Source organism: Actinomadura harenae (genome assembly GCF_003696215.1).
GTDB lineage: Bacteria > Actinomycetota > Actinomycetes > Streptosporangiales > Streptosporangiaceae > Spirillospora > Spirillospora harenae.
This window is the reverse complement of record NZ_RFFG01000047.1, coordinates 1-54,084: the sequence shown is the minus strand read 5'-3', so window position 1 is coordinate 54,084 and position 54,084 is coordinate 1. Positions and strand designations below refer to the sequence as shown.

The 54,084-nt window shown below is 71.6% G+C and carries 61 protein-coding genes and 1 pseudogene (1 of these 62 only partly in view); 27 read left to right on the top strand and 35 right to left on the bottom strand.

What is annotated here, in order from left to right; genetic code table 11:
• Together EBO15_RS24690 and EBO15_RS24685 are read left to right on the top strand one after the other, a co-directional pair.
• Positions 1 to 407 carry the 3' portion of a DNA/RNA non-specific endonuclease gene (locus EBO15_RS24690; protein WP_158628349.1) on the top strand. Its footprint begins 298 nt before the window's first position, so 407 of the gene's 705 nt are visible here — the last part of the coding sequence; the start codon falls outside the window, past its left edge; its stop codon occupies positions 405 to 407.
• A 306-nt stretch (positions 408 to 713) separates the two neighbouring features.
• Entirely contained in the window at positions 714 to 1,223 is a 510-nt protein-coding gene (locus EBO15_RS24685; protein ID WP_122196818.1) for a hypothetical protein, read from the top strand.
• On the opposite strand, the gene EBO15_RS24680 is transcribed toward EBO15_RS24685, so the two are convergent.
• The 12 genes from EBO15_RS24680 to EBO15_RS47105 form a co-directional block, all read right to left on the bottom strand.
• Positions 1,212 to 1,760: a hypothetical protein gene (locus tag EBO15_RS24680; RefSeq protein WP_122196817.1), complete on the bottom strand. Its 549-nt coding sequence runs from the start codon at positions 1,758 to 1,760 to the stop codon at positions 1,212 to 1,214. The two genes, EBO15_RS24685 and EBO15_RS24680, sit on opposite strands and share 12 nt — an antisense overlap.
• Before the next feature lie 117 nt (positions 1,761 to 1,877).
• Positions 1,878 to 2,381 carry an HAD family hydrolase gene (locus EBO15_RS24675; protein ID WP_122196816.1) on the bottom strand — a complete coding sequence of 168 codons (504 nt, stop codon included), beginning with the start codon at positions 2,379 to 2,381 and terminating at the stop codon, positions 1,878 to 1,880.
• Positions 2,381 to 2,575, bottom strand: coding sequence for a hypothetical protein (locus EBO15_RS24670; RefSeq protein WP_122196815.1), 195 nt, complete (start codon positions 2,573 to 2,575; stop codon positions 2,381 to 2,383). Before EBO15_RS24670 ends, EBO15_RS24675 begins: the two co-directional genes overlap by 1 nt.
• Positions 2,576 to 2,600: 25 nt before the next feature.
• A complete protein-coding gene (locus tag EBO15_RS24665) occupies positions 2,601 to 3,059 on the bottom strand; it encodes a hypothetical protein (protein ID WP_122196814.1) in 459 nt (152 codons plus the stop codon).
• On the bottom strand, positions 3,056 to 3,844 hold the full coding sequence (locus EBO15_RS24660) for an endonuclease/exonuclease/phosphatase family protein (RefSeq protein ID WP_122196813.1): 789 nt from the start codon (positions 3,842 to 3,844) through the stop codon (positions 3,056 to 3,058). The genes EBO15_RS24665 and EBO15_RS24660 overlap by 4 nt, the downstream gene beginning before the upstream one ends.
• A 438-nt stretch (positions 3,845 to 4,282) precedes the next feature.
• On the bottom strand, positions 4,283 to 5,131 hold the full coding sequence (locus tag EBO15_RS24650; protein WP_122196811.1) for a helix-turn-helix domain-containing protein: 849 nt from the start codon (positions 5,129 to 5,131) through the stop codon (positions 4,283 to 4,285).
• Positions 5,132 to 5,140: 9 nt separating this feature from the next.
• Positions 5,141 to 5,680 carry a DUF6879 family protein gene (locus EBO15_RS24645; protein WP_199744786.1) on the bottom strand — a complete coding sequence of 180 codons (540 nt, stop codon included), beginning with the start codon at positions 5,678 to 5,680 and terminating at the stop codon, positions 5,141 to 5,143.
• 2 nt (positions 5,681 to 5,682) lie between these two features.
• A complete protein-coding gene (locus EBO15_RS24640) occupies positions 5,683 to 5,904 on the bottom strand; it encodes a hypothetical protein (protein ID WP_122196810.1) in 222 nt (73 codons plus the stop codon).
• Positions 5,905 to 6,696: 792 nt separating this feature from the next.
• Positions 6,697 to 7,062: a hypothetical protein gene (locus tag EBO15_RS24635; RefSeq protein ID WP_147481635.1), complete on the bottom strand. Its 366-nt coding sequence runs from the start codon at positions 7,060 to 7,062 to the stop codon at positions 6,697 to 6,699.
• Between the two features lie 407 nt (positions 7,063 to 7,469).
• Positions 7,470 to 8,186, bottom strand: a complete 717-nt coding sequence (locus EBO15_RS24630; RefSeq protein WP_122196808.1) for a hypothetical protein — start codon at positions 8,184 to 8,186, stop codon at positions 7,470 to 7,472.
• A gap of 164 nt (positions 8,187 to 8,350) precedes the next feature.
• Positions 8,351 to 8,599 carry an SDR family oxidoreductase gene (locus tag EBO15_RS47110; RefSeq protein ID WP_325051939.1) on the bottom strand — a complete coding sequence of 83 codons (249 nt, stop codon included), beginning with the start codon at positions 8,597 to 8,599 and terminating at the stop codon, positions 8,351 to 8,353.
• Between the two features lie 222 nt (positions 8,600 to 8,821).
• Positions 8,822 to 8,968 (bottom strand): hypothetical protein, encoded by a 147-nt coding sequence (locus tag EBO15_RS47105; RefSeq protein ID WP_325051938.1) that lies wholly within the window; start codon positions 8,966 to 8,968, stop codon positions 8,822 to 8,824.
• A 145-nt stretch (positions 8,969 to 9,113) separates the two neighbouring features.
• Between EBO15_RS47105 and EBO15_RS24620 the strand changes: the two genes are divergently transcribed.
• Positions 9,114 to 10,181, top strand: coding sequence for an AraC-like ligand-binding domain-containing protein (locus tag EBO15_RS24620; RefSeq protein ID WP_199744785.1), 1,068 nt, complete (start codon positions 9,114 to 9,116; stop codon positions 10,179 to 10,181).
• A gap of 140 nt (positions 10,182 to 10,321) precedes the next feature.
• Here the strand turns inward: EBO15_RS24620 and EBO15_RS24615 are convergent, their stop codons facing one another.
• The 6 genes from EBO15_RS24615 to EBO15_RS24595 form a co-directional block, all read right to left on the bottom strand.
• Positions 10,322 to 11,152, bottom strand: coding sequence for a UbiA family prenyltransferase (locus EBO15_RS24615; protein WP_158628348.1), 831 nt, complete (start codon positions 11,150 to 11,152; stop codon positions 10,322 to 10,324).
• A 238-nt stretch (positions 11,153 to 11,390) separates the two neighbouring features.
• Positions 11,391 to 11,549, bottom strand: coding sequence for a hypothetical protein (locus EBO15_RS44405; protein ID WP_158628347.1), 159 nt, complete (start codon positions 11,547 to 11,549; stop codon positions 11,391 to 11,393).
• A 123-nt stretch (positions 11,550 to 11,672) separates the two neighbouring features.
• Entirely contained in the window at positions 11,673 to 12,590 is a 918-nt protein-coding gene (locus EBO15_RS24610; RefSeq protein WP_199744784.1) for a phosphatase PAP2 family protein, read from the bottom strand.
• A gap of 55 nt (positions 12,591 to 12,645) precedes the next feature.
• Positions 12,646 to 13,608, bottom strand: coding sequence for a hypothetical protein (locus tag EBO15_RS24605; RefSeq protein ID WP_122196806.1), 963 nt, complete (start codon positions 13,606 to 13,608; stop codon positions 12,646 to 12,648).
• Positions 13,605 to 13,946, bottom strand: coding sequence for a PadR family transcriptional regulator (locus EBO15_RS24600; RefSeq protein ID WP_122196834.1), 342 nt, complete (start codon positions 13,944 to 13,946; stop codon positions 13,605 to 13,607). The genes EBO15_RS24605 and EBO15_RS24600 overlap by 4 nt, the downstream gene beginning before the upstream one ends.
• 38 nt (positions 13,947 to 13,984) lie before the next feature.
• Positions 13,985 to 14,452: a hypothetical protein gene (locus tag EBO15_RS24595; protein ID WP_122196805.1), complete on the bottom strand. Its 468-nt coding sequence runs from the start codon at positions 14,450 to 14,452 to the stop codon at positions 13,985 to 13,987.
• Positions 14,453 to 14,604: 152 nt separating this feature from the next.
• Between EBO15_RS24595 and EBO15_RS24590 the strand changes: the two genes are divergently transcribed.
• The 3 genes from EBO15_RS24590 to EBO15_RS24585 all read left to right on the top strand — a co-directional run bounded on the left by EBO15_RS24590 (position 14,605) and on the right by EBO15_RS24585 (position 15,912).
• Positions 14,605 to 14,916: a cupin domain-containing protein gene (locus EBO15_RS24590; RefSeq protein ID WP_122196804.1), complete on the top strand. Its 312-nt coding sequence runs from the start codon at positions 14,605 to 14,607 to the stop codon at positions 14,914 to 14,916.
• Positions 14,917 to 14,981: 65 nt separating this feature from the next.
• Positions 14,982 to 15,122 carry a hypothetical protein gene (locus EBO15_RS44400; protein WP_158628346.1) on the top strand — a complete coding sequence of 47 codons (141 nt, stop codon included), beginning with the start codon at positions 14,982 to 14,984 and terminating at the stop codon, positions 15,120 to 15,122.
• Positions 15,123 to 15,555: 433 nt separating this feature from the next.
• Positions 15,556 to 15,912 carry a hypothetical protein gene (locus EBO15_RS24585; protein ID WP_122196803.1) on the top strand — a complete coding sequence of 119 codons (357 nt, stop codon included), beginning with the start codon at positions 15,556 to 15,558 and terminating at the stop codon, positions 15,910 to 15,912.
• A 192-nt stretch (positions 15,913 to 16,104) separates the two neighbouring features.
• On the opposite strand, the gene EBO15_RS24580 is transcribed toward EBO15_RS24585, so the two are convergent.
• A complete protein-coding gene (locus EBO15_RS24580) occupies positions 16,105 to 17,025 on the bottom strand; it encodes a helix-turn-helix transcriptional regulator (RefSeq protein WP_122196802.1) in 921 nt (306 codons plus the stop codon).
• Positions 17,026 to 17,029: 4 nt separating this feature from the next.
• Entirely contained in the window at positions 17,030 to 18,232 is a 1,203-nt protein-coding gene (locus EBO15_RS24575; protein WP_122196801.1) for an MFS transporter, read from the bottom strand.
• Between the two features lie 85 nt (positions 18,233 to 18,317).
• Here EBO15_RS24575 and EBO15_RS24570 point away from each other — a divergent pair, with 85 nt between their 5' ends.
• The 8 genes from EBO15_RS24570 (at position 18,318) to EBO15_RS24535 (ending at position 26,095) form a co-directional block, all read left to right on the top strand.
• The gene (locus EBO15_RS24570; protein ID WP_122196800.1) at positions 18,318 to 18,776 is read left to right on the top strand and encodes a winged helix-turn-helix transcriptional regulator; all 459 of its coding nucleotides are present in this window, start codon (positions 18,318 to 18,320) and stop codon (positions 18,774 to 18,776) included.
• Between the two features lie 211 nt (positions 18,777 to 18,987).
• Positions 18,988 to 19,740, top strand: a complete 753-nt coding sequence (locus tag EBO15_RS24565) for a GbsR/MarR family transcriptional regulator (protein WP_122196799.1) — start codon at positions 18,988 to 18,990, stop codon at positions 19,738 to 19,740.
• Between the two features lie 47 nt (positions 19,741 to 19,787).
• Positions 19,788 to 20,171, top strand: coding sequence for a VOC family protein (locus EBO15_RS24560; RefSeq protein WP_122196798.1), 384 nt, complete (start codon positions 19,788 to 19,790; stop codon positions 20,169 to 20,171).
• Between the two features lie 101 nt (positions 20,172 to 20,272).
• The gene (locus EBO15_RS24555; RefSeq protein WP_122196797.1) at positions 20,273 to 20,671 is read left to right on the top strand and encodes a VOC family protein; all 399 of its coding nucleotides are present in this window, start codon (positions 20,273 to 20,275) and stop codon (positions 20,669 to 20,671) included.
• Between the two features lie 82 nt (positions 20,672 to 20,753).
• Positions 20,754 to 22,778, top strand: a complete 2,025-nt coding sequence (locus tag EBO15_RS24550) for a hypothetical protein (protein ID WP_122196796.1) — start codon at positions 20,754 to 20,756, stop codon at positions 22,776 to 22,778.
• Positions 22,779 to 22,984: 206 nt separating this feature from the next.
• Positions 22,985 to 23,410, top strand: coding sequence for a VOC family protein (locus tag EBO15_RS24545; RefSeq protein WP_122196795.1), 426 nt, complete (start codon positions 22,985 to 22,987; stop codon positions 23,408 to 23,410).
• A 234-nt stretch (positions 23,411 to 23,644) separates the two neighbouring features.
• Positions 23,645 to 25,072 (top strand): rifampin monooxygenase, encoded by a 1,428-nt coding sequence (rox, locus tag EBO15_RS24540; protein ID WP_122196794.1) that lies wholly within the window; start codon positions 23,645 to 23,647, stop codon positions 25,070 to 25,072.
• 138 nt (positions 25,073 to 25,210) lie between these two features.
• Entirely contained in the window at positions 25,211 to 26,095 is an 885-nt protein-coding gene (locus EBO15_RS24535; protein ID WP_122196793.1) for a metallophosphoesterase family protein, read from the top strand.
• Positions 26,096 to 26,113: 18 nt separating this feature from the next.
• Here the strand turns inward: EBO15_RS24535 and EBO15_RS24530 are convergent, their stop codons facing one another.
• The gene (locus tag EBO15_RS24530) at positions 26,114 to 27,052 is read right to left on the bottom strand and encodes an ArsR/SmtB family transcription factor (RefSeq protein WP_122196792.1); all 939 of its coding nucleotides are present in this window, start codon (positions 27,050 to 27,052) and stop codon (positions 26,114 to 26,116) included.
• Positions 27,053 to 27,124: 72 nt separating this feature from the next.
• On the opposite strand from EBO15_RS24530, the gene EBO15_RS24525 reads away from it, so the two are divergent.
• Entirely contained in the window at positions 27,125 to 28,408 is a 1,284-nt protein-coding gene (locus EBO15_RS24525; RefSeq protein WP_199744782.1) for an MFS transporter, read from the top strand.
• 4 nt (positions 28,409 to 28,412) lie between these two features.
• On the opposite strand, the gene EBO15_RS24520 is transcribed toward EBO15_RS24525, so the two are convergent.
• On the bottom strand, positions 28,413 to 28,868 hold the full coding sequence (locus EBO15_RS24520) for a MarR family winged helix-turn-helix transcriptional regulator (RefSeq protein WP_122196791.1): 456 nt from the start codon (positions 28,866 to 28,868) through the stop codon (positions 28,413 to 28,415).
• 114 nt (positions 28,869 to 28,982) lie between these two features.
• On the opposite strand from EBO15_RS24520, the gene EBO15_RS24515 reads away from it, so the two are divergent.
• A complete protein-coding gene (locus tag EBO15_RS24515) occupies positions 28,983 to 29,429 on the top strand; it encodes a nitroreductase family deazaflavin-dependent oxidoreductase (protein WP_122196790.1) in 447 nt (148 codons plus the stop codon).
• Positions 29,430 to 29,497: 68 nt separating this feature from the next.
• Here EBO15_RS24515 and EBO15_RS24510 read toward each other — a convergent pair whose 3' ends face one another.
• The 3 genes from EBO15_RS24510 to EBO15_RS24500 are packed head-to-tail and all read right to left on the bottom strand — an operon-like array spanning position 29,498 to position 32,559.
• Positions 29,498 to 30,409, bottom strand: a complete 912-nt coding sequence (locus EBO15_RS24510) for an SMP-30/gluconolactonase/LRE family protein (protein ID WP_122196789.1) — start codon at positions 30,407 to 30,409, stop codon at positions 29,498 to 29,500.
• Positions 30,410 to 30,423: 14 nt separating this feature from the next.
• A complete protein-coding gene (locus EBO15_RS24505; protein WP_122196788.1) occupies positions 30,424 to 31,296 on the bottom strand; it encodes an SDR family oxidoreductase in 873 nt (290 codons plus the stop codon).
• A gap of 15 nt (positions 31,297 to 31,311) precedes the next feature.
• On the bottom strand, positions 31,312 to 32,559 hold the full coding sequence (locus tag EBO15_RS24500) for an MFS transporter (protein ID WP_122196787.1): 1,248 nt from the start codon (positions 32,557 to 32,559) through the stop codon (positions 31,312 to 31,314).
• A gap of 62 nt (positions 32,560 to 32,621) precedes the next feature.
• On the opposite strand from EBO15_RS24500, the gene EBO15_RS24495 reads away from it, so the two are divergent.
• Positions 32,622 to 33,524 carry a LysR substrate-binding domain-containing protein gene (locus EBO15_RS24495; RefSeq protein ID WP_325051937.1) on the top strand — a complete coding sequence of 301 codons (903 nt, stop codon included), beginning with the start codon at positions 32,622 to 32,624 and terminating at the stop codon, positions 33,522 to 33,524.
• A gap of 25 nt (positions 33,525 to 33,549) precedes the next feature.
• On the opposite strand, the gene EBO15_RS24490 is transcribed toward EBO15_RS24495, so the two are convergent.
• Positions 33,550 to 34,287: a TetR/AcrR family transcriptional regulator gene (locus EBO15_RS24490; protein WP_122196786.1), complete on the bottom strand. Its 738-nt coding sequence runs from the start codon at positions 34,285 to 34,287 to the stop codon at positions 33,550 to 33,552.
• A 127-nt stretch (positions 34,288 to 34,414) separates the two neighbouring features.
• Between EBO15_RS24490 and EBO15_RS24485 the strand changes: the two genes are divergently transcribed.
• Positions 34,415 to 35,806 carry a serine hydrolase domain-containing protein gene (locus tag EBO15_RS24485; RefSeq protein WP_122196785.1) on the top strand — a complete coding sequence of 464 codons (1,392 nt, stop codon included), beginning with the start codon at positions 34,415 to 34,417 and terminating at the stop codon, positions 35,804 to 35,806.
• Positions 35,807 to 35,863: 57 nt separating this feature from the next.
• Here the strand turns inward: EBO15_RS24485 and EBO15_RS24480 are convergent, their stop codons facing one another.
• Entirely contained in the window at positions 35,864 to 36,451 is a 588-nt protein-coding gene (locus EBO15_RS24480; protein WP_122196784.1) for a TetR/AcrR family transcriptional regulator, read from the bottom strand.
• A gap of 128 nt (positions 36,452 to 36,579) precedes the next feature.
• Here EBO15_RS24480 and EBO15_RS24475 point away from each other — a divergent pair, with 128 nt between their 5' ends.
• Positions 36,580 to 37,593 (top strand): aldo/keto reductase, encoded by a 1,014-nt coding sequence (locus EBO15_RS24475; protein ID WP_122196783.1) that lies wholly within the window; start codon positions 36,580 to 36,582, stop codon positions 37,591 to 37,593.
• Positions 37,594 to 37,664: 71 nt separating this feature from the next.
• Here the strand turns inward: EBO15_RS24475 and EBO15_RS24470 are convergent, their stop codons facing one another.
• Entirely contained in the window at positions 37,665 to 38,849 is a 1,185-nt protein-coding gene (locus EBO15_RS24470) for an erythromycin esterase family protein (RefSeq protein WP_122196782.1), read from the bottom strand.
• Between the two features lie 77 nt (positions 38,850 to 38,926).
• On the opposite strand from EBO15_RS24470, the gene EBO15_RS24465 reads away from it, so the two are divergent.
• The 5 genes from EBO15_RS24465 to EBO15_RS24445 all read left to right on the top strand — a co-directional run bounded on the left by EBO15_RS24465 (position 38,927) and on the right by EBO15_RS24445 (position 44,572).
• On the top strand, positions 38,927 to 39,616 hold the full coding sequence (locus tag EBO15_RS24465) for a TioE family transcriptional regulator (RefSeq protein ID WP_122196781.1): 690 nt from the start codon (positions 38,927 to 38,929) through the stop codon (positions 39,614 to 39,616).
• Between the two features lie 28 nt (positions 39,617 to 39,644).
• The gene (locus EBO15_RS24460; RefSeq protein ID WP_122196780.1) at positions 39,645 to 40,709 is read left to right on the top strand and encodes a tyrosine-type recombinase/integrase; all 1,065 of its coding nucleotides are present in this window, start codon (positions 39,645 to 39,647) and stop codon (positions 40,707 to 40,709) included.
• 119 nt (positions 40,710 to 40,828) lie between these two features.
• Positions 40,829 to 42,094, top strand: coding sequence for a serine hydrolase domain-containing protein (locus EBO15_RS24455; RefSeq protein WP_122196779.1), 1,266 nt, complete (start codon positions 40,829 to 40,831; stop codon positions 42,092 to 42,094).
• A 127-nt stretch (positions 42,095 to 42,221) separates the two neighbouring features.
• Positions 42,222 to 42,608, top strand: coding sequence for an ArsR/SmtB family transcription factor (locus EBO15_RS24450; RefSeq protein WP_199744781.1), 387 nt, complete (start codon positions 42,222 to 42,224; stop codon positions 42,606 to 42,608).
• Positions 42,605 to 44,572 carry a heavy metal translocating P-type ATPase gene (locus EBO15_RS24445; RefSeq protein WP_122196778.1) on the top strand — a complete coding sequence of 656 codons (1,968 nt, stop codon included), beginning with the start codon at positions 42,605 to 42,607 and terminating at the stop codon, positions 44,570 to 44,572. The genes EBO15_RS24450 and EBO15_RS24445 overlap by 4 nt, the downstream gene beginning before the upstream one ends.
• A 120-nt stretch (positions 44,573 to 44,692) precedes the next feature.
• On the opposite strand, the gene EBO15_RS24440 is transcribed toward EBO15_RS24445, so the two are convergent.
• The 4 genes from EBO15_RS24440 to EBO15_RS24420 all read right to left on the bottom strand — a co-directional run bounded on the left by EBO15_RS24440 (position 44,693) and on the right by EBO15_RS24420 (position 50,852).
• A complete protein-coding gene (locus tag EBO15_RS24440; RefSeq protein ID WP_122196777.1) occupies positions 44,693 to 45,292 on the bottom strand; it encodes a cation transporter in 600 nt (199 codons plus the stop codon).
• A gap of 329 nt (positions 45,293 to 45,621) precedes the next feature.
• Positions 45,622 to 47,847: a DUF4132 domain-containing protein gene (locus EBO15_RS24430; RefSeq protein WP_122196776.1), complete on the bottom strand. Its 2,226-nt coding sequence runs from the start codon at positions 47,845 to 47,847 to the stop codon at positions 45,622 to 45,624.
• A gap of 95 nt (positions 47,848 to 47,942) precedes the next feature.
• On the bottom strand, positions 47,943 to 50,312 hold the full coding sequence (locus EBO15_RS24425) for an ATP-binding cassette domain-containing protein (RefSeq protein WP_122196775.1): 2,370 nt from the start codon (positions 50,310 to 50,312) through the stop codon (positions 47,943 to 47,945).
• Positions 50,313 to 50,351: 39 nt separating this feature from the next.
• On the bottom strand, positions 50,352 to 50,852 hold the full coding sequence (locus EBO15_RS24420) for an Lrp/AsnC family transcriptional regulator (protein ID WP_122196774.1): 501 nt from the start codon (positions 50,850 to 50,852) through the stop codon (positions 50,352 to 50,354).
• 94 nt (positions 50,853 to 50,946) lie between these two features.
• Between EBO15_RS24420 and EBO15_RS24415 the strand changes: the two genes are divergently transcribed.
• Both EBO15_RS24415 and EBO15_RS24410 read left to right on the top strand, forming a co-directional pair.
• A complete protein-coding gene (locus tag EBO15_RS24415; protein WP_122196773.1) occupies positions 50,947 to 51,255 on the top strand; it encodes a hypothetical protein in 309 nt (102 codons plus the stop codon).
• Positions 51,252 to 51,677: a nucleoside deaminase gene (locus EBO15_RS24410; RefSeq protein WP_122196772.1), complete on the top strand. Its 426-nt coding sequence runs from the start codon at positions 51,252 to 51,254 to the stop codon at positions 51,675 to 51,677. Before EBO15_RS24415 ends, EBO15_RS24410 begins: the two co-directional genes overlap by 4 nt.
• A gap of 4 nt (positions 51,678 to 51,681) precedes the next feature.
• On the opposite strand, the gene EBO15_RS24405 is transcribed toward EBO15_RS24410, so the two are convergent.
• Positions 51,682 to 52,698: an NAD(P)/FAD-dependent oxidoreductase gene (locus tag EBO15_RS24405; protein ID WP_122196771.1), complete on the bottom strand. Its 1,017-nt coding sequence runs from the start codon at positions 52,696 to 52,698 to the stop codon at positions 51,682 to 51,684.
• Positions 52,699 to 52,776: 78 nt separating this feature from the next.
• On the opposite strand from EBO15_RS24405, the gene EBO15_RS24400 reads away from it, so the two are divergent.
• Positions 52,777 to 53,427 carry a helix-turn-helix domain-containing protein gene (locus EBO15_RS24400; RefSeq protein WP_122196770.1) on the top strand — a complete coding sequence of 217 codons (651 nt, stop codon included), beginning with the start codon at positions 52,777 to 52,779 and terminating at the stop codon, positions 53,425 to 53,427.
• Here EBO15_RS24400 and EBO15_RS24395 read toward each other — a convergent pair whose 3' ends face one another.
• A complete protein-coding gene (locus EBO15_RS24395) occupies positions 53,428 to 53,859 on the bottom strand; it encodes a DUF6221 family protein (RefSeq protein WP_122196769.1) in 432 nt (143 codons plus the stop codon).
• 44 nt (positions 53,860 to 53,903) lie between these two features.
• Positions 53,904 to 54,084, bottom strand: a pseudogene (locus EBO15_RS44395) (murein biosynthesis integral membrane protein MurJ); the annotation flags it as partial.

Below are 54,084 nucleotides of genomic sequence, written 5' to 3'. Positions count from 1 at the left end.
AGGCGGGCCACATGGCCGGCGTCAAGGGCTACGACGGCGGTCACTTGATCGCCGCAACCCTCCACGGGGTGGACCGCAGATATGACCTGGTCCCGCAGTGGGCCAGCGTCAATCGGGGGGCGTACATGAAGTTCGAATCGGGCGCCAAGCGCTGCCTCAAGCAACCCGGCGGCCGGATCCACCACTACCGGATCAAGGTCACGTATCCCGAGGCGACGACGCTGGTTCCGGACGCTTTCCACACGGACGTGGAGGTCAGCACGACCGGACATGACCCGCAGGAGCTCAAGCTCGACTTCCCTAACCGCGAGCTCTCCCGCAGTGAATATGGTCGGCTGCGCGGAGCCTACGAGCGGCTGTACAAGGCCGCCGGATGCGGCGAGCCAGAGGCCGATGCTACCCACTGAGGTAGCTCATCAAATCGTGCGCCCCGTCCTCGTACTTCGGCCCGAGGACGGGGCGTTTGCGCTTTCCACAGAACGCCGCTCGGCTGCCTGCGGTCACACGATGTTTCTACGGTCGGGCTCCTGAACACCATCAGCGTGATTACCAGCATTGCCCAGTGCGTCACCGCGGTTGCCTCGGCCTTCCGCGCCGCGGATACCACTCGGCGCGGGGGACGGGCGCCTCACCAGTTCACGACCTCATGTTCCGACCAGCGCCTTTCGACGGGACAGGGGGCGTTTCGGCCGGACGGCTGACATGCTGGTGGCGTGGCTGATACCCGACGCCCCGAGTGGACGGCCGACTGCTGTGTGATCTGCCCCGCGCAGAAGCTCGGCGTGGGCGAGTTCGACGTCGCCGACCGGCCCGGGGCTCGCTACACCTTCGACCGCGAGCGCGGCTACCGTGTCGACACCGTCACCGGCCACCCGGTGTGCGTGCACCCGTTCCGTGTCGGCCTGGAGCCCGGACCGTACGCGTCTGCGGCAGACGGCTGGCCCGACCCGGCCGAGTTGCCGCCGGACCCGCTGGACCCCGCTCATGCGCGCCGTCCGGCTGGCGCGCCGCGCGGGGTGTTCGTCCCCGCGCCGGAGCAGCTTGAGCTGCCGGAGTCTGTGGACGACCTGGAGGGTTGGCTGGTGGCGATGCTGCGGACGGCCCCGGACGACGCGATGGCCTCCGCCCTGGATCAGGCGGAGACCATCGCCGGCGAGCGGTTCAGCGGCGAGCAGATCGTCACCGCGTTGCGGCGCGTGCTCGCCACCGAACTACGCCGGTAGGGCCTCCTCGAAGTCGATGTCGTGGCGGTGCCCCAGGTCGCGGATCCCGGCGCGGGCGAGGCGCTCACCGATCACCTTGACGCGGCGGTCGTGCTCGTCGTGGTCGAGCCAGTACCGCGACGGCGGCTCGGTGCCGTACGCCTTGGCGTAGCACATCGTGGTGTAGTCGCCGGCCTCATACGGCGGCTCGGCGCGCTCGGTGTCGGTCATGTGCACGACCTGGAAGCCGCACCGGGCCGCCATCCGCTCGGTCGCGGTCCGCTGCGCGAGGACCGCGTGCATTACCTCGTCGACCGGCTTGGCGACGGGGATCTCGGCCAGGACCTCGTCGCCGGTGAGCTGGTGCACGGCTGCCTTGATGGCGAGGGCCTTCAGCGCCTCGCCCAGCAGCGGCACGGCATCCCGGTCGGTGTCCCACGAGGACACCGTGAGCGTCCCCGTCATGCAGGTCCAGTCGTTGTTGTACTGGCCGCAACCCTCGATGAGACGGGGGTACTCGGGGTCATCGACGAGCGCGTTGTGAATGCGAGCGGCCACCGGGGCCACCTCGCGCGGATCGGGTCGAATGGACATGGGCATGGTGTCCTGCCTCCGGCGCGCCTCAGGATGTTGCCGTCTCCCCGCGGCGCGCGCCGCTGACCGCGGGGACGGGGCCTATTTCCCGCTGACCGTGTCGGCGCGGGCGAAGAGGTCGGGGAGTTCGTAGACGTGGTGGATGAGGTGGGCGCCCTCGGGGAGTTCCTCACCGCCCCGCAGCCCGTTGGGGCGGACCAGGGCCCCGCTCAGGCCGTGCCAGATGGGTTCAGTGACGTCATGGCGGAGGTTGTCGCCGACGAACAGCAGCTCGTCGGGGTCGCAGTCGGCGGCGGCGAGGGTGAGCTTGTAGAACATGGGGTCGGGCTTGGCGACGCCGAGGGGGTCGGACAGGAGCGCGGCGGTGAACAGGTCGTCGACTCCGGCCATCTGGAGTGCGGGCCAGCGGGTTTCGTGGGCGAGGGTGTTGCTCGCCAGGACCAGCCGGATCCCCATCGTGTGGAGCCGGTGCAGGGGCTCGACCGCGGCGGGGTCGAGCCGCTTCTGTCCGATGACCCGGTCGATCGTCGGCGCGGAGATGGTGCCGCCGTAGTCGAACGCGACGGCCTTGATCTGTGTGGGCATCAGGCTCCCCAGAGTCGTGCGGCGACACGCAGCGGGTCGCCGGAGGGTTCGAAGAACTCCTTGTGCTGGCCGTTGGGCAGGTAGCCGTCCCACCAGCCGGTGAACATGGACGGCTTGAACCCGCCCCACTCCCGGCCCTGCTCGTCGATGCCGTAGTAGGCGCCGTCCTTGGTGCGGTAGACGTTGATCCTCACCAGACCTCGACCTCCCCTTCGGCGATCAGGAACCGGCGGACGCCCTCGAGGAGCCGGCGACACCGGCCCGGCCGCCGACCGGTGATCCGGTCGACGTACCTCGGCGGGAAGACGGACGACGTCTCTCGGCGGTGGCCGAGCCCAAGGGGTGGTGGCGCGGCGCGTGTCCCGCTGCGCTGGACTGGGTCCACTGCAAAGCGGAGGCGGAGGCGGACGCGGCCGGGGCGAAGGGCGTGGTGTGGGCCCGGTGGAGTCCGCCCGCAGCGGCCGACGCGCGGACCTTGACGAGAAGCTCGTCGAGCGTCTGGGCCTCGTACCCGGTGGTGCCGATCAGCGCCCACCATTCCCGTGTGGCCCGTCCCCACCAGAACACGCCCCCCGGGTACAGCTGCTCGAGCAGCACGATCCGCTCCTCGAGGCTGACCGGCACGGGGGTGGAGCCGTACCGGGGGCGGTAGGCGGGGGCGGTGATGGTGGCGTTCACTGGAGCACCTCCAGCACGGTGGTGATCAGGCTGTGGTCCGACAGGTTCGGGATTGGCTTGGTGACCTGGTAGCCGACCGGCCGGAATCGCTCCATCGCCGGAGGCGACAGGTACAGGCGGTCGCAGCGCCGGGCCGCGTTGTCGTGCCCCGCGGTCGGACGGCGGTCGGCGGGATCGGGGAACACCTCGCTGGCGACATCGGTGAAGCCGGCGTCCGCGAGCACCTCCCCGGCCGACACCTCGCCCGGAAGGTCCCGGTGCAACCGCTGCACCGGCGACAGCACCGACAGGTCCGCCGCCCAGTCCCCGAACCCCTCGTCGTTGAAGTCCCCACCCATGACCGCTGGTCGCCGGGCGAAGTCGGTGAGCGCGCGGGCCTCGGAGACCCGGTTCGCCGGGTCGAACGGCGACAGATGACACCCGACGAGGGACACCGGCTCTTCCACACCCGCGACGTCCGCCTCGACGCAGGCCAGGGCGTGCCACCACGGGTGGACCTCCTGATGGCGTTCGCGCCGGATGCGCACCGTCTCGGGATTGGTCCAGATGACCAGGTTGCAGTCATGCCGGGGCGCACGCGCCACCGACGGATGCATGCCCAGATGGCGCGCGGCCAGCCACAACGCCTCACGCCCGTTGTCGAGCCATCCCTTGCCCTCCGTCGAGAACAGGACGTTCAGCTCCAGGGGGGCGAGCATCTCCGCCTGGTCGATCAGCCGGCCCCAGTCGCCGATGTCGCTGCCGCCGTTCTCGTGGTTGAACGCGCCGATCTTCAGCTGGGTCATGGCCTGCTCCGGTCCCGTGCGGCGGCGGCCCGCGCCCTGAGGCGGGCCTCGTCGTCAGTGGCGACATCAGCCAAGGCGAGCTCACGGGTTCCGTAGCCGCCCGTGGCGTCCGCGCGGGACGTGTGCTCGAGAGGCAGACCCGTCGCGCGGAACGCCCGCCACGATCGGGTGCGCGCGTCCTGCTCGACATACCCGAGCATCACCGTTCCGCGCCGCAGCCACGTCCGCCCGGACGGCGTCCGCTCCGCCCCATACCCGGTCCCCAGCCCTGGGACCGGTTCGGGCCGACCAACCCCCGTAGGAGCGGCAGGTTTCATAGAACGGACCTCCATCCGTTCAGGCCCCGGGTGCCCGCTGTTGTGCAGCGGGCCGGGGCCGCTTTTTGTGAGGTGCCTCCCACAGTGGCCGTGCGCTCGCGCGTGTGGCTAGGAACTTGCTTCAGCTTGCTCGCAGTGTCCGGATTGCGCTGCTGATCAGCTCCCGCGCCGCTGTCCCGTAGACGGCCGAGGAAGCAAGCCAGTCGAACTCCTGGACGTACACCGCGATCTCGCGGGGCTGCGTGATCGCCAGCTCGGCCGCTGCGGTATCTACCAGGACCAGACGCTCGTCGAGCAGCCAGAACCCTGTGTGTGGTGCGCGCCGGTGGCGGGCCCGGGTGGGGATGATGCCGAGGCTGAGCCGCGGCAGGATCGACAGGGTCAGGAGCCGTTCGAGCTGCGCGATCATGACGTCGTCGGCGGCGAGGCCTATCGTCAGCGCGACCTCGCACATGACCATGTGGAAACGACGGTCACGGTCACCGCGGCGCAGGACGTCCTGCCGGTCCATGCGGGCCTGGACAGCGGTGTCGACGTCACCGCCGGTGCCGTGGAACGCGATGTTGTCCCGGAACCGCTGTGCGGCGTACTCGCGGGTCTGGAGCAGGCCCGGGATCACCATCGGCTCGAAGATCCGGAACAGCGTGGTCTCGGCCTCCTGCGTCGCGATCGTCTGCTGACGGCGATGGGCGCCGGCGCGCCACTCGCGACGCCACTCACGGTACGAGCTGGAGATGCCCCGGGCGGTCGCGATCAGGTCCGGGACATGGTCGTCGGCACCGACCAGGCGGCACCAGGTGCGCAGGTCGTCCTCGCTCGGTGTCTGCCTGCCGTGCTCAATCTTCGAGACCTTGCTCTCGTGCCACCCGGCCATCTCGGCGAGGCGCCGCTGCGCGAGCTGCGCGTCTTGCCGCAGCTCGCGCAGCCGTACGCCGAGCGCTTCGCGTGCCTGCTGGTGGGACGTGGACATGGTCGGCGGTCACAGGCTCCGCAGGAACTCGTCCCGGCTGACGGACGCCTTCCATGCGATGTCGCGCCAGATCTGGTGCTGCTCGACCGTGGCCGGGTCATCGAGCAGCTCGGCGCCAAGCAGCTGATCGTCATCATCGAAATGGAGGAGGGCGACTCGGTTGTCATCGAGGAGCCAGGCGTCATGCGGCGGCCGGACGGGTAGTCCGAGCGCGGCGGCTTGGTCCCGGTCTAGATATCGAATCTCCTCGTCCGCTGCGTGGTTACCCTGCGCGGACCACAGGGCGTAGCGCGAGTAGTTGCCGAGCGGCACCGTCACCACCCGGACGCGCTGGAAGGGGCGCCCGTCGGCCGCTGCGGCGCGGGTCATCGTTCCCCAGTCGTGCGCGGCGAGGAGGTAGTCCGTGTCCGGGTTGCCTGCCAGAAATCGACGCACGCGCTCGTGCTCGGCTGGCACGTTGTAGCGGTCTCTGGGTTCCAGCCGGAACGCTGAGCGGTTGACGGTGGTGAAGATCGCGCCGAAGTCGTCGCCAGTCAGCAACTCGGCCACGGTCACCCCTTCGCGTGGTGGTTGGTGTAGTGCTCGATCAGGTGCCGGACGAGCGCGGGCTCGATTTCTACGATCGTCTCGTCGTCGGCGAGGTCACGGACGTCGCCGAGTGCCGTCGCGTCCGCGACGATCTTGCCCTGAACGACGTACGTGCCGCGGTCGGTCGCGTACATCGCGGGGCAACCGCCCTGGTCGGAGTCCGTCCCGAGGAACCGTAGTCGCATGGTTGTGACCTCTCCTAGCGGCTTGCTTCGACTTGCTCGCTTTGTGAAGCCTTCAAGACGCTACTGGGAGCGTCAACTGCACTGGGCGCTACATGCTGACTACCTTGGCCGGGCAATCCTCAAATGGTCGGTGGCCACGAGGGGCCAACGTCTCTGCATGTCGGCCATCAGTTGGGTTGCTGTGCGTCGTAATCCGTACCGGCTCGTATCCGGTGACCTACCGTAACCTTCATGTGCTGAGGGACAGGGACGCGATCGGCGCGCTGACCCGCAGATCTGGGGGCGTGGGACTACAAGCAGGCCGCCAGCTGGCGTCCGACGGGCTGCTGCGTGTTGACGCCGCCCTTGGGGATCAGCGTTCCTGTTTCCAGGGCCCCAGGGGCCCGTCCGTCCGAGGGGTCATGCACCGTTCTGATGAGTCTTGAGCCGTTCGCCGTCTACCTGCTAAGTTCGGCGTAATCGCAGGTCAGCGTCGGTGATGGATGCGGGTTCGAATCCCACCGTCACCGCAGCGACGAACCGCTTCTGGCCTGCGGCCGGCCAGGCCGGAGGCGGCGCCGGAGATGGGCTCGTCCTGACAGTCAGAGTCGTGGCCCGTCGAGTGCCGTCGCTCGTACGGCTGGGAGACGGCGGCACGCCACTCACCTTTGGGGTAGCTCGCTCCCAGCGAGGGCTTGGGTGGTCGGTTTCGTCGTTCGTCGTGCCAGGGTGCTGTTGCTGCGTCGGCTGGCGGCGACATCTTTGGGGCGGATGAGTGCTCGGGCGGGCGGCGGAGCCTGGCAGCTTGCCCCTTCAGGACTCCAGCCAGCGGAGTTCTGTGGTCGGGTGGCTGACCACAGCTCCGTCTTCGATGTGCCAGGTCTCGGTGTGGCCCAGTTCGTCGGTGACAAGGAAGAAGCCTCGAGGTGTCATCTCGTCACCTTCCTCGCGCGGCATGATCTGGGCGAGTCGCTCGACCTGTTCCCGGATCTCGGGAACGGAAGCCACCCGAACGTCGCCGCCGTAGAAGAGGTAGAGCGTCCAGTTGAACGGCTTGTTCGGCCATCCCCAGCCGCCGGAGTAGAAGCCGTCGTCGTGGGTTTGGATGATCTGTTCAGCCCGCTGGCGTTGGCTGACATCCAGTTCGATCCAGCCTCGAATGGAGGCGTAGGTCCCCATATGCCGCATCCTCGCACGGACCATCCCACCTGCCCCTCCCGTCGCCGTCGTCTCACCCTCCGAGATGCCGGCCAGGGCCGGGTGGCCGGGCCGCGAGCGGCCTGTGTGATCAATCCGAGAGGCCCTGCCTCCCTTGGATATGAGGCCTGGCCTGCTGGACACGGTCCAGGCGCCATCGCCAGTAGGCGTCCATTCCCCGTTGGAGGCCACGACACGCAGTTTCAGGATCGCTTCGGCTCCGGCCGTCCCCACCTCGCGCCGGTCTCGAGCTACACCCTCGCCTCTGCTGGAGGTCTCGACACGGAGTCGCTTGCTGTCCGTTGGCGGGCCGCCGTCCAGGTCAGCGTCCTCAACGACTGGCTGACCGCCCGTCGGCGCGTCCAACGCACTTGCCTCTGCCTCTGCCTCTAAGCGTGCGACGGCACGGTGCCGGTGACGGAGCTGAGATTTGAGAGCGCATCGAGGTGGCCTGTGGCCAGGAGGATGTCAGCGCCTACGGCGACCGGCGTCTGGCCGAAGGCCTGGGTGAACGCGGTCGCGCCGCCAGGTTCGAGACGCAGGGGCACGCTGGTGCCGGACACTTCGGCGGCCGTGGTGACGAAGTACGTGGGACCGGCTGTGTACGCCGCCAGGTCGATGCCGGTCGGCGGCCCGCCGTTGACCGCCGCCTTTATGGTGATCTTGCTCCTGGGGAGGTCGGCGGACAGGCCGGTCAGGTCGAGCCGGGCCCCGTCACGGGAACGGGTGAAGCTGAGACCGCCATCGAGAGACGCCCCGCCGGCGCTGAGGTCGAGTGCAACGCTTCCGTGCGCGTTCGGGAATTTCACGCACGGGGTTGAGCCGGATGTATCGAGCGTCGCCGGCGCGATCGCGGACGGCGTCACGCCGTCCGCCGTCAGAGAAGCCGTCGCCGCGGCGGTCAGGCAGAGCGTCGCGGCGCCCTTCACCGGAATCACCGGGCCGACAACACCCGCGGTCGCGGTGCCGTGGGCGAGCGCGGCACAGGCGACCAGACTTGTGGACGCGGTGGCGAGCAATCTATGCATGTTCACGAGGAGCACCTTCCGGAGCGAAGACTGGATCGACTGGCGAATGTTGCACACAGTCATCGCTTCGATACCCACAGTCACATTATTGGGAACCGTTGGTGGGTGTCAGCGTCGGGACCGTCTTCGACCAGCGTGAACCCTGTGCCCCAGGCAGCCCGCCGCACGCCCTGCGGGCCGGAGACGATGACGCCCCGTTGAACCCGACCCTCGTGCGCGGACGGGCAAGTCTGCGCGCTCGGCTAAGCGAGTCCGCCGTTGCTCTGGAGGAGTTGGCCGTTGATCCAGCCGCCCTCTGAAGAGCAGAGGAAGGTGACGAGGTTCGCGCAGTCCTGCGGCATGCCGAGGCGTCCCAGGGGCGTGGAGCCGGCCAGGTCGGTCTTCTGCGCCTCGGTCATCCACCCGGTGTCGGTCGGTCCGGGATTGATGGCGTTGGAGGTCACTCCCAGATGGGCGAGCTCGCGGGCGGCGGCCAGCGTGATCCGGTCCATCGCGTCCTGCTCGCGCCGTAGGGGAGGTTGCCGGAGGTGTGGTCGCTGGTCAGGCTGACGATCCGTCCGCTGCCGTGCCGTCCGCGGAACCTCAGTCCGTACTCCCGGATCAGCAGCCAGGTCGCCCGCGTGGGTTCTCACCCCAAGGAACGCCAGCTGCTCCCGCAGTCTTTCGGGAGCGCCGGGCTCTGTGCCCCACTGCATACGCGCGTCATACGGAGTTCAGTACGTGAACGCCACGTCCCACTCGGCTCGGGCCAGATTCAGCGTCGCGGACGCCGCGATCCCCGCCGAGCGCCCCGCCCCCGTGACCAACGCAAGCGGACGTTCCGCGTCCTGCCGGTCCTCCATGCCCGTCCCGCCACTCATGATCAGCATCCTGGCGGGCCGCCCTGCGCGCGGCAATCGTTTTTTCCCCGGACGGCTCCAGCCGCACCGCGAGGCGCGGGATGCCGAGCAGAAAGGTATTACGGGCGGGCCGATACCGGTCGGTGGATCTTGTAACGTGCGTCGCGTGCGCATCGTTGCAGATGAGGCCCCACTGGGGCGACGTGGCGGACTTTCCGCGGCCGACGCTTTGGGGGACAGGGTCGGCTGGTTCACCGAGATGGTGTCCCGCGCGTTGATGCCGTCGGAGTTCAGCCCCCTGAACTCCGACCGGTTCCACGCCGAGGGGACCCTGCTGAGCCTGGGGGCCGTACAGGTGGCCAGGTTCGCCTACTCCCCACTTCGCTCGCGCAGGACGACGCAGCTGATCCGCGAGGGGGACCCAGAGCAGTACCAATTGGGTCTGCTCCTCAAAGGCACCGCGTGGTTCGCGCAGAACGGGTGCGAGGCGGGCCTTCGGCCTCGGGAGATGGCGCTCTGGGACACCTCGCGTCCCTATGAGTCCGGTTCAGGGCTGGACGGCCGCAACGTCGAGGTCCTCATCCTGCAGATACCCAAGGCCGTGATGCCGCTGCCGTCCCAGCAGGTCGACCGGCTCCTCGCCCGGCGCATCACCGGCACCAGGGGAATGGAAGCGGTGCTGTCGGACTTCCTGCTCTCGCTCACCGCCAACGCTCCTGACACCCGTCCGGCCTGCCTGGACGCGTTGGGGCACATGGCGGTGGAACTGGTCGCGGGGAGCCTCGCCCAGCAGCTCGGGGTCCAGCGGGAGACGCCCGCCGAGGTCCGCGCCCATGGGTTGCTCCGCCGGATCAACGGGTTCATCGACCAGAACCTGGGCGAGCCCGACCTGACCCCCCGCCTGATCGCCCGTCGGCATCACATCTCGCTGCGGACGCTTTACACGCTGTTCGAAGGCCAGCCCGAGGGCGTCGCCGAGTCCATCCGGCGCCGCAGACTCGAGCAGTGCTGCGCGGACCTCTCCTCGTCGAAACTGCGCGACAGGCCGGTCCGTGCCATCGCCGCCAGCTGGGGATTCACCAACGCCGCGGCGTTCAGCCGGATGTTCCGCGTCGCCTACGGCACCAGCCCCAGCGACTACCGTCACCACGCCCTCCGCTCCCAGAAGGAACGGCGCCCCGGTGCTGTGCGGCGCGGTGAGGTACCAGCGGTGTTCCCAGGCTCGCAGGCGTAGCTGCCCGATGATGTCGGCCGTTTCACAAGCGCCGGGATGTGGAGGTAGAGGGTGGCGCGGCCCCAGCGGTTCTGGGGAGCCGGTTCACATCGCATGACAGGCCCTGAGTGATCGAAACCGGGCGCTCTGAGCGGCAGGAGTCAGTACCACAGGACGGGACCGGTGAGCATCGTGATGACGTATGCGGTGATCAGGAGCTGGTAGGTCAGGCGGTCCGCAGCGGTGTTCCGCAGGAGCAGGGCCCTCAAGGCGGGCGTCCAGCAGGCGATGGCGAGGGCCATGTCGCAGAAGAGGATTCGGGGTCCGGGGGCGCGGGTGGGGAGGTACAGCGCGTAGTGCAGGGCGAAGGGGATGCACGCGAGCAGGCCGGCAAACCAGATCCGAAGGGGCCACTCGCCCAGGACCAGTACCGGCGTGCGGCGGCCGACGGCGCGGTCTCCGGCCATGTCCCTGACGTCCTCGAAGGGCAGGGCGAGGCAGAACAGGACGGGGATGATCAGGATCCACCACCCGGCGGTGGAGTCGATGGGCGCGACGGACTGCCATGCGGCGGCGAGTTGGGCGACGGTACTGAGGATCATGCAGGGCGTCTTGCACCACAGGTAGGCGCGTGGTGGGCAGAGCAAGTTGAGGAACGTGGTGACCGCCTGAAAGAGCAGTACCCATTCCAGGACGCCCAGCTCCCAGCCTGCCAGGGTGTACACGGGCATGACACACCAGAAGCGTCGGCGGGCGCCGCCAGGCGTGATCAATCCTGACGGGACGGGACGGTGTGGCTTGTTGATGCGGTCCTCGTCCGCGCCTCGGGACTGGTTGGAGGCGTCGAAGACATATCCGTACAGCGTCTGCAGGAGGATGATCCTTCCCCCATGCACGGCGGTCTGCAGGGCACCCAGATGGAGGTGGAAGCATGCGCCGAGGACGAACATCAGGGGCGAGGGGATGTTCGCGAGGAGGTTGTCAGCGGTCATCCGCCAGGTGACGTGGACCTCGCGCCGGACCCATCGCCCAGGGCCGAGGCGTGAGCCGGGTGCCGAGGCGAGCGCCTCGTTGACCAGCCCTCTGACGTTTGCCGGCGGCTTCGTGAGCTGCGGCTCCGCTGCCCCCTCACGCGGCCGGGCGGTCGCACCCGGGGTCCCGTCAGCGGCGTCAGGAAGCATCTCGGCGATTCCCTCCGGGCGTTAGCCGCAGCAGGCAGAGGGCCTGTCGTCACTCTCCGTGGATAGATATTGCCTTGGCTGTGCCGTTCATGCCTTCCGGCGGTGGCTGAACCTGCGGCGTCGGCAGCACGGCATAGTCCTCCACACGCCGCATGGCGATGCTCTGAAACAGCACCCGCCGACGGACGCGGTTGTCGCGCGTGCCCACCAGGTCGCTCTACTGCCCGGCATTGCCGCGATGCCCAGGCGCCTGCTCCCCGCGCGGGGAGCACCCCGATATGGGCGAGGACGGCTTTGAGGGGTGGTGGGCCCGGTCGTGGGACAGGTCCGATCATGTTCCTGATCGGTGAGCACGTGGTTGGGACTCGGTCAGTGGCGCGTTCGCGGTGGGGGAGGGGCGCTCGGCCGTGGTGTACCAGAGCAGGGACGCGCACAGGAATGCCGCCGCTGCGAAGACCAGCGACTCCGTGAGGGAGTCGTCCCGTGCGCCGGCGGCGAGCGCGCCGATCGCGGACAGGGCCAGGGCGACGGTCGGCAGCGCACGAGGCGTCCGCGGGGCGTTCGATGCGGCGGCGGCCGGCAGAAGCCGGACCGCGAGGCTGTAGCAGGCGCAGGCCAGCAGCGTGGCGCCCAGCACGTCGCTGGGCCGGTGGTGGTAGAGGGCCTGGACGGCGCCCGCGGTGGCGGCGAGCCACATCATGCCGACCATGGTCACGTAGGGGCGGACGCGAGGGGAAGCGATCAGGACGGCGCCGAGGGCCAGCCCGGCGGGGATGGCCACGTGCCCGCTGGGGAAGCTGGCCTCGGTGAGCATGTCGGGCGCGCCGATGAGATCCGGACGGGGCAGGACCTTCTTACTGAGCACCTCGGTGCCCCCGAACGTCCCCGCGACGACTCCGGCCGCCGCGAAGCCCCGCCACCAGCACCGACGGGCCACGGTGACGGCCGCGATGACGGCCATGCCGAGGAGCAGGGTGGGCAGGGCGGTGTCGTCCAGCGGCGGCGCGGCGGACGTGCCATAGTCCGACCCCGACCAGTCGTAGATCCATGCCGACTCGGCGCCGACCCCCTTGAGCAGGGCGTTCTCCGCCCGCTGCCCGAACGGAGTGCAGACGGCGACCAGGTAGAGGGCGAGGAGCCCCAGGAGGTGCAGCGGGGCTGAGATCCGCGGACGTGCCGTCCGCGGACGGCCGGGGTCGGCCGCACTTTCCGGGGCCATGGGCAGGGTCGAGTGGTCGTGCGGGGTCATCGCTTTCTCAGTTCTTCTTGGAGGGGCGGCTCGGCCAACGCGTGGGGATCTGTCCCTAGTCGAGGAGCGTCCGGCTCCGCCGGAGCTGGGCGGTGATCCCGAGGACCGGCAGCGGCGTGATCAGGAGGAGGATCACGACCAGGCTCGGCAGGGAGTTCATGTACCAGTCCGGTTGGGCGACGATCGCCTGCGTGCGGACGAGCGCGACGACCGTGACGGGGATCAGCCACCGGTGGTCGCCGGTCGAGGCCGTCGCCACCCATGCGACGATCAGCGCGGCGACCTCGACGGCGAACAGGCCGCGTTGGAAGACCGGACCGATCGCCACGATGTGCAGGCCGCCGGCCACGGCCATCGCGAGCGCGACGGGGCCCAGCCAGAGGTATGAGTGGCGTCGCAGCCGACCGGGACGACACACCGCCAGCACCATGCACGCGGCGAACAGCGTCCCCGAGAACACCAGGTCATGGGACGTGATCGGGGCGGCCAGCCCGTAGTAGCCCAGGCCCTGCTGGCCCTCGTCGCCGAAGATCGCCGTGGAGCCGCCGATCGTGGCACCGGCGTAGATCATCGCCGCCGCGGAGGGCACTGCCATCCACGGCTTACCACGTAGCAGGGCGACCAGGCAGATCAGGGGAAGCAGCCCGTAGGGCAGCAGCCGTGTCTGCGTCCCGGGGCCCTGCGCCCACGGGTACCAGCCGGCGAAGCGGAAGACGATGGCGTGCTGACCGGGATCGATGCGCAGTGCCCAGTGCCACACGTCCTGGAGGTACGGCGCCAGCGCGAGGACGGCGAGGGCGAGCGCGGCCAGATGGACTCCGTCCAGCCACCATGGCCGGGACGCGTCGTCAACGACGGCGCGGGCACGGGCCCGCACCCCGGCGCGCACCAGGGCGGCGATCTCGCGCGGCGGGGGGCAGGACCGGCCGGGATACGCCTCGTCCAGGCAGGTCAGCAGTTCCGCTCCCTGGCGAGCGCGGAAGGACTTGGGGTAGGCCGCAAGCAGGAGACGGTTCATGCCGGGGCGACCCCGACGTCTTGAGAGCGGCCGATGACGACGGCCGCCGCCTGCTGCATCCGCTGCGCCTCCCGGGCGAGCACCTCGGTGCCGTCCTGGGTGAGCTGGTAGTAGCGCCGGGCCCGTCCGTCCACGATCTCCTCATGGTCGGCGGCCACCAGCCCGGCCCGCTCCATCCGCTCCAGCGCGCCGTAGAGCGTGCCGACAGCGATCCGGAGCCGCCCGCCGGTGGCCTGCTCGGCGGCCTTGAGGATGCCGTAGCCGTGCAAGGGCCCGTCCATGAGCGCGGCAAGGATGAAGTACTGCGGTTCCGTCAGGGAGGGATTCTGTCGCGTCACGAACGCGAGCATATATCGACCAACGAGGTATATCCGCTTCAGACCCGGAGCGGGAGGATTTGGTCGGTGGCGAGGTCGTAGGTGATCAATGGGTGGGCGGCTCCGTTCTCGGGGGTGAGGACCATCGGTTTGCCCAGCCGTCGGCTGACCACTCGGAGGAACGCGCATACGGCGTTGAGCTGCTCCTGGCCCCGGAGTTCTCGGGGGTCGAGATCCACCTCGATCTCGCCCTCGGTGAAGAAGTGGACGTTGACCAGAACCTCGGAGGCCGGCCTGACCTGCAGCAGCACCCCCATCTCACTGCGTCGGGCCAGTACCTCCTCGACGCGTTCGGGCAGGCGCGCCGCATGGCCGTCCTCAGAGTAGGAGAACCACCAGCCCGCAGACCGGACGAGATCAACGAAGTTCTGCCAGTCGGCGACGGTCGTGTCGAAGACGTAGGCGTCCAGCAACGAGCCGTCCGGCTCGAACAGGTGGCGAACGTTTTCCCATAGCGGGTCAGGCACCCGATCATGGTCTCTGATCGCTCTCCGTTGAGCGCACCTGTTTCCATGACGGGCGGGCGGAGCGTAGGCCATGCAGCGGTCTTCGCCGCCCATGCCGACGGGGCGGGCACCCTGCTGATCAGGGCCGATGTCGCTGGTGCGATGATCTCGGCATGCGTTTCGTTGACTCCACAACCTTTACGGCTGATCGCGCCTGGGGTGCGCTGGACATCGCTGAGATCGACAACGCCACGGTCCGGCTGCACTGGACCGACAAGCCCTACATCTGGCATGTCAACGACGGGCCCGAGGTCTTCGTCGTCCTGGACGGCGCTGTGGACATGCACTATCGCCGCGACGGCCAGGAGATGGTCGAGCACCTCGCGCCCGGCCGTATCTGCTACGCCGACGAAGGGGACGAGCACGTCGCCCACCCCAAGCCGCAGGCGCGCATCCTCGTCGTCGAGCGCAAGGGCAGGATGTAGCCCCGGCGTCTCATCATCCGAAGATGCGGGGGGCGGCAACGTCCTGAAACGATCACGATCAGAGGATGCCGATCAACGAGCATCTGATGGCGGCCTTCTTCGTGACGACGCTGGTCGCGATGGTCACGCCTGGTCCGGACATGTGGTGCCCGACGCGGACGAGGCCGTCGCCGGCACAGGAGTGTCCGCGCGCCGCGCGTACCTGAACGGACTGGTGACCAACCGGCTCAACCCGAAGATGGCCACCTGCACCATCGCGTTCCTGCCCCAGTTCGTGGACCCGACGCTGGGGCACGTCGGAGCGCAGTTCGCGCCGCACGGTCATTCGCCGCGAGGCGCAACCGGTGGGCGGCCGGGGTGGATGATGTGGCCACAGGGAGGCTGTGCGAGCAAATCACCACGGGCCGTTCCGATCCACTCCATGGGACGGCTGCCCTTTCACTCGGGTCTTGAGCTCCGCCTCTGCTCACCCCTCGCGGAATGCACCTACACGGCGCAGTTGGCTGACCCGACGGCCCGCCGGATGTGGCGCATCACCCCCTCTTGCGTTACGGAACGTTCACCTAACGTGAGGATCTGCGGAAGCCCGAGAAGTCCGCTCCTCGAACGGCGGCGCTCTCCTCACAGGCAGGAGTACAGATGGCCAACTTCCAGCTCGGCGAGATCCCCGAAGGCTTCGCGTACAACGAGAACGGCGGAATCATCCACTACAGGTACGCCCTCCTGCTGGCCATCCCCCAGCCCAACCAGACCGGAGTGTGGGGCGACGCCTACCTCAGCTTCGGTTCCAGCTGGGTGGACGTGCGCCTGAAGGTGACCATGCACAACGGCACGACCTGGCTCCCCGCCACGGACTGGGACATCAACCAGGCCGACGGCCGCCACGCCAAGAAGCTCCCCAAGGGCATCCAGAAGATCGCCGTCGGGCGCGTGAAGAAGAACGGCGCCGACGTGGCTGACAACAACCCGGTCGGCTGGCTCCTCGAGTACATCTAGCACCGCCAGAGCACACCCATGCCCCGGCCCGGCCTCCGCACCGGCCCGGGGTATGTCCTTTCCCCGAAGTCAGCCGATCAGAGGGCGGCCGTGCGGGATTCGACCTGCTACGCCACCGCATCCTGCTGCGCTGAGGACCATCCAGCGTCACCACCGATATCAAGGCAGGGCCATCACACGGGGATGGGGGTGTCAGGCTTGGGAGTAGCGGGTGGCCAGGTGGTGGAGGTAGGCGCGTAGTTCTGGGGGGTCCAGGACGGTGAAGGGGACGTCGAGGCTGCCCAGGAACGCCGACAGGTTGAGGAGGGAGTCGCCGCCCGTTTCCAGGACGCCGTCGTCGTGCAGGACGCCGACGGACGGGGGCAGGTGGTCCGGGGCTTCGTGCAGCCGGACTCGTGCCTGGTAGCGCCAGGCGGTTGAGCCGATGCCGCGTTGGACGCGTGCCCCGGCGTCCTCTGGTGGCTCGCGCGGGGTGAAGCGGGGGCCGTTCGGGGTGCGGAGGCTGATCCGGTCGGCGCGGAACGTCCGCCAGTCTTCGCGGGCGTTGTCCCAGGCCAGCAGGTACCAGCGGCGGCCGGTGTAGACGAGGCGGTGCGGTTCGGCCGTGCGGGACGCGGACGTGCCGTCGTGGGTCTCGTAGTCGAACCTGAGTTGCTCGTGGTCGCGGACGGCCGCGGCGATGGCGGTGAGGGTGTCGGCGTCCACGGTCGGGCCGCGTCCGGCGATCGAGACCGTGGCCGCCTGCACGGCCTCGACGCGGTGCCGCAAGCGGGACGGCAGGAACCGGCGGAGTTTGGCGAGCGCCCGCAGCGACGCCTCCTCGATCCCGCCGACCGTCCCGCTCGCGGCCGCGTGCAGGCTGACCGCGACCGCGACGGTCTCCTCGTCGTCCAGGACCAGCGGCGGCAGCGCCGCGCCCGCGCCCAGCCGGTAGCCGCCCGCCGGGCCGCTGGCCGAGTCGATCTCGTACCCGAGGGTGCGCAGCTTCTCGATGTCGTTCCGGACGGTCCGGGTGGTGACGTCGAGCCGTTCGGCGAGGTCGGGGCCGCTCCACTCGGGGCGAGCCTGGAGCAGCGACAGCAGGCGCAGCAGCCGCACGGAGGTTTCGAGCATCCGCCTATCTCAGTGAGGTGGCCGGTGTTCCGCAAGCGGCGGGTTCAGGGGCCGCTGCCGGGCGGCGGTTGGCCGCCCAGACCACGAGGGCGCAGACGGCGAAGGCCGCGCCGAGGACGCTGGAGCCGGTCCATCCGGCGCCGGCGAACACGGTGGTCGTGGCGGTGGCGCCGAGGGCGGAGCCGAGCGAGTAGAAGATCATGTAGCCGCCGACGACGCCGCTGGTGCGGTCCGTGTAGGTCATGGTGAGCAGGTGCTGGTTGCTCACGTGCACGGCTTGCACGGCGAAGTCGAGCACCACCACGCCGAGGACGACGAGCCACAGCGACCACGACGCCTGCGCGATGGCCAGCCACGAGGCGGCGAGGAGCGCGAGCGCGCCGCCGGTGACCGCGCTGGCGAACCCGGCGTCGGCCCAGCGTCCCGCGCGTCCGGCGCCGAGCGCGCCGACCAGGCCGGCCAGTCCGAACAGGCCGATCTGGGCCGAGCTCAGGTGCCACGGCGCGGCCGCGAGCGGGAGCGCGAGGCCGCTCCACAGCGTGCCGAACGAGGCGAACAGGAAGAACGCGATCAGTCCGCGCGAGACGAACAGGCGCTCGCGGAACAGGCCGCCCAGCGACGTCATCACCTGCCGGTACGTCGGGCGTTCGGCGCGCGGGTCCGGTGGAAGGACTCGCAGGACGAGACCCGCGAGTGCCACGAGCAGCACCGCGAGCACGACGTACACGCTGCGCCAGCCCCAGGCCGTGGCCAGCGCGCCGCTCGCGATCCGCGCCCCGAGGATGCCGATGACGACGCCCGAGGTGACGGTGCCGAGCGTCCGGCCGCGTTCCTCGGGGGTGGACAAGGCCGCGGCGTAGGCGACCGTCGTCTGCACGACGACCGCGAACAGGCCCGCGACGGCCAGCCCGGCGAGCAGCACCCAGGTTCGCGAGGCGGTCGCGGCCAGCAGCGCGCCCACGGCGGTGAGCAGCAGGTGTCCCGCCATGAGCCTGCGGCGGTCGATCATGTCGCCCAAGGGGACGAGGACGGCCAGGCCGGCGAGGTAGCCGAGCTGCCCGGCCGCGACGATCCAGCCGAGGCGCGCGTCCGGCACGTCCAGGTCGTCGCGGATCTGGGCGAGCGCGGGTTGTGCGGCGTAGAGGCTCGCGACCGCGACCGCGCACACGGCGGCGAACAACATCCTTCGGGCAGGGGTCGACCCCATCCGCCCTCCTTCAAAGAGTAGCAAATTGCAACTGTTTCGACCGTACGGCAGAATGGTTTCAATCAGCAACTCTTCTGGAGGCGTGATGGCCGGGACCGGGATCCACACCGGGGACGTGACCTGGACCGATCCGTCCTGCCCGGTGGCGCGGACCCTCGATCTGGTCGGCGACCGCTGGAGCCTGCTCATCGTCCGGGACGCCATGGACGGGGCGCGCGCGTTCACCGACTTCCAGCAGTGCACCGGCATCGCGCGCAACATCCTCACCGACCGGCTCCGGCGGCTGGTCGAGCGCGGCGTCCTCGAGCGGGACACCGCCCCCTCGGGGAAGCGGCAGCTCTACAGGCTCACCCCGGCCGGACGCGACCTGTTCACCGTCGTCGTCGCCCTGCGGCAGTGGGGCGAACGCCATGCCTTCGCCGCGGACGAGGCCCACTCCGTCCTCGTCGACGAGCGCGGCCTGCCGCTTCCGGAACTCACGCCGACCGACTCGGACGGCGTCCCGGCCGACGTCGGCACGACCTCGGTGCGCAAGGGCGACTGAAGCGGCACGAGGCTTTCGGTGCTCACGAACGCTACGTTGCCTTTCCGGGTTCTGAATTGCTTTCGTTGCCTCGACGCATCATTTGCACAGGTGGGCGGCATTGTTCGTTGCGATGAATTCAAGGTGAATGCAACGCGCGGATGGCGATCGTTGCATGTGAGCGCTATCGTGGAGGCGTAGGAGCGCGTCGAGGAACAGCACAGGAGAACGCATGCCCGGAGGCAGGCTCACCCAGCAGGAACGCCAGCAGATCGCGCTGGGGCTGGCCGACGGGCTCGCCTACGCCGAGATCGCCCGCCGCCTCGACCGTCCGACCTCGACCGTCACGCGTGAGGTGATGCGGAACGGCGGCCCCACCGCCTACCGCGCCGACCTGGCCCATCACGCCACCCAGCAGCGCACCCACCGGCGGCGGCCCGCCGCCTCGCGGGGAGCGGACCCGGCGCCCATGCCGCACGGACGGAACGCCGAGGCCGTCCGCGAGTACGAGGAGACCCTCGGCACCGTCCTCATGGAGTCGGGCCTGCCCAAGATGATGGCCCGGGTGATGGCCGCCCTCTACATCACCGACACCGGCAGCCTCACCGCGGGCGAGCTCGCCCAGCGGCTCCAGGTCAGCCCGGCGTCCGTCTCCAAGGCGATCACGTTCCTCGACGGCCTGGACCTCGTGCGCCGGGAACGCGACGAGCGCCGCCGCGAGCGCTACGTCGTCGACAACGACCTCTGGTACCAGTCGATGCTCCGCAGCGCCCGTTCCAACGACCGGTTCGTCGAGGTCGCGCGGCAGGGCGTCGGCGTCCTCGGCCAGGAGACCCCGGCCGCCGCGCGCCTCGAGAACGCGGCCCGCTTCCTCGACTTCATCAACGAGAGCCTCATGCGCGCCGCCGAGCAGTCCCGCGAGATCCTCTACACGCGGGCCACGGCGACGCCGGACGACGACGTCCCGACCTCGGACGACGCCTAGAAAGCGGCCTTGATCGGCTTCGAGGCCGCCGCCGTACACTGACCGGCATGGCATGCCGCATCACCGAACTGGCCCTGGACTGCGTCGACGTGGAGCGGCTCGCGGTGTTCTGGAGCGAGGTCCTCGGCTACGTCGAGATCGAGCGCGAGGACAACGGGGGCATCCTGATCGGGCCGCCCGACATCGGGGTCGGCGGCCCGCAGCCGACGCTCTACCTGAGCCCCACCGGCGACCCGCGGCCGGCGAAGCTCCGGCTGCACATCGACGTCAGCGCCACCGACCACGACCAGGACGCCGAGCTGGAGCGGCTGCTCGCCCTCGGCGCCACGCGCGCCGACGTGGGCCAGAGCGGCGACGAGAGCTGGCATGTCCTGGCCGACCCGGAAGGCAACGAGTTCTGCCTCCTGCGCTCCCGCGTCCAGCCCGTCTGACTGTCGAGTTCTCTCAGCATCCCCGGGACATTGAGGAACCTGATGTTCCGCAATGCCTGCGAAGGTTTGAGCACACCGAAGAACAACGGACGGAGTGCACGATGCTGCGAGGACCCGCCACCATCAACATCTGGTCGGACGACCTGGACTCGGCGAAGAAGTGGTACGCCGACCTGCTGGGCGTCGAGGCCTACTTCGAGCGTCCGGGCTACGCGGAGTTCCGGATCGGTGACTTCCAGACCGAACTCGGCATCATCGACCGCCGGTTCGCTCCGAAGGACGCGCCGACCGCGCCGGGCGGGCTGGTGCTGCACTGGGCGGTGGACGACGTGAAGGCCACGCTCGCCCGCCTCATCGAGCTGGGCGCCGAGCCGTACATGCCGCTGACCGAGCGCGGCCCGGGGTTCGTCACGGCGGCGGTCGTCGACCCCTTCGGCAACGTCCTGGCCGTCATGGAGAACCGGCACTACCTCGAAGTCCTGGAGGGGACGACGGCCTGAACCGGCTCGCAAAAGCCCGAAAACGGTGGGACGCGGCGCCACACGTCTGCCAGTCTGACGAGCCGATCGCGAGGGAGGCCCCATGTCGGACGGCGACGAAACGTCGCGTCTCGGTGAGTTCAGCGAACGGCTGCACAGTGACGACATCGAGGTCGTGTGCGACGCACTGAGTGACTACCAGCAGGCCCAGGCGGACACCCGGTGGGGCGTCGAGAACCGGTACGCGCCGCTGGACGGCGAGGTGCTCGCCGTCTCCCGCGACCTGCTGGACCGCGCGGCCGAGCTGGACGAGGAGCACCGCGAGCGGGCGCTCTCGTGGGCGCTCACCATGGTGTGGCACCTCGGTGGGGACGAGGACGTCGATCGGGTCGCCGACGTGCTCGACGGCGACCCGTCCCCGGGGTTGCGGGAGGAGGCGCTGCTCGCGGCGTCCACCGCGTTCGAGAGCGACGCGTTCAAGGGCGGCGCGGTACCGAACGCGCGGCTGCTCGCGGCCGTCCGCGCCGTCGCCCTCGACGAGAGCCTGGACGCGCGGGATCGCGGCTCAGCGATCCACGCTCTGGGGGAGCTCGACCTCCCCGAGGTGGAGGAGCTCTTCATCCGGCTGACCGCGTCCGACGACCTCGGGGTCCAGGTCAGTGCGGCCGGGCAGCTGGCGAGGCCCGCGAAGATCCGCGCGCACCGGGACCTGCTCCAACGACTCGTCGACTCCTGGCCCGAGGACGCGGGGCCCTTCTCCGGAGACGTCCGCGACGCCGTCGAAGGCTTCCACAGCACCTACTGGAAGGGCACTCCGCTTGACGATCCCGCGCTCCGGCAGGCCCACTTCGACCTGCGGTTCCCGCTCGGCGACGAGGCGTGCCTGGAGGCGTTCTCCACGCTGCTGCGCAGCGACGACCCGGCCGCCGTGGGCATCGCGCTCGACCACTACGCGAGCTGGGAGGGGCTCCGGAGCGCCCTGAGCGACGGGGACCTCGCGGACGCCCGCCTGCCCGAGGTCCTCGAACGCGCCCGCGAGGTGCTGCGCCGTCCGATCTCGCCCGCCGAGGTGAGCGCGCTGAACGTGATCGGGGCCGAACACGCGACGCCGGACGACGCTGGCCTCGTGGTCGACGTCCTCTCCAGGACCGACTCCGGCGCCGTCCGGCGCGAGGCCCTCTGGGTGGCGGGCGGGGTCCTCGGCCGGAGCGACACCCCGGACCCGCGTCTCGTGGAGGCGGCGACGAGCCTGGTCTTCGACGGGGCGTCCCAGTCCGGCGGCACCAGGGAGACGGCGATCCGGATCCTGGCCGAAGGGCTCGGCGCGCGGGCCGACGACGTCCTGCTGCGCGCGCTCCGCGAAGGCGATCCGGACACGCGGGCGCGCGCGGCCAGATACCTGGTCAAGACGGGCGCGCTGGACCGGCACCGCGCGGTCATGGAGGAGGCGGCCGAACGCTGGGAGGAGAACCCACCTGCCCGCTTCCTGGGCCGGAGCCCCGCCGACCTGATCCTCGGAACGCCGCACAGCGTCCACTGGGAGGGCCACCGGCTGCCGGACCCGGACCTCCACCGCGCCCATCGAAGGCTGCGCCTCCCCACGGCGGACGCGTCGTACCACGAGGCCATGCGCACGATGCTCCACAGCGACGACCCCGCGGCCGTCGGCATCGCCCTCGACCACTGGTGGGACGCGGACGGCGCCGTCGCGCGGGGCGGTGAGGAGGCACGCGGTCCGGCGCGGGCGCTCGTCGCCGCGCTGATCCCCGGGATCCTGCGGCGTCCGCTGGTCTCGCCCGAACCCGGCCGCGCTCACCTGTCGGCGTTGTCGGCGCTGAGCGTCGCCGCGCAGGACGACCTGCCCCTGCTCGCCGAGGTCCTCGATCAGGCCGGACCGGTTCGCGGCCGGGTTCTCGAGATCGCGCGGGACGTGCTCTGGTCCTTGGGGGAATCCCACCCCCGGCTCGTCCAGGCCCTCGGGGACGTCGCGTCCAACGAGACCGTCCCGGCGGACGAACGCTCCCTGGCCGCGCGTCTGCTGGAGGAGTTCCGGTGCGACAACACCGACGACGTCCTCGCCCAGGTCAGAGGCGTCAGCGAAAGCCTCGAAACCCCCGACGAGGAGTAGGCGGGATCGGCGCCCGCGACGGCGAGGTCCGCTGGACCCACAGGGACGACTGGGAACCCGGGGAGGAGCCGATGCGCCTCATCCCCGGCGACCGGTCCCTGCTGGTTCAGACGACGAAGACGTTCGGCTCCTGCGCTGACACGCCATTCACCGCCGGGAAAAGGTCCCAGGCCCCTTCTATGGTCGTGGGCATGGCAATTCAGCGCATGGATCACGTGAGTGTCGTCGTCGACGACCTCGAGGCGGCCATCGGGTTCTTCGTCGAACTCGGCATGGAGGTCGAGGGCAGGGAGCCGGTCGAAGGGCCCTGGGTGGACGACGTCTGCGGGCTCGACGGCACCCGGGTCGAGATCGCGATGATGCGGACCCCGGACGGCCACGGCAAGCTCGAGCTGACGTCGTTCCGCTCGCCGGTGGCGATCAGCCCCGCGCCGGACAACGCCGTCCCCAACACGCTGGGACTTCGCAGCGTCATGTTCGCCGTCGACGACGTCCACGACACCGTCGCCCGCCTGGGCGCGCACGGCGGGGAGCTGGTCGGCAAGGTGGTCGAGTACGCGGACGTCTACCGGCTCTGCTACGTCCGCGGCCCCGCGGGCGTCATCGTTTCGCTGGCCGAAGAGCTGCGCTGACCGCGTCCGGCAGGCGTTCCGGAGAACGAGAAAGGAGGGGCCGACTTCTCCCCTCCAGTTTCAATCTATAGCGCACCCCGGGGCTTGCGGCAAGACCGGGGGCATGCCGCAGAATCTCCGTCTGAAGCCGAGACCTGCGAAAACGGGATCAGCGGTGGGCGCGCCTTTCCGGCGAAAGCACCACTGATCCCGCGATGACGCACGGCTGAAAGCGACTCGACGATCGGGGGATTCATGGTCGACGTGACCATTGTCGGCGGCGGGCCGACCGGGCTGATGCTGGCCGCCGAGCTGCGGCTGCACGGCGTGGGCGTGCTCGTGGTGGAGCGGGAGGCCGAACCGGTCCTGTTCGTCCGCGCGCTCGGCCTGCACGTGCGCAGCATCGAGGTGATGGACCAGCGCGGCCTGCTGGGGCGCTTCCTGGAGAACGGGAAGAAGTACCCGCTCGGTGGGTTCTTCGCCGGTATCAGCAAGCCCGCGCCCGAGCGGATCGACACCGCGCATCCCTACGTCCTCGGCATCCAGCAGCCCGTCACCGAGCGGCTGCTCGCCGAGCGCGCGGCCGAGCTCGGCGCCGAGGTCCGGCGCGGCAGCGGGCTCATCGGGCTGACCCAGGACGACGACGGCGTCACGGCCGAGCTCGCCGACGGGACGCGGGTGCGCTCGCGCTACCTCGTCGGCTGCGACGGCGGCCGGAGCACGGTGCGCAGACTGCTCGGCGTCGGCTTCCCCGGCGAGCCCGCCACGTCCGAGACACTGCTCGGCGAGATGCGGGTGACCGAGGACCCGGCGGCGATCCTGGCCATCGTCACCGAGGTCCGCAAGACCGAGCGGTTCTTCGGCACGATGCCGCTCGAGGACGGACTGCACCGCGTCATGGTGCCCGCCGAGGGCGTGACCGAAGACCGCGCTGCGCCGCCGACGCTCGAGGAGTTCAAGCGGCGGCTGCGCGCGTACGCGGGCACCGACTTCGGTATCCACTCGCCGCGCCGCCTGTCCCGGTTCACCGACGCCACGCGGCAGGCCGAGCGGTACCGGGTCGGGCGCGTGCTGCTGGCCGGCGACGCGGCGCACGTCCACCCGCCGATGGGCGGGCAGGGGCTCAACCTCGGTGTCCAGGACGCGTTCAACCTCGGCTGGAAGCTGGCGGCCGAGATCAAGGGCTGGGCGCCGGAGGGGCTGCTGGACACCTACGAGGACGAGCGCCGTCCCGTCGGCGCCGCGGTGCTGGACAACACCCGCGCCCAGGCGGTCCTGATGGGGAGCGGGCCGGGTGCGCGGTCCCTGCGGCGGCTGGTGGCCGAGCTGATGGACTTCGACGAGGTGAACCGCCACCTGACCGGGAAGATCATCGCGATCGACGTCCGCTACGACCTCGGCGAGGGGCACGACCTGCTCGGGCGGCGCCTGCGGGACGTCGAGCTCAAGCGGGGACGCCTCTACGACCTGACGCACGGCGGCCGGGGCCTGCTCCTCGACCAGACGGGCGGGCTGTCGGCCGACGGATGGGCGGACCGGGTCGACCACGTCGTCGACACGAGCGAGGAGCTGGACGTCCCCGCCGTCCTGCTGCGCCCGGACGGCCACGTCGCCTGGGTCGGCGACGACCAGCGGGAACTGGAAGCCCGCCTCACGCAGTGGTTCGGAACCGCGACCGACTGAACGCTCCCTGCCCAGTGAGCACGCACGTCGCTCACCGGGCACGTTCCGTCCCGCCGGGAGTCGGTTGACCGCTTCGTCGGTCCCGTCCGACATTGGGGGCTGCGGTTCGGTGCGTAGGAAGATCGGGGAGGTCGGTTCATGAAGATCGCGTTCTTCGGTGATGTCCACGGGTGCGTTCTGCACGCGCTGGGCGGGGCGGTCCTGCTCGCCCGCCACCGGGAGGTCGAGCTCGACGCCATCGTCCAGGTCGGGGATCTGGGCGCGTTCCCTGGGCCCGAGCGGTGGGACGACGCGAGCCGACGGTTCGGCGCCGACCATCCGGCCCAGGGGGACTTCTTCCGCCTTCTGGATCCAACGCCGCAGATGGCCGGCGACGTCCGTCGCGCTCTGGAACGGATCCCGCCGTTCGTGTTCCTCAGCGGGAACCACGAGGACCACGATTGGCTCGCCCGCCTGCACGAAGCTGGCGGCACCTTGACGGCGGTCGACCCGCTCGGCGCGTTCCGGCATGTCCCGTGCGGGCACATCGCCGACATCGCGGGGCAGCGAACGGCGTTCCTCGGGAAGATCGAGAAGCCGGGGCCGACAGACTTCGACCCCGGCGCCTACGCCCGCCTGATGGACGTCGAGCCCGGCAGCGTGGACGTCCTGGTCACCCATGACGGCCCCTACGGCCTGTCGACGTGGCGGGGAGTCACCCAGGGGTCCAGGAAGGTGACCGCGCTCATCGAGCATCTGCGACCGCGGCTGCACGTCGGCGGCCACTACCACCATGAACACGGTCCGCGCCGGTACGGTCCGACGACGTCCTACACGCTCGCCCAGCTCGTCGGGCCCAAGGCGAACAAGAGGGACGCGCGGCCGATCAACCCCCGGCAGCAGATCGCACCGGGCAGCATCGCCCTGCTCGACACCCGGACCTACGCCTTCGAGTACGTCCACGACGCGTGGCTCGCCGACGTCCACGGCGACGAACTCGACCTGGCCGCGCTGGTCGGCGACGGCGCTCGCCGGGAAGCGTGACCCGTCAGGCGTGACCCGTCAGGCGAGGAGGGCCTCGGCGATCTCGGTTCGGGCGTAGAGGACGTAGCGGCCCGCGCGGTGCGCCGAGACGAGCCCGGCGTCACGCAGCGCGGTGAGGTGCTGGGACGTTCCGCCGGCCGAGAGTCCCGCGCGGAACGCCAGGTCGCCGGTGGCGGCCGGTTCGTCCAGGAGGGCGAGCAGGCGGGCGCGGGAACCGCCGAGGATCTTCGCGAGCGCGGCCGGCGCGTCCCGCTCGCGGTGCTCCCAGAGCGTCCCGACGCCGCGCGCCGGGTAGCGCAGCAGCGGCTGCCAGCCGGGTTCGGTGAGGGAGAACAGCTTGGGCCAGGCGAAGGCGGACGGCACGAGCAGCAACCCGCGTCCGTCCAGCGGAACGGTGCCGGGACGGGTGCGGGGCACGTTCAGCTGGTCGCCCATCCACGAGACGCCCGGGCTGAGGTCGGCGAACAGGCGGTGCGCGCCGCCGGAGGCGAGCAGGCGCGCGCGGTAGAGGATGTCGCCGTCCAGCAGCGCCCGGATACGGGGCCAGTAGGGCGCGAGGGCGACGTCCCAGAACTCGGCGACGGTGTCGGCGAGCCGGTCGAGTCCGGCCTGCGGGTCGGGGGCGGGCGGCAGGCCGAGCAGTGCGCGGTCGGTGACGAACCGGTCGTGCGGCTGGAGGCGCAGGGCGGCGAGTTCGAGGTCCAGGTCGGGCGCGGGCGAGGTCGGCGGCGGGCACGCGGACGCGGCGATCAGGCGGGGCGCGACCAGCTCCGACAGCGGTTCCAGGCGGGTTCCGGCGGCGGCGAGCCGCGGCCGGACGGTCTCGGCCCACCGCCGGTGCAGCGGGTGCTCGGCCGGGTACTTGAGCACCCGGACGGCCGCCACCGTCTCCCACAGCGGTGAGATCGCGAACCGGGTGTAGGCCAGATCGTCGGCCGAGAAGGTCAGTTCGAGCACGCGATTCCCTCCTGGATTCGGTCCAGCCTAAATCCATCGAGGCGGAGCCGGGACTCGGCGAGGGTTCCGGGCATGACGACCCTCACTCGCGACGTCCCGCGGCCCGTGCTGGCCGACCGGGACTTCCGCCTGCTGTTCACCGCGGCGACGGTGTCCAAGATCAGCGCACAGCTCGGCACGCTCGCCCTCCCGCTGCTCGCGCAGACCGTCCTGCACGCCAATCCCGGCCAGGTCGGCCTGCTGACCGCGTTGAGCACGGCCGCGTTTCTGCTGGTGGGCCTCCCGGCCGGGCCGTGGGTCGACCGCATGCGCAAGCGGCGCGTGCTGGTGGTCTCCGACCTGGTCCGCGCGGTCCTGGTCGGGTCGGTCCCGGCGGCCTGGGCACTGGACGTGCTGACGCTTCCGCAGCTCTACGTGGTCACGCTGCTCACCGGCGTCGGGACCGTGTTCTTCGACGTCGCGCACCTCAGCGTGCTGCCCGCCCTGGTCGGACGCGACCGGCTGGTGGCCGCGAACTCGGCGCTGGCCAGCCTCAACACCGTCGCGGACGTGTCGGGGCGCGGCGTCGGAGGCTTCGTCGTCCAGCTCCTCGGCGCGCCCTTCGCCGTCCTGGCGGACGCGGTGGGCTACCTGTGGTCGGCGTGCTTCCTGCGGAAGCTGCGCCCGGCCGAGTCCGCGCTTCCGGCCCGGCGGGGCGGCATGGGGGACGGGCTGCGGTTCGTCCTCGGGCATCCGGCCCTGCGCCCGGCGGTGCTGGAGGGCGCGCTCGCCAACTTCAGCATCCAGATCTGCCAGGTCGCGTTCCTGGTGCTGTTCACCAGTGAGCTGCATCTGCCGGCCGGGGTACTGGGTCTGTTCCTCGCGGCGGGCGGGCTCGGCGCGTTCCTCGGCTCGACGGCCGCGCCCGCCCTCGCGCGGCGGCTCGGTTTCGGCCGCGCCCTGTGGCTCGTCGGGATCGGTGTCGCGCCGTTCGCCCTGCTCACCGCCCTGGTCGAGCGCGGGCCGCTGCTGTGGCTGGCGGGCCTCGGCTGGATGGTCAGCCTGTTCAAGATCGGCGTCGACAACGTCCTGCTGGTCAGCTTCCGCCAGCAGATCACCCCGGACGGCATGCTCGGCAGGATGAACGCCACGACCCGCTTCCTGCTCACGGGCGCCCTCGCGATCGGCGGCCTCGTCGCCGGAGCCATCGCCGAGTACACGAGCGTCCGCACGGCCCTCTGGGTCGGCGTCACCGGCCTGGCCCTGCGCTGGCTGATCGGCTTCTTCTCCCCGGTCCGCCGGATGTCCACCATGACCGACACCACGTGGCGGGCGCCCGCCCCTTCCGAGGAGACGACCGCCGAGCAGGGTTCCTAGGCGGTCAGCGTGTGTCGCCGTCCGGTGGGGCGTCGCTCAGGACGCGTGCCAAGAGATCGCGCAGGTGCTCCTGGTCGGGGCCGGGGAGCGCGAAGAACGTCTTGGTCAGCGCGTGACTGCGGGAGCGCAGCTGGTCACGGCGCTCCTCACCCGCCTCGGTGAGCACGACGTGCTTGACGCGCCGGTCGCCGGGAGCGGGCCGGCGGGTCACCAGTCCGCGCCGTTCCAGGCCGTCGACGATGCCGGTGACGTTGGACGGCTCGCAGGACAGCCAGTCGGCCAGCCGGCGCATGGGGGCGGGGCCGGACAGGTTGACCAGGACGAGCGCCTGGGCCGGGGGGAGGCCGAGTTCCGCCGCGGCGGCGTTGAACCGGGCGCGCAGCCGCGCGGTGGCCTCGAAGACCAGGCCGCTCAGCTCGGCGACGACCAGGTCGGTTCCGCAGTCGGCTTCGTCGCTCATGCCCGCAGCTTAGCCGTTGATTAAGGAGGTTGACTATTTAGTTTCTGAAGTAGTGGCTATGCTGCCTCGACAGAAGCTTAAGCAACTGAACTATCAAGTTCCTCAAGGAGTGCCGTGACGACGCAACCGGGCGACGAGGTCTTCGACAGCCCCACTCAGTGGGTCGCCGACCACATCCGCACCTACCTCGACACTGGCGGCACGCAGGGGCACCTCTACCAGGGGTGGCCGACGCTGCTGCTCACCACACGCGGCCGCAGATCCGGCAAACTGCGCCGCACCGCGCTGATCTACGGCCGTGACCAGGACCGCTACCTGCTGGTGGCGTCCAACGGCGGAGCCGCCCAGCATCCCGCCTGGTACCTCAACCTCACCGAGCACCCGCAGGTGACCGTCCAGATCGAGAGCGACGTCTTCACCGCGCTGGCCCGCACCGCCACCGATCAGGAGAAGCCGCCGCTCTGGAGCCAGATGGCCTCGGTGTTCCCCCTCTATGACACCTACCAAGGTCAGGCCGCCCGCGACATCCCGCTGGTGATCCTGGACAAGAACACCCCCTGACACCGGCCCCGCCCGGCAGGCGCCCATCCCTTCCGATGGGGCGCCCGCCGAACGGGGTTCCCGGGCGGTCAGGGACGGGGGATGGCGACAGCGTCGTAGCGCGTCGTGGGGGTGGGCGGCGTGTCGAAGCGGGCGTTGGTCAGGTAGAGGCGCGACCCGAACGCGGCCATGGTCGCCGGGCAGTCGAACAGGCGCGGGGCGGTGACCCGCTGGACGACCCGGCCGTCCGTCCCGGCCCTGTTCAGGTGCAGGACGGCCACCGTGTTGTACCTGTTCTGCACCGCGTAGAGGGTGCGGCCTCGCAGGAGGAGGCCGTCGCCCTCCTTCAGCGAGTCGCCGTGCAGGTTCACGCGGCGGGTCACGCCGTCGTGGCCGACGCGGAACAGGTCGCCGGTGTTGGACTGGACGACGAGCAGGGCCGTCCCGTCCGGGGTGGGCGTGATGCCGTTGGCGTTGAAGCCGCTCTCGTAGGCGATGTCGCCGGTGAGCGGGATCCGCTCGACCTTGGCGGGCAGGCTCTCGCCGCGCAGCGGCAGCTTGTAGAGGACCGGGTTGGTGGAGTCGGTGATCCAGGCCGCTCCTTCGGTGAGCGTGATGTCGTTGACGAACGCCGGCCCGCCGGTCAGCCGGTAGGTGGCCAGGACGCGCCCGGTGCGGGTGTCGACGACCCGGGCGTCGCCGCCCGTGCCGCCCGCGACGAACAGGTGCCCGTAGGCGTCGAGTTTCAGGCCGAGGGACTGCGTGCCGGGCCCCTTGCTGAAGACGGCGCCGCGGCCGGTGCGCAGGTCGGCGCGGTAGATGGAGCCGTCGGCCATCGAGCCGACGTAGGCGACCGGGCCGGGCCCGGTGGCGATGCCCTCGGGCTGGAAGCCGTCCGGGAGGCGGATGTCGGTGGGGAACGGCGCCGTCGCCTGGGCCGGTGCGGTCGTCGCGCCGAGCAGTCCGAGGGCGAGGAGGGCCGAGATGGTCGTGCGTCGCATGATGTGGCTCCTTGTCAGTGGCAGAAGGCGGGGGCGTGGTCGCGGACGAAGTCGGCGACGTCGCGCGGGGGACGGCCCAGCAGGTCGGCGACGGTGCCGGTGGTGAAGTCGCCCCAGCCGGAGGTGTAGGCCCGCGCGTACTCCTCGAGCATGTCGACGATCCAGGACGGGACGCCGTTGCCGAGCAGGGCCTCGCGCTTGGCGTCGTCGCTGACCGGCCGGTACCCGACGGGACGGTCGAGCGCGGCGGTGAACCGCTCGGCGACCTCGCCGAACGTCAGCGAGCTCGGGCCGGTGAGGGTGTAGGTGCGGCCGTGGTGCACGCCGGGGTCGTCCAGCAGGACCCGGGCGGCGCACTCGGCGATGTCCCGGGCGTCGATCATTCCGAGCCGGGCCCCGGCCATGTTCAGCGAGAACGCGTCGCCTCCGGCCACGTCGCCCGCCTCGTTCAGCAGGTTCTGCATGAACCAGTGCGGGCGCAGGATCGTCCAGCTCATGCCGCACTGCTCGACCTCGCGGTCCGACAGCGCGTGCAGCCGGGCGCTGCGGGACGGCGCGTCGTGCGCCGCGCCGACGACCGACAGCCGGACGACGCGTTCCACGCCCGCCTCGCGCGCGGCCCACATGGCGTTCATGTTGTGCTCCGGCGTGCGCGGACCGTTCGGGACGAGCAGCCAGAGGTCCTGAACGCCCTCGAACGCCGCCGGGAGCGACCGGGGGTCGTCGAGGTCGCCGGCGGCGACCTCGACGCCGCGTTCGCGGAGGCCGTCGGCCTTGGCCGGGTCGCGGACGAGCGCGCGGAGGCGCACGTCGGCGTCCTGCAGGGCGTCCATCAGCGCCGTGGACACGGTGCCGGTGGCGCCGGTGATGAGGATGGTGCGTGACATGCCGTTTTCTCCTTGTCAGTGGGTCGAGGCGGCGGGCGTCCGCTCCGGGACCGGGTCGACCGGGACGGCCGTCCGCCGGTGCGTGAGGCGTTCGAGGATCCAGAGCAGGACGGTTCCCGCCGAGAGGACGGCGCCCAGCGCGGACACGGCGTTCCAGCCGCCGTGCGCCCAGGCGAACGAGGTCAGTGCGGAGCCCGCCGCGCCGCCGAGGAACAGCGACGTGGTGAAGGCGGAGTTGATGCGGTTGCGGGCCTCGGGCCGCAGCCCGTACAGGACGTTCTGGGTGCTGTTCAGCACCGCCTGATGGGCCAGGTCGAGGACGACCACGCCGGTGAGCAGCCAGAACAGCGAGTGGCCCCCGGCGGCGGACGCCGCCCACGACAGCACCAGCAGGACCGTCCCGGCGCCGGTCACCGCCTGCACGAGTCCCCGGTCGGCGAGCCGCCCCGCGAACGTGGCGGTGAGCGCACCCACCACGCCGAGCAGCCCCACCGACCCGATGGACGACTCGGACCAGCCGTACGGCGGGCCCGACAGCAGGAACGTCACGGCCGTCCACAGGACGCTGAACGAGGCCAGGCTGAGGGCGCCGATGCCCGCGCGCCACCGCAGCAGCGGCTCGTACCGGAACATCGCCGCGGTGGATCGCAGCAGGCCGGGGTAGGTGAGGCTCCGGTCGCGCCCGCCGAGGCGGGGCAGGAAGACGCGGAGCAGGACGGCCATGACGGCCATCAGCACCGCGTCGACCCAGTAGACCGTCCGCCAGCCGCCGAGGTCGGCGAGCGTGCCGGACGCGGTGCGCGCCACGAGCAGGCCGAGCATCAGCCCGGTCATCACCGTCCCGACGACCTTGCCGCGTTCGTGCGGGGCGGCGAGCGCCGCCGCGAACGGGACGACCACCTGCGCTCCGACCGAGGCCAGCGCGGTCAGGGCCGTCCCGGCGAGCAGGACGGTGCCGTTCGGCGCGGTCGCCGACACCAGCAGGAACACCGCCGTCGCCGCGTACAGGGCCACCGCGAGCCGCCGCCGTTCCATCAGGTCGCCCAGCGGGACCAGCAGCGTCAGGCCGAGCGCGTACCCGGCCTGCGCGGCGGTGACCAGCAGCGTCGCCTGCGCGGAACCGAGGTCCAGTTCGCGGCCGATCAGGTCGAGGAGCGGCTGGGCGAAGTAGTTGCCCGCGGCGGCCAGCCCGGTCGCCGCCGCCATGAGCGCCAGCTGTCCGCGCGGCAGCCCGCCGCCCTCGGGATGAGAGCTCGTCGTCATGCGTTCAGCGTGGGCCAGCCTTGATCAATGAGTCCAACACATGTTTGTCATGGACATCGATCGTGATCCACGATGGCTTCGTGGAGCTCCAGCAGATGCGTTACGTCGTCGCCGTCGCCGAGACGGGCACCTTCACCCGCGCCGCCGAGCGGTGCATGGTCGTGCAGTCCGCGCTCAGCCACCAGATCGCGCGGCTGGAGCGGGAGCTCGGCGCGAGGCTGTTCGACCGGACGAGCCGCCGCGTCCGGCTGACCCCGGCGGGCGAGGCGTTCCTGCCCGCGGCGCGGCTGTCGCTGGACGCGGCGGAACGCGCGAAGGCCGAGGTGGCGGCGGTGTCCGGGGAGGTCCGCGGGCAGATCGCGATCGGCGCGATCCCGACCGTCACGGCGGTGGACCTGCCCGGCGTCCTGGAGCGCTTCCACGCGCGCCACCCGCTGGTGCGGATCGGCCTGCGGTCGGGCGCGAGCGAGGAACTGGTCGAACGCGTGCGGCTCGGCACCCTGGACGTCGCGTTCCTCGGGATCCCGGTCGGCGCGCACCCGAAGGACGTCCGCGGGCGGGAGCTGGCGCGCGGCGAGCTCGTCGCGGTCGTCGCACCGGGCCACGCCCTCGCCGGGCAGGACCACGTGAACCTGCGCGACCTCGCGGACGAGCCGTTCGTCGACTTCCCCCCGGGGTCGGCGGCGCGGGCGCAGTCGGACGAGGCGTTCACGGCCGCGGGCGTCCGGCGGGAGGTCGGCTTCGAGATCTCGACGGTGGACTTCATGGCCCGGCTCATCCAGCGGGGCCTCGGCATCGGGCTGATGCCCGCGTCGTTCGTGTCCGAGCTGTCCGGCCTGGCCGTCCTGCAGATCCGCGACGCTCCGACGCGGATGGAGCACCTGGTGTGGAGCCGGTTCCCGCCGTCCCCGGCCCTGGCGGCCTTCCTCGCCGAACTCGGCGTCTCGCCCACCGGCGGCGAGTAGCGCCACCTCGCGACGGCGAGCGGCGCTATCTCGCGGCGGCGAACCGTTGGGCGATCCCCTGGAGGACGCACTCCAGCCCGACGGTGAAGTCGTCGTCGCGGACGGCGCGGACGTCCTGGTCACCCCGCGCCGCGTAGATGCGGTGGAGGCGCGGGTAGGCGCGGGTGGCCTCCTCGGCGGCGGGCAGCAGGCCCGCGGCCCATTCCTCCTGCGTCCGGCCGCTGCGCGCGAGCGTCCTCAGCGTGGCGGACTCGCTGGTGGCGACGCCGACGACGTAGGCGATCACGGTGTGGACGGCCTGCTCGGCCGCCGCGGGCTCGAGGCCGCCGTCCTCGAGGACGGCGAGGAGGCCCTCCATCAGGCGCAGCACGTTCGGCCCGAGGTAGGCCAGGCCGGTCTCGCCCAGGACCGACACGGCCCAGGGGTGGCGCAGGAACGCGGCGCGCACGCCGTGCATGCACCGGGACACCGCGGCCTGCCAGTCGGCCGGGTCGCCCGGGGCGGGGAGCTCGATCTCGCCGTAGACCTCGTCGACGACGAGTTCGAGCAGCTCGTCCTTGTTGGCGACGTGCGTGTACATCGAGGTGGCGCCCGCGTTCAGCCGGGTGCCGAGCTTGCGCATGCTCAGCGCGTCGATGCCCTCGGCGTCCAGGAGCTCCAGCGCGGCGGCGACGATCTGCTCGCGGCCGAGGGAGGGCTGCTCGCGGCGTCGCGGCCGCGGCCGGGTCCACACCGAGGGGATCGGCTGACTTCCGGTCGCCATGCGGCCTCCTCATCGTGTCCCCGGACGGTTGCCGGACAGTGTACGGGTTGCGCACAGTGTGCGGCGAACGTACGGTGTGCGGAGCGCCGAACAGTGTGCGGCAACGAGTGATCCGAAGGGGACATCCATGGCGTTCGACATCGGCCGATGGCAGGGCAGGCTCGACGAACTGCGCGTGAAGCACCACGTGCCGGGGGCGTCGCTGGCCGTCCTGACCGGCGGCTCCGTCCACGAACTGGCGAGCGGGCTGGCGCACCGGGGGACGGGCGTGGAGGTGAGGCCGGGCACGGTGTTCCTGGCCGGGTCGCTCGCCAAGACCTACACCGCGACTCTCGTGATGCAGCTCGTCGACTCCAGCGTCCTCGACCTGGACGCTCCGGTCGCGAGCGTCCTCCCGGAGTTCGCGACGCCCGACCTGGACGCCACGGGACGGATCACCGTCCGGCGCCTGCTGTCCCACACCGGCGGGATGACCAACGATTTTACCCACGACACCGGCCGCGGCGACGACTGCGTGGCCCGGTACGTCGAGGCCCTCCGGAACGTGCCGCTCGACTGCCCGCCCGGGACGACCCTCTCCTACGGCAGCTCGGGGTACGTCGTCCTCGGCCGGATCGTCGAGACCCTCACCGGGCTGACCTGGGACCAGGCGCTCAAGGAGCGGGTGCTCGCGCCGCTCGGACTGGAGCACTCGATGACGCTGCCCGAGGAGGCGCTGCGCTTCCGCGCCGCCATGGGACACCTCGGCGACCCCGGGACCGAGCCCGTCCCGGCGCCCGTCTGGGACCTGATGCCGCGCTCGGCCGGTCCGTACGGCCGGGTCATCGTCTCGGCGGGCGACGTGGCCCGGTTCGCCCGGATGCACCTGGCCGGGGGAGTCGGCCCGGACGGCACGCGGATCCTGTCGGCCGGGGCCGCCGCGGCGATGCACCGCCGCGAGGTCGACAGCCCCGACAGGTGGTCGATGTCGGCGGACGGATGGGGCCTCGGCTGGGCGCTGTACGACTGGGACGGCGTCCTCGGCTACGGGCACGACGGCAGCGCCGCGACGACGCAGTCGTACCTGCGGGTCGTCCCGGACGCCGGGGTCGCGCTCGTCCTGCTCACCAACGGCGGCGACTTCGCCCGCCTCTACGGGGACCTGTTCGCCGAGCTGCTGGACGAGCTGGCGGGCGTGCGCATGCCACCGCCCTTCGCGCCGCCGGCGGACCCGCCCGAGGTCGACATGACGCCGTGGCTCGGCGTCTACGCGCGCGAGGGCGTCGTCACGACCATCACCCGGGACTCCGGCGGCCGCGCGCGCATCAGGTACGAGTTCGTCGGCGGGATGAAGGAGATCGTCGAGTCCATGGGCGGTTTCTCGCCCAGCGTCGAGGGCGATCTGACGCCGCTGTCGCCGACGGTGTTCGCGGCGGGCGGCCTGTTCGGGCACGACTACATGCCGGTGGTGTTCTCCACGCTGCCCGACGGGACGCCCTGCGTGCACGTCAGCATGCGCGCCGCCCCCAGGACCGGCTGAGACGGGGCGCGAGCCACCGGGTCACTCTCACCGGAATGCCGTTCCGGTAAAGAACTCCTAGGGAGTGCGGCGCAGGCCCGCGACGAGGAGTGCCACCAGGCGGCGCGCGTCATAGTGGGGATCGGCCTCCGCGCCGATACAGAGGTTGCCGATGCCGCGCATGAGCTCGTAGGCGCTGACGTCGGAGCGGATCTCGCCCGCGTCGGCGGCGGCCCGGAGCAGGTCGGCGCACACGGGAAGGAGGCTGTCGACGAAGCAGGAGTGCAGGGACTGGAAGGCGGGGTCGTCCGACTGCAGGGCGGCGGCCAGGCCGTGCTTGGTGACGACGAAGTCGACGAACTGGTCGGCCCATCGTCCCAGCGCCTCGGCGGGGGAGGCGTCGCCGGCCAGCAGCGTCCGCCCGGCCTCGGCGCAGGACTCGACCTGGTGCCGGTAGACGGCGGTGATCAGGTCCGCGCGCGTCGGGAAGTGGCGGTAGATGGTCGCGACGCCCACTCCCGCGCGGGACGCGATGTCGCGCACGGGCGCCTCGACGCCCGAGGTCACGAACACCGCGGCCGCGGCGTCCAGCAGTGCCCGCTCGTTGCGCCGGGCGTCGGCCCGCTTGCGCGGGGCGGCCTTCCCGGCGGCAGTCTCCTCGGTCATCACGCTCTCCCGTTGCCAAGCGGAACCATGTTCCGTATATTAATCGGAACATGGTTCCGCTTGTTCCCATGATGCCAGATCGGGAACGGGCGATCCAACGTCATGCCCGTTCGACGAAGGAGCACGGTATGCGGTACCGCACCCTGGGACGCACCGGAGTCCAGGTGAGCACGCTGGTGCTCGGCGCGATGAACTTCGGCAGGATCGGCGCCACCGGCCAGGACGAGGCGGACGCCATCATCGGCGCCGCGCTCGACGCCGGGATCAACCTCATCGACACGGCCGACATCTACCCCGGCTCCGAGGAGATCGTCGGCAAGGCCATCGCGGGCCGCCGGGACGACATCGTCCTGGCGACCAAGGCGGGGCTGCCGGTGGACGACGACCGCGCCCACCGGGGCTCCTCGCGCCGCTGGCTGGTCACCGAGCTCGACAACAGCCTGCGCCGCCTCGGCGTCGACCACGTCGACCTCTACCAGATCCACCGCTGGGGCCCTGCGACCTCCGACGAGGAGACCCTGTCGGCGCTGACCGACCTGCGGACGGCCGGGAAGATCCGCCACTTCGGCTCCTCGACCTTCCCCGCCCACCGCATCGTCCAGGCCCAGTGGGCCGCGCGCGAGGGCCGCCTCGGACGGTACGTCACCGAGCAGCCGAGCTACTCCGTCCTCCAGCGCGGGATCGAGGCCGACGTCCTGCCGGTCACCGAGGAGTACGGGATGGGCGTGCTGGTGTGGAGCCCGCTCGCGTCGGGCTGGCTGTCCGGCGCGGTCCGCGCGGGGCAGGAGATCACCACGCACCGCGCGACGCTCCTGCCCGACCGCTTCGACGTGTCGGTGCCGTCCAACCGGGCCCGGATGGACGCGGTCGAGCGCCTGGTGAAGGTCGCCGACGAGGCGGGCCTCACGCTGATCCAGCTCGCGCTCGGGTTCGTCACCGCGCACCCGGCCGTGACCAGCGCGATCATCGGCCCGCGGACGCTCGACCACCTGCGCTCGCAGCTCGCCGCCGCCGACACCGTCCTGTCCGCGGACGTCCTGGACGCGATCGACAAGATCGTCGCGCCGGGCGTCGACCTGGCCGCGCACGAGAAGCGCGACACACCGCCGTCCCTGCTCGACGCGTCGCTGCGCCGCCGCTGACCACCCCCGCTGACCGCACCCTGGTGGGAGGGCCGCCTGGTGGGAGGGCCGCCCCACCAGGCGGTGCCGGGTCAGACCTCCCGGAGGAACACGACGGCGTCGACCAGGTCGAGCGTGGACGGGTCGAGCGAGGCATAGGTGTGGTCGGCCGGGATCCGGTGCTCCGGCTTCCGGTCGAGGACCTCGGCGAGACGCTTCGGGTCGACGACGCTCCGGGCGTCGGGCAGCCCGGACAGGATCCCTTCGAGGCTGCCCGGCGCGGGGACGTCGGAGCCCCGGGTGCCGAAGTTGGCCGCCACGACGGCGTACCGGTCGCCGAGGCGCTCGGCGGTGATGGCTCCGGCGCTCCACCACTCGACCCGCCGCCCGTCCCAGCTCATGCTGCTGCGGCTGCGCTGCAGGTGGCTGTTGTGCGAGAAGACGAGCGTGGGCCCCCGCCGCTCCTCACGGCGGACGATCGCGTCGAGGTTGTCGGCCATCATCGTGTCGCGCAGCGCCATCAGCGTTCCGACGCGGGCGGGCGAGGGGTCGGCCATGGCGGCGTGGTGGCGCAGGAGCCCGGCCGCGGCGCGCCCGTGCAGGTCGGCGCGCCACCAGTCGTCCGGGGAGGTCGCGGCGATCAGGTGCGGGGAGTGCGCGGTGAGGAGCGCACGCAGGTCGTCGGCGACCAGCCGCAGCTCGCGGGCCTCAGGCGTCCGGCCCACGGACGCCGACGGGTCCATCATGACGGCCGGGTTCGTCCAGGGCTCGTCCGCGCCGAGGAGCCCGTCCAGGTCGGCGCGGCTCACCGGCAGGTCGAGGTGGGGGGCGAGGTGGTCGTACAGGAAGGTCAGGGCCTCGCGCGGGCTTGCGGCACCGGCGGTCTCCAGCGGGCCGTCCATGCCGTAGAAGTGGAGCCGCTCGCCCGGCGGGCGCTCCTGGTTGTGGGCGCGCATCCAGGCGACCAGTTCGCGGTTGGCGGGGTAGGCGCCCCAGCCGTGGCTGAAGCCGCGCTCCATCGTCTCGTCGAGGACGCCGGTGCCGGCGGTGACGTGGGCGTCGACGGCGAGGGCCATGAGGCAGTCGCTCTCGAGGACGACCGAGCGGTACCCCTCGTGCTCGACGAGGTGGCGGAAGAGCTCGTTGCGCAGCTCCGGGAACGCCTCGACGCCGTGCGTGGGTTCGCCGAGGCCGAGGACGCGGGTGGTCGCGGGCAGGAGGGCGGTGAGGGAGTCGCCGTGGAAGGGACGCGCGGCGTCCCGGATCGGGTCCGTCATGAGGTTCAATCGTATCGTTGAACCTTCGATGTAAGCTTTGACGCTCTCTCCGCTTCGTTCTGTGGGTGAAGTCTCAAATGGGGTTGCGTCCTGTCGACCTGGCTCGGGAGCACGGCCTGTCCACGCAGGCGGTGCGCAACTACGAGGAGGCGGGCGTCCTGCCGCCCGCCGAGCGCACGCCGAGCGGCTACCGCGTCTACGCCCCGCGGCACGCGGCGGCGCTGCGGGCGTTCCTGGCGCTCGTCCCGGCGCACGGCCACGCGACGGCGTCCGCGATCATGCGGGCGGCGAACGGCGGCACGGTCGAGGAGGCGTTCCGGCTGATCGACGAGAGCCACGCCGAGCTGGCGGGCGACCGGCGCACGCTGGAGGCCGTCGAACGGGCCCTGCACGACCTGACGCTCCCGGACGCCGGGGAGATCACGCGCGGGCGGACGTTCATCGGGCCGCTGGCGCGCCGGCTCGGCATCCGCCCGGCGACCCTGCGGAAGTGGGAACACGCCGGTCTGGTCGTCCCCGGCCGGGATCCTCGGACCGGCTACCGCGTCTACGGCCCCGACGACGTCCGGGACGTGCTGATGGCGCACCAGTTGCGGCGCGGTTGCTACGGGCTCGACCAGATCGGGCAGGTGCTGGAGCAGATGCGGACGGCGGGCGGCCCCGAAGCGCTCCAGCCGACCCTGCGCGAATGGCACCAGCGACTCACGGCGCGCGGACGGGCCATGCTCACCGGCGCCGCCGCGCTCAACGCCTACCTGAACGACTGACCCGCCCGGAAGGATCTAGGCTTCGGCCGTGACGGAGACGCGGGCGGACCTCGAGACAGGCACCGGAGCGGGACTCCCGGCCGAACGCGGAACGGCCCTGGACGTCCCGCCGCCACCCGAACGGGCGCTGCGCGGCACCCCGCCCGCCCGCGCGGCCGGAGAACTCGCCAGCCTCATGCGCGCCGCCGGAATGGACGAGCCGGCACTGCGCGCCACGGGCATCTGGCTGGTGTCCGGACGCCGCTCGTCCGCGCACACCCAGGCCGCCTACCTGCGGGACGTCGGCTGGTGGGTGTGGTGGTGCACGGCCCGCGCGGCCCAGGCGCAGGCGCCCCTCCCACGGGACGCCGACCTGTACGTCGCCGACCTGGTCGCCTCGGGCCTGGCCCGCGCCACCGTGAACCGGCGGGTCGCGGCGGTGTCGTCGTGGTACCGGTACCTCGTCCGCGAGGGATGTGTGGCGGCCAACCCGTTCGAGGGCGCGGAACGCCCGCGCATGGACACCCGGCACTCGCGGACGCGCGGCCTGTCCAAACAGCAGGTCTCCGACGTCCTCACCTACGCCGCCGAGCACGAGACCGCCCGGACCTACGCGCTGCTGTGGCTGATGTTCGCCACCGCCGGACGCATCGGATCTCTGCTCACCGCACGCGTCGAGGACCTCAGCGAGGACAGCGGGCACCGCGTGCTGGACGTGGTGACCAAGGGAGGCCAGAGCAAGAGGTTCGCGCTGCCGCCGCCCGCGGTCGCGGCGCTCGAACGCTACCTCGCCGAACGCGGACGCCCGGCGTCCGGGCCCATCTTCGTCAGCCGGACGGGCCGGACGCTCGTCCAGTCCTACGTGTGGAAACTCGTGAACCGGATCGCGGGGGAGTGCGGCGTCGGCTTCGTCATCAGCCCGCACTCCTTCCGGCACTCGGCGATCACGATCGCGCTGGGCGAGGGCCGTCCGCTGCACGTGGTGCAGGACTTCGCCGGTCACGCCGACCCGCGCACCACCCGCCGCTACGACCGCGACCGCGACGCCCTCGACCGTTCCCCGGCCTACCAGCTCGCCGCCCTCGTCGCCCCGTCGACGCGTCCCGGGCGCTGAGCCGCCCGGGGACGGTATCGCGGGCGTATCGAAAACCGCATACGCCGCCACAACACTCTCCCGTCTTCACTGCAGGCACAGCGACCACGGAGGTCGGTGATCGGGAAAGGACCGTGACCTTGGGCTCGGATTCTGTGCGTGGCACCAACCGGCGGCGGCTGCTCGGATGGGGCGGGCTGGCGGCCGCCGCCGGAGCGGTGGCGGTCGGCGCGCCACTGCTGGGAAGCCGATCCGGGCAGGCCGTGGCCGCGGGACAGCGCGGTCCGGCCCCGTCCGGCCCCGACATCCCGCCGGACACCCGTCCCGGCGGGGCCTACGACCGGTACGTGGCGAAGCTGGCCGCCGAGGGCAGGTTCTCCGGCGTCGTGCTGTTGTCGCACAAGCGCCGGACGGTGCTGTCCCGCAGCTACGGCATGGCCGACAAGGAGAAGGGGCTCCGCAATCACGAAGGCATCGCGTTCAGCCTCAGCTCGGCGGGCAAGCCGTTCGGCGCGGTGGCCATCCTGCAACTGGCGCAGCAGGGCAAGCTGAGCCTGTCGGACACGATGGGCACCCACCTGAAGGGCTACCCCAAGGACATCGCCGAGAAGGTGACCATCCATCACCTGCTCTCCGGCGCGTCCGGGCTGAGCACCCCGGACGAGGACGTGCGACACATCTTCCGGAGCCGGAAGGAGGTGCACAAGTACTACGACCAGTGGGCCCGGCGGTCGAAGGTGGTGGCCCCGCCCGGGACTCCCACCGGCCACGCCGGCTCCGACATCACCATCCCCGCGCTGATCGTGGAGGCCGTCACCGGCCAAACGTACTGGGACTACGTCCAGGAGCACATCTTCCGGCGCTGCGGCATGACCGGCACGGCGTTCTGCACCAGGCCGCAGTGGCTCACCGACGAGCACATCGCGCACCCGTACATGACGCTGGCCGACGGCAGCCGCGTGGACGCGCTCCACCATCTGGACAAGGACAGCCCCCGCCCGGACGTGCCGGGCAAGAACCCGGGCCGCGCCTTCATCGACGCCCCCGGGGACGGCGGCTTCGCCACCGCGCCGGACCTGGTCCGGTTCGCGCACGCGCTGAGCGACGGCACGGTGCTGGCCCGGCCCTACGCCGAACTGCTCACCGGCGCCAAGATCCCCCACAGCGGTTCGTCGTTCGGGGCCTACGACATGCCGGTCCGCATCCTCAACGGCCAGTGGGTGTTCGGGCGCGGCGGCGGCAACCCCGGTGTCAGCGCCAACTGGAACGTCTACCCGTACACCGACTGGGTCGGCGTCGTCCTCGGCAACTGCGACGGCCTGCCGCTACAGGAGATCACCCAGCGGGAGATGCAGGCCATCACCGGAGCTTCCCCCGGCGGTGGCGGGGGCGGTGGGGGCGGCTGAAACACCCCGGGGACCACCCAGGCTTGTACTTGTTCACGATGTCGATCCATCGCACCGGGCCCCGGTTCCTGCTGACGCATGCCCGGCTCCGTCCGCCTGCCAGTCCAAGGCTTGATAACATCGCCAAATGGCGATGACATCTGATTTGGCGCTTGAACGGGTGGAGTTGGCGCCGGCGGCGGCGCTGTTTCGCTCGCTCGGGGATCCGGCGCGGTTGGCGATCGTGCGGCGCTTGGCGGTCGGCGAGGCCCGTGTGGTGGACCTGGTCGAGCACCTGGGGTTGGCCCAGTCGACGGTCTCCAAGCACCTGGCGTGCCTGCGCGATTGTGGCCTGGTGGACTCGCGTCCGGTCGGCCGGGCCTCGGTGTTCACCCTGGCCCAGCCGCCGCTGATCGATCTGCTGGCGGCGGCCGAGGGCGTGCTGGCGGCGACCGGCGACGCTGTCGCACTGTGCCCGACCTACGGATCCAGCGCGGCGCAAGCCGCCTCCACCGGCACCGGGGACGACCGGTGAGCGACGCCTGCGGTTGCGGCGGCGACGAGAAGGCCGCCGGCGGCCAGGAAGAGCGCGCGCCGGAGAAGCCGTGGGAGGTGGACGAGCTGCGGGCCGCCGCGGTCGCCGGGGTCCTGCTGCTGGCCGGGCTGGCCGCAGGGTGGGCCGGTGCCTCGGGGACGGTGGTGATGGTCGTCAACGTCCTCGCGCTGGTGGTGGGCGCCTGGACGTTCGTTCCCTCCACGCTGCGCCGTCTGGCCCGGGGCAGGGTCGGTGTCGGGACGCTGATGACGATCGCCGCCGTCGGCGCGGTCGTCCTCGGCGAGGTCGGCGAGGCCGCGATGCTGGCCTTCCTGTACTCGGTCAGCGAGGGCCTGGAGGAGTACTCCCTGGCCCGCACCCGCCACGGCCTGCGCGCCCTGCTGAACCTGGTACCCGAGCAGGCGACCGTGCTGCGCGACGGCGCCGAGCAGATCATCGCCCCGGACCAGTTGCGCGTCGGCGACACCATGGTCGTCAAGCCGGGCGAGCGGATCGCCACCGACGGCGTCATCCGCTCCGGCCGCACCGCCCTGGACGTCTCGGCGATCACCGGTGAGTCGGTGCCGGTCGAGGCGGAGGCCGGCAGCCAGGTGTACGCGGGAGCGATCAACGGCACCGGCGCGCTGGAGGTCGAGGTCACCACGACCGCCGAAGACAACTCCCTGGCCCGGATCGTGAAGATCGTGGAGGCCGAGCAGGCCCGCAAGGGCTCCAGCCAGCGCCTGGCCGACAAGATCGCCAAACCCTTGGTGCCCGGCATCATGGTCGCTGCGACCCTCATCGCCGTCATCGGATCGGTGCTCGGCGACCCGGCCACCTGGATCGAGCGGGCCCTGGTCGTGCTGGTCGCCGCGTCCCCGTGCGCGCTGGCGATCTCCGTGCCGGTCACGGTGGTCGCCGCGGTCGGCGCGGCCAGCAAGCTCGGCGTCCTGGTCAAGGGCGGCGCCGCGCTGGAGGCTCTGGGCGCGGTGCGTACCGTCGCCCTGGACAAGACCGGCACGCTGACCCGCAACCGGCCCGCCGTGGTCCAGGTCGCCACTGCGGGCGGGCACGGCCGGGAGGAGGTCCTGGCCGTCGCCGCCGCGCTGGAGGCCCGCAGCGAGCACCCGCTCGCGCGGGCGGTCCTGGCCGCCGCCCCCGACGTGCCCGCCGCGACCGACGTCGAAGCGGTCACCGGCGCGGGTCTCACCGGACGCCTTCGCGGCCGTCCCGTCCGGCTGGGCCGCCCCGGCTGGATCGATGCCGGGCCGCTGGCCGGGGACGTCACCGCGATGCAGAACTCCGGCGCGACCGCCGTCCTCATCGAGGACGACGGCCGGCTGATCGGCGCGATCGCCGTCCGCGACGAGCTGCGCCCCGAGGCCCGCGAGGTCATCGACCGCCTCCACGCCGGCGGCCTGACCGTGGCGATGCTCACCGGCGACAACCGGCGCACCGCCGACGCCCTGGCCGCCGAGGCGGGCATCGGCACGGTCCACGCCGACCTGCGCCCCGAGGACAAGGCCCGCATCATCGCCGACCTGCGCACCCGGCACTCCACGGCGATGGTCGGCGACGGCGTCAACGACGCTCCCGCCCTGGCCACCGCCGACCTGGGCATCGCCATGGGCGCCATGGGCACCGACGTCGCCATCGAGACCGCCGACGTCGCCCTCATGGGCGAGGACCTGCGCCACCTGCCCCACGCCCTGGACCACGCCCGCCGCGCGCGGCGGATCATGCTCCAGAACCTCGGCCTGTCGCTGGCGGTCATCGTCGGCCTGATGCCACTCGCGCTCCTCGGCGTTCTGGGCCTGGCCGCCGTCGTCGCCGTCCACGAACTCGCCGAGATCGTCATCATCGGCAACGGCGTCCGCGCCGGACGCACCAAACCGCTGCCCCCGGCCCCCGCCGCCGTCCTTACCGACCAGAGCGCGACGGCCCCGGCCGCGGCCGTCGCGTGAGGGCGACCCGAAGGCGGACTCCTCACCTCCACTCCCGAACCCGGACGGCCGGGGAAGCCCGCCGGCAAGGCCACCGCGGTGCAGACGGAGCGATGGCAGACCGTGGCTCCCCGGGTGGTGTCAGTGGTGACCGAAGGGGGTCTCGCGGGCCTCGCGGAGCGCGTAGCAGACCAGGACGTAGCCGGCGAGCGGGTCGGCCCACCACCAGCCGAGCGCCGCGTTGCCGACCAGGCCGAGGAGTACGGCGGTAGCGAGGATCCCGTCGATGAGGGTGACGCGGCCTTCGGCGTTGAGGACGGGATCGTCCAGCGCGCGGCCGGTGCGGGCTTTCCCTGCGGCCAGGGCGAACATGACCAGCGCGGTGATCGCGGTCCAGACGATTCCCGGCATCGAGTGGCGGGGGTGGTAGCCGACGGCCAGTACCCAGGTCGACTGGATCGACAGGTAGAGGGCCAGGGCGGTGAACGCTGCTCCGATCAGGTGCAGCGCCCGCCGTTGCCGGTCCTCTCCTGTGCCCGAGAGCTCCCAGATCACCACGGTGGACGCGCCGATCTCGATCAGGGAGTCCAAGCCGAATCCGGCCAGCGCGACCGAACGTGCCGACACCGCGGCGATCGCCAGGACCACGATGCCGACCACGTTCCACGCCAGGGTGGCGTACTCCAGCGTGAATCCCCGCCGCAGCAGGGTCGTCCGTGTCATCTCATCCAAGCCGGTCACCCGGATTCCTCCAGCAAGCAGGCCCGTCTTCGTTTCCGGCAGGGGGAGCTGACCGGGGATCCCGTCGCCATATCACGGGCCTTCTCGACCAACTCCGGCCGAGCCATCGCCCTCCTTGCCCGGCCGCCGGCCACCAGGAAGCACGGCCGCCCACCATCAGACCACTGGCCGTCTCCCCCCCCGGACCTCAACCGCTACCACGGCGGGCGCGTCAAACTCGGGCCGTCGCCTTTGCCCGAGTTCGGGGACGTCCTTGTAGAGGGTGGCGCGGGAGACGCCCAGCAGGCGGGCGATGGTGGCGTCGGCGCGGGCGGGCATCGCGCGGGCGGTTACTCCGGGGGGACGGCGTTCTCGGTCAGGTGGGCGAGGTCGGCGAGGATCTCCGAGGCGGCCACCGGGTCGAGAGCGCCGATGGAGAGCCGGGCGCCGGGGTAGCGGCCGGTGAACAGCCCCACCCGGGTGATCTCCTGGTCGGGGTAGTCGTAGGGCGAGATGACGCGGATGCCGGGGTCGATCTGCACCTCCAGATACCGCTCGTCCGGCGTCACGAGACCGATCTGGCGGCGGAAGCCGCCGGTCTCCTTCTCACCGAGCTCCCAGCCGCGTCCGGTCATGCCGATGACACGGCCGAAGTGCACGGTCAGCCTGTCGAAGCGGGTGAGGTTCCCCGTCTCGCGCTCCTCGTCCGTCAGCGCGTGGACGGCCCGTTCGAGCTGCGGAAACGGCTGAAGGATCTCGTGGTCGGCGAACAGCCGCCTCCAGGCGTCCGCCTCCTCGCCGTCCAGGCGCAGGACATGCGGCAGCGCCACCCGCGCCGACTCCGGAAGCGTGAACCCGGCGCCGCGGACGTCGACGAACGCGCGGTCCTCGGCGATCCGGAACGTGGTGACGGACCCGTCCGCCTCGGCGCTCCACACGAGGCGGCCGACGATGTGCCGCAGCAGCGGGTGCCCGGCGAACAGGGAACGGAACTCCCCGGCCGTCCAGTCGCGGCCCGACACCATCGCCTGCTCCAGCCGCTTGACCTGCTCGGCGGCGGTGGTCCTGACCTCCTTCTTCAGGTCACCGAAGCGCTTGTAGGCGGCGGGCGCGGACGTCGGGTCGTCCTTGACCCCGGGCTTGGGCAGCGTCTTGCGGCGCTTGCCGTCCTCGTCCGTCACGTACGGCGTGAGCTGCTCGTCGAACCCGACGACGAAACGGCGGTGGCCGTAGTCGAGGGTCATGGTGCCCTCGGTGTCCAGGCCGAGGTCGGGAACGAGCCGGTCGGCGAGTTGCTCGGGCGTCATCCCGCGGTCTCTGGCGATGCGTTTGAGAGCTCCCGCCGCCCAGGGCCGCATCCGTTTAGCGTCCTCTGCCTTCAGTGCGAGCCGGTGCAGGTGGCGCAGAGCCGAGTCCGTGCCGAGCCTGCTGAACACCTCCAGGGCCGAGGTTCCGCCGCGGTCCCAGACATACGCCTTCGACCAGCGGGCGACGCTGGGCGCGAGAAGGTCGGCGACCTCGTCATCGGCCAGATTGATCAGTGCCCACTGGACGCCGGGGGACGCCCACTTGGCGGAGTCGTCCGCCTGGTACAGCGCCCAGGCGAACGCGGCGAGCGAGGCCGGGTCGCACGCCTCGATGAGCTGCGCGAGGGCCGGGTAGGGCTCCGACGGTGTCGAGATGGACACCATCGTGATGACGTGCCGGGTCACGTCCGCGGGCAGGGCGAACTCTCGTCCGCGCAGCAGGATCCGGGGCAGCCGCTCGGGAGCGAAGCCCGGGGGAACAGGGGGGAGCGGGTCCGGGTACAGGTCCAGCGGGTCGGTCTTCAACGCGGCGATCGCCGCCACGGCCTCCTCGCCGTAGTGGCGGGCGGCCTCGACGACCGCGTCGTGCCCGTGCCGCTCGGCGACCAGACGCAGGGCCTCCTCGGCCCTGGTCCGTTTCGGGCCGGGCTTGCGCAGGGCGTCCGGCACGGTCAGCCGCGCCGCGGCCGGCCCGTGCGTCTCGAACCAGGACGTCGCCTGGTCGTCGTTCGGGTAGACGCCCCAATGCTTGATCATGACCTGGGCGACGTCGGCGTCCAGGAACGGTTCCAGCGCGGCGAAGACACGTACGTTCTTCGCCTCGTACAGCGCCATCGGGTACGCCGCCATCTCGTGGCGCGCCACGGCGGCCCGCACTCCGTAGGACATCGGGTATCCCGTGAGGACGTCCCAGTAGCGCTCGTCGGCCAGCAGTGTCGCACCGAGTTCCAAGGGCGCCTGCGTGAACAGGTTGGTGGCCAGGGTGTGGAGCCGGCGCAACGGCTCCGCCCGCACCCGCTCGGTGGCGAAGTCGTCCGCCACCTGCTCCCAGTCGGTGTCGTCTGGCAGGCGCTCCCAGCCGCGCTTCTCGTACGGCGCGGTCAGCCACTCCTCCCGCTGGCCCGGTGCCCACGTGACGACGGTCGGTTCCTTGGGCGCCTTCAGGCCCTTGAGGACGATCGGCTCCTTGCTCTTGGGCTCCCGCTGCCACGGCGGATTCACCAGCAGGTCGGGCAGGGCGCTGGCGGGGGCATCCTTCAGTTCCGGCATTGCTCCAGGTTTCTGACGAGGTCGGGGGAGGACCTTCGGCGCACGCGCTGTGCTCACCGAAGGCCGGTTCAGCGTCGTTGACTCGCGCGCTGGGATCAGGGGCCGACGTAGTCGGCGAGGTGGTGGGCGGTCAGGGTGGAGCGGGCGGCGACCAGGTCGGCGGGGGTGCCTTCGAACACGACGCGTCCGCCGTCGTGGCCGGCTCCGGGGCCGAGGTCGATGATCCAGTCGGCGTGCGCCATGACGGCCTGGTGGTGCTCGATGACGGTGACCGACTTGCCGGAGTCGACGAGCCGGTCGAGCAGGCCGAGGAGCTGCTCGACGTCGGCGAGGTGCAGGCCGGTGGTGGGTTCGTCGAGGATGTAGACGCCGCCCTTGTCGGCCATGTGCGTCGCGAGCTTGAGCCGTTGCCGTTCGCCGCCGGACAGCGTGGTGAGCGGCTGGCCGATGGTGAGGTAGCCGAGCCCGACGTCGGCGAGCCGCACGAGGATCGCGTGCGCGGCGGGCGTGCGGGCGTCGCCCGAGCCGAAGAACTCCTCCGCCTCGGTCACCGGCATCGCCAGGACCTCGCTGATGTCGCGTCCGCCGAGGCGGTACTCCAGGACCGACGCCTGGAAGCGCCTGCCCTCGCACTCCTCGCAGACCGTCGCGACGCCCGCCATCATCGCCAGGTCGGTGTAGATGACGCCCGCGCCGTTGCAGGTGGGGCAGGCGCCCTCGGAGTTCGCCGAGAACAGGGCGGGCTTCACGCCGTTGGCCTTGGCGAACGCCTTGCGGATCGGGTCGAGCAGGCCGGTGTAGGTGGCCGGGTTGGAGCGCCGTGAGCCGCGGATCGGGGTCTGGTCGACCGACACCACGCCCGCGTCCGCCGGGATCGACCCGTGCACCAGCGAGCTCTTGCCGGAGCCCGCGACGCCGGTGATGACGGTCAGCACCCCGAGCGGGACGTCGACGTCGACGTCCCGCAGGTTGTGGGCGTTCGCGCCGCGGATCTCCAGCGCCCCGGTGGGCTCGCGGACGGTGTCCTTGAGCGCGGCGCGGTCGTCCAGGTGGCGTCCGGTGACGGTGCCGCTGGCGCGCAGGCCCGGGACGGTGCCCTCGAAGCAGACCGTGCCGCCCGCCGAGCCCGCGCCGGGGCCGAGGTCGACGACGTGGTCGGCGATCGCGATCGTTTCGGGCTTGTGCTCGACGACCAGGACGGTGTTGCCCTTGTCGCGCAGCCGCAGCAGCAGCTCGTTCATCCGCTGGATGTCGTGCGGGTGCAGGCCGACGGTCGGCTCGTCGAAGACGTAGGTGACGTCGGTGAGCGAGGAGCCGAGGTGGCGGATCATCTTGACGCGCTGCGCCTCGCCGCCCGACAGGGTGCCCGCGGGGCGGTCGAGCGACAGGTAGCCGAGGCCGATCTCCACGAGTGAGTCGAGCGTCTGGCGGAGCGACCCGAGCAGCGGCCCGACCGACGGCTCGTCCAGGTCGCGGACCCAGGCGGCCAGGTCGTTGATCTGCATCGCGCAGGCGTCGGCGATGCCGATCCCGGCGATCTTGGACGAGCGGGCGGGCGCGGCGAGCCGGGTGCCGTCGCACTCGGGGCAGGTGGTGAAGGTGACGGCCCGGTCCACGAACTCGCGGATGTGGGACTGCATGCCCTCCTTGTCCTTGGCGAGCATCGACTTCTGGATGCGTGGCACCAGACCCTCGTAGGTCATGTTGATGCCTTCGATCTTCATCCGCGTCGGCTCGCGGTGGAGGAAGTCGTGCAGCTCGGTGTCGGTGAACTCGCGGACGGGCTTGTCCGGGTCGAAGAAGCCGGACGAGGCGTACAGCCGGTGGTTCCAGCCGCCGGCCTTGTACCCGGGGACGGTCATCGCGCCCTCGGACAGCGACTTGGAGTCGTCGAACAGCTGGGTGAGGTCGAGGTCGGTGACGGAGCCGCGGCCCTCGCAGCGCGGGCACATGCCGCCGGTCACGCTGAAGCTGCGCTTCTCCTTCACGGTCTTCCCGCCGCGCTCGACGGTGACCGCGCCCGCGCCGCTGATCGACGGGACGTTGAACGAGAACGCCTGGGGCGAGCCGATGTGCGGCGTCCCGAGGCGGCTGAACAGGATGCGCAGCATCGCGTTCGCGTCGGTGGCGGTGCCGACGGTGGAGCGCGGGTCGGCGCCCATCCGCTGCTGGTCGACGATGATCGCGGTGGTGAGGCCCTCCAGGACGTCCACCTCGGGCCGGGCGAGCGACGGCATGAAGCCCTGCACGAACGCGCTGTAGGTCTCGTTGATCAGGCGCTGCGACTCGGCCGCGATCGTGCTGAAGACCAGGGAGCTCTTGCCCGATCCGGACACGCCGGTGAAGACCGTGAGCCGCCGCTTGGGCAGCTCGACCGTGACGTCCTTGAGGTTGTTCTCGCGTGCCCCGACCACGCGGATCAGCTCGTGGCCGTCGGCGGCGTGGGGCTCGGTGGCCTTGCTCATCGTCTCTCCGTCGTATCGGGCTCGGACTGGGCCGTCACGCTACCGGGCGCCACCGACGGATCCACCCGCCGAGCCGTCGGAGATCGTCCAGGACGCCGTGGCGGGAAGGCCGCGGTAGGACAGCGGCTCGCTGTAGACCAGGTTGGTGGTGGTCGAGCCGAGTTCGAGCAGCTCGTCCACGACCTGCTCCAGGTGCCCCATGGAGGACGCCGCGATCTTCAGGACGTAGCAGTCCTCGCCGGTGGTGCGCAGGCACTCCAGGATCTCCCCGCGCTCCCGGAGGAGGTCGTGCAGGGGGCCGTGCCGGTTGCCGGGGTACTTCAGGCGGACGACGGCGAGCACCGGAAGTCCGGCCTTGGCCAGGTCGACGCGGGCGTGGTAGCCGGAGATCACGCCCGCTTCCTCCAGCCTCCGGACCCGCTCGGTGGTGGCGGACGCGCTGAGGCTGACCCGCCGGCCCAGCTCGGTGAGCGGGACGCGGCCGTCCCGCTGGAGCTCGGCGAGGATCGCCCGGTCGGTCGCGTCGAGATTCTCGGTCACCGCGCCAAAGTACCGGCAGATCCACGGCGCAGCCCGCCCCATGGCGGGAGAAGTCCCTTCAAGCGGGCCGGATCGGCTGGATAGCGTTGGCCGCATGATTCTGGGAGTCAACGTTCCGCTCAGCGGCGGACGACCCGTCCTCGGCGTCGGCCCGGGCTGGGCACCCCGCGCCGTCCTGCGACTGAGCGCCGAACCGCTCACCGGAGAGCGCCGCGCGGGCGAGGGGACCCTCGACCAGGTCCTCGGCGACCTGGACCGGCTGCGCGCGATGGGCGCCGGGAGCGTCGTGCTCGACCCGCTCCTCGACCACCCGGACGAGACCCTGCGCCCCGAACGCGCCTGGCAGGACCTGGCCACCGTGGCCGCCCACAGAGTGGCCGCCCACAGAAAGGAACTCGCGTGACCCCCGACGAGGAACGCCTGCTGCGCCGGGCCGTCGAGATCGCCGTCCAGGCCCGCGCGGACGGATACGCCCCCTACGGCTCGCTGCTCGCGGGCCCGGACGGCGCCGTCCTGATCGAGGCGCACAACACCGTCCGCGCCGACCGGGACATCAGCGCCCACCCCGAGCTGAAGCTGGCCCGGTGGGCGGCCCGCGAACTCGACCCGGCCACCGCCGCCGCGACGACGATGTTCACCAGCTGCCAGCCGTGCGGCATGTGCACCGGCGCAATCGACCGGTCGGGCCTCGGACGGGTCGTGTACGCGCTGTCGAGTGAGCAGCACGACGCGCTCACCCCCGGCGGCGGATGGCCCTCCGTCCGGCAGGACGGCCCGGCCCTCCACGAGGAGGCCCGCGCCGCGATCGACGGCTACTACGCCTGACGCTTCACAGGCCGTGTCTGCGGTCGCCCAGGACCGCCTCGGCGATCATCGCCTCGACGGCCCCGCCGAACTCCGTCGCGCGCCGCCCGGTGACGCGGTCGTGGCGGACGGCCCGCTGGACGTCCCCTTCGACGAGGTCGGCGTTCAGCGCCATGGCGGCCGCCGAGCCCTCCGCCGCGGCCATGATCACCTGGGCGTGGGGGTTCACGACGTTGCCCGCCGCCGACACGCCGGGGACGGCGGTGCGGCCCTTGCCGTCGGTCCGCACCAGGCCGTCCTCGCGAGCGCAGCCGAGCCCGGTGAGCAGCCCGTCGTTGGGGATCATGGTGCTCTGAACGAACAGGGCGCCGCGGTCCACCACGCGCCCGTCGGCCAGCTCGACGCCGCGGAGCCCGTCGTCGTCGGCGACGACCCGCTTGACCTGCCCTTCCCTGATGGTGACGCCGCGTGCGGCGAGGCGCTCGCGGTCCTCCGGGGAGATCTCCCGCCCTTGGCCGAACAGGACGACGTCCGAGGACCACTGCCGGACGAGCAGCGTCTGGTGGACGGCCATCGGGCCCGTGGCCAGCACCCCGATCGGCCGGTCACGGACCTCGTAGCCGTGGCAGTACGGGCAGTGCAGGACGTCCTTGCCCCAGCGTTCCCGCAGGCCGGGGAGGTCGGGCAGCTCGTCCCGCAGGCCGGTCGCGACCAGGATCCGCCGGGCCCGCAGGGACGCGCCGCCGGTCAGCCGGACGGTGAAGGCGGGCTCGGGGCCGTCCTCGCGGGCGACCTCGTCCACGCGGGCGGTGATCGGCTCGACGCCGTACCCGGCGAGTTCGGCGCGGCCCGCCTCGAGGAGCGCGGCCGGGGGCATGCCGTCCCGGGACAGGAAGCCGTGCATGTGGGCGGCGGGCGCGTTGCGCGGGGCGCCGCCGTCCAGGATCGTGATCCGGCGGCGGGCGCGCGCCAGGACCAGTCCGGCGCTGAGCCCGGCCGCGCCGCCGCCGATGACCACCACGTCGTGCATGTTCTCGTTCATAGGGCCAGCGTGCGTTCGGTGGCTTCGAAACGGCAACTCCTGTTGCCGTTTCCGGGACACGTCGGGTGAAATGGGGTCATGGAACATCGACACGACGAGGCCCGGCACGCGGAGACCTCGGGCGACCCGTCGTCCGCGATCGACCGGGCCCTCACCGAGGTCGGGCCGCGGCTGCGGAGACTGCGCGCCGACCACGGCATCACCCTGGGCGCGCTCGCGGAGGCGACCGGGATCTCCAAGAGCACCCTGTCCCGGCTGGAGTCGGGGCAGCGCAGGCCGAGTCTGGAGCTGCTGCTGCCGCTCGCGCAGGTCTACCAGGTGCCCCTGGACGAGATGGTCGGCGCGCCCGAGGTCGGCGACCCGCGCGTCCGGCTGACGCCGCGCGACGGCGGCGACCGCACGGTGATCCCGCTGACCAAGCATCCCGGGCCGCTGCAGGCGTGGAAGACGATCCTGCCGGGCAACGCCCGCCGCGAACCGAACCCGGTGACGCACGAGGGCTACGAATGGCTGTACGTGCTGTCCGGCCGGCTCCGGCTGATCGTCGGCGACCACGACCTGGAGCTGGCGCCCGGCGAGGCCGCCGAGTTCGACACGCGCCTGCCGCACTGGTTCGGCCCGGCGAACGCCGAGCCGGTCGAGCTGCTCAGCCTGTTCGGACGCCAGGGCGAGCGCGTCCACCTGCGCGCCGCGCCCAGATCGCGCCGCCCCGGCGCCGGGGCTGAATGATCAGACGCTCCACTCCGGCCGGTAGGCCGGGTGGTCGGAGTAGGTGGACGCCAGGGCGCGCAGCGTCGTGAGCCGGACGGCCTGCGCGGCCTCGGCCGCCTCGCCGCGATGGCCGCTGGACAGCAGCCACTCGGCCTTCACGTACTCGTCGAGGACGAGGCGCTTGGCGGCGACGTCGCGCAGCGCGCGGGCGGGGTCGTGGCGGGCGATGTGCTCGGCGTAGCTCTCGTTCTCCGCCTGGGCGACGAACCCCGGGCGCCCCGGGGCGGCTCCCGCGCCGTCCGCCGCGCGATCGGCGGCGGAGGCACCGGCGGGGCCGTCGAGGCTGATCGAGCCGGGCGGCGACGGCCGCCACGCGGCGCCCGATCCGGCGCGCGCGATCTGCTCGTCCTTGGCGATCCGGGCCCGCAGGAACTCCACCAGCTCGTCCACCCGGCCATTCTGCAGCCCCGGGCGGACGGATCGCACCCGGTTTGTCAGCCGAATCTGAGCGCGGACGTCAAAGTGCGCAACTCGGTCACTCCGAGGAGCCGCGCGACCAGCGCGTACAGGACGCCCCCGGCGGCGGACGCGGCGGCGACGACCACGGCCGCGCTGCCCGGCCCGGCGCCGAGGGAGCCGTCGACCGCGTGGGCGACGGCGGCGGCCGCCAGCCCC

Excerpts from the sequence above, each read along its gene's own strand:
- EBO15_RS24675 (WP_122196816.1), bottom strand. The coding sequence starts at position 2,381 with ATGCCCACACAGATCAAGGCCGTCGCGTTCGACTACGGCGGCACCATC.
- EBO15_RS24660 (WP_122196813.1), bottom strand. The coding sequence starts at position 3,844 with ATGACCCAGCTGAAGATCGGCGCGTTCAACCACGAGAACGGCGGCAGC.
- EBO15_RS24650 (WP_122196811.1), bottom strand. The coding sequence starts at position 5,131 with ATGTCCACGTCCCACCAGCAGGCACGCGAAGCGCTCGGCGTACGGCTG.
- EBO15_RS24640 (WP_122196810.1), bottom strand. The coding sequence starts at position 5,904 with ATGCGACTACGGTTCCTCGGGACGGACTCCGACCAGGGCGGTTGCCCC.
- EBO15_RS24635 (WP_147481635.1), bottom strand. The coding sequence starts at position 7,062 with ATGGGGACCTACGCCTCCATTCGAGGCTGGATCGAACTGGATGTCAGC.
- EBO15_RS47110 (WP_325051939.1), bottom strand. The coding sequence starts at position 8,599 with ATGGACCGGATCACGCTGGCCGCCGCCCGCGAGCTCGCCCATCTGGGA.
- EBO15_RS47105 (WP_325051938.1), bottom strand. The coding sequence starts at position 8,968 with ATGAGTGGCGGGACGGGCATGGAGGACCGGCAGGACGCGGAACGTCCG.
- EBO15_RS24615 (WP_158628348.1), bottom strand. The coding sequence starts at position 11,152 with ATGACCGCTGACAACCTCCTCGCGAACATCCCCTCGCCCCTGATGTTC.
- EBO15_RS24610 (WP_199744784.1), bottom strand. The coding sequence starts at position 12,590 with ATGACCCCGCACGACCACTCGACCCTGCCCATGGCCCCGGAAAGTGCG.
- EBO15_RS24605 (WP_122196806.1), bottom strand. The coding sequence starts at position 13,608 with ATGAACCGTCTCCTGCTTGCGGCCTACCCCAAGTCCTTCCGCGCTCGC.
- EBO15_RS24590 (WP_122196804.1), top strand. The coding sequence starts at position 14,605 with ATGCGTTTCGTTGACTCCACAACCTTTACGGCTGATCGCGCCTGGGGT.
- EBO15_RS44400 (WP_158628346.1), top strand. The coding sequence starts at position 14,982 with ATGCCGATCAACGAGCATCTGATGGCGGCCTTCTTCGTGACGACGCTG.
- EBO15_RS24585 (WP_122196803.1), top strand. The coding sequence starts at position 15,556 with ATGGCCAACTTCCAGCTCGGCGAGATCCCCGAAGGCTTCGCGTACAAC.
- EBO15_RS24580 (WP_122196802.1), bottom strand. The coding sequence starts at position 17,025 with ATGCTCGAAACCTCCGTGCGGCTGCTGCGCCTGCTGTCGCTGCTCCAG.
- EBO15_RS24575 (WP_122196801.1), bottom strand. The coding sequence starts at position 18,232 with ATGGGGTCGACCCCTGCCCGAAGGATGTTGTTCGCCGCCGTGTGCGCG.
- EBO15_RS24570 (WP_122196800.1), top strand. The coding sequence starts at position 18,318 with ATGGCCGGGACCGGGATCCACACCGGGGACGTGACCTGGACCGATCCG.
- EBO15_RS24565 (WP_122196799.1), top strand. The coding sequence starts at position 18,988 with ATGCCCGGAGGCAGGCTCACCCAGCAGGAACGCCAGCAGATCGCGCTG.
- EBO15_RS24560 (WP_122196798.1), top strand. The coding sequence starts at position 19,788 with ATGGCATGCCGCATCACCGAACTGGCCCTGGACTGCGTCGACGTGGAG.
- EBO15_RS24555 (WP_122196797.1), top strand. The coding sequence starts at position 20,273 with ATGCTGCGAGGACCCGCCACCATCAACATCTGGTCGGACGACCTGGAC.
- EBO15_RS24550 (WP_122196796.1), top strand. The coding sequence starts at position 20,754 with ATGTCGGACGGCGACGAAACGTCGCGTCTCGGTGAGTTCAGCGAACGG.
- EBO15_RS24545 (WP_122196795.1), top strand. The coding sequence starts at position 22,985 with ATGGATCACGTGAGTGTCGTCGTCGACGACCTCGAGGCGGCCATCGGG.
- rox (WP_122196794.1), top strand. The coding sequence starts at position 23,645 with ATGGTCGACGTGACCATTGTCGGCGGCGGGCCGACCGGGCTGATGCTG.
- EBO15_RS24535 (WP_122196793.1), top strand. The coding sequence starts at position 25,211 with ATGAAGATCGCGTTCTTCGGTGATGTCCACGGGTGCGTTCTGCACGCG.
- EBO15_RS24525 (WP_199744782.1), top strand. The coding sequence starts at position 27,125 with ATGACGACCCTCACTCGCGACGTCCCGCGGCCCGTGCTGGCCGACCGG.
- EBO15_RS24520 (WP_122196791.1), bottom strand. The coding sequence starts at position 28,868 with ATGAGCGACGAAGCCGACTGCGGAACCGACCTGGTCGTCGCCGAGCTG.
- EBO15_RS24510 (WP_122196789.1), bottom strand. The coding sequence starts at position 30,409 with ATGCGACGCACGACCATCTCGGCCCTCCTCGCCCTCGGACTGCTCGGC.
- EBO15_RS24505 (WP_122196788.1), bottom strand. The coding sequence starts at position 31,296 with ATGTCACGCACCATCCTCATCACCGGCGCCACCGGCACCGTGTCCACG.
- EBO15_RS24500 (WP_122196787.1), bottom strand. The coding sequence starts at position 32,559 with ATGACGACGAGCTCTCATCCCGAGGGCGGCGGGCTGCCGCGCGGACAG.
- EBO15_RS24490 (WP_122196786.1), bottom strand. The coding sequence starts at position 34,287 with ATGGCGACCGGAAGTCAGCCGATCCCCTCGGTGTGGACCCGGCCGCGG.
- EBO15_RS24485 (WP_122196785.1), top strand. The coding sequence starts at position 34,415 with ATGGCGTTCGACATCGGCCGATGGCAGGGCAGGCTCGACGAACTGCGC.
- EBO15_RS24480 (WP_122196784.1), bottom strand. The coding sequence starts at position 36,451 with ATGACCGAGGAGACTGCCGCCGGGAAGGCCGCCCCGCGCAAGCGGGCC.
- EBO15_RS24475 (WP_122196783.1), top strand. The coding sequence starts at position 36,580 with ATGCGGTACCGCACCCTGGGACGCACCGGAGTCCAGGTGAGCACGCTG.
- EBO15_RS24470 (WP_122196782.1), bottom strand. The coding sequence starts at position 38,849 with ATGACGGACCCGATCCGGGACGCCGCGCGTCCCTTCCACGGCGACTCC.
- EBO15_RS24465 (WP_122196781.1), top strand. The coding sequence starts at position 38,927 with ATGGGGTTGCGTCCTGTCGACCTGGCTCGGGAGCACGGCCTGTCCACG.
- EBO15_RS24450 (WP_199744781.1), top strand. The coding sequence starts at position 42,222 with ATGGCGATGACATCTGATTTGGCGCTTGAACGGGTGGAGTTGGCGCCG.
- EBO15_RS24430 (WP_122196776.1), bottom strand. The coding sequence starts at position 47,847 with ATGCCGGAACTGAAGGATGCCCCCGCCAGCGCCCTGCCCGACCTGCTG.
- EBO15_RS24425 (WP_122196775.1), bottom strand. The coding sequence starts at position 50,312 with ATGAGCAAGGCCACCGAGCCCCACGCCGCCGACGGCCACGAGCTGATC.
- EBO15_RS24415 (WP_122196773.1), top strand. The coding sequence starts at position 50,947 with ATGATTCTGGGAGTCAACGTTCCGCTCAGCGGCGGACGACCCGTCCTC.
- EBO15_RS24405 (WP_122196771.1), bottom strand. The coding sequence starts at position 52,698 with ATGAACGAGAACATGCACGACGTGGTGGTCATCGGCGGCGGCGCGGCC.
- EBO15_RS24400 (WP_122196770.1), top strand. The coding sequence starts at position 52,777 with ATGGAACATCGACACGACGAGGCCCGGCACGCGGAGACCTCGGGCGAC.